At 36.9% G+C, this 57,285-nt stretch carries 65 protein-coding genes and 4 pseudogenes (1 of these 69 only partly in view); 8 read left to right on the forward strand and 61 right to left on the reverse strand.

Annotation, left to right across the window (positions count from 1 at the left end; all coding sequences use genetic code 11):
* Positions 1-216 precede the first annotated feature (216 nt).
* The 23 genes from JOC31_RS01560 to JOC31_RS01670 form a co-directional block, all read right to left on the reverse strand.
* On the reverse strand, positions 217-1,287 hold the full coding sequence (locus tag JOC31_RS01560; RefSeq protein ID WP_205016467.1) for an MmcQ/YjbR family DNA-binding protein: 1,071 nt from the start codon (positions 1,285-1,287) through the stop codon (positions 217-219).
* Between the two features lie 182 nt (positions 1,288-1,469).
* Positions 1,470-2,156: a gamma-glutamyl-gamma-aminobutyrate hydrolase family protein gene (locus JOC31_RS01565; RefSeq protein ID WP_205016468.1), complete on the reverse strand. Its 687-nt coding sequence runs from the start codon at positions 2,154-2,156 to the stop codon at positions 1,470-1,472.
* Positions 2,157-2,321: 165 nt separating this feature from the next.
* Positions 2,322-3,038 carry a YebC/PmpR family DNA-binding transcriptional regulator gene (locus JOC31_RS01570; RefSeq protein ID WP_205016469.1) on the reverse strand — a complete coding sequence of 239 codons (717 nt, stop codon included), beginning with the start codon at positions 3,036-3,038 and terminating at the stop codon, positions 2,322-2,324.
* A gap of 153 nt (positions 3,039-3,191) precedes the next feature.
* Positions 3,192-4,034 carry an SDR family oxidoreductase gene (locus JOC31_RS01575; RefSeq protein WP_205016470.1) on the reverse strand — a complete coding sequence of 281 codons (843 nt, stop codon included), beginning with the start codon at positions 4,032-4,034 and terminating at the stop codon, positions 3,192-3,194.
* Positions 4,035-4,159: 125 nt separating this feature from the next.
* The gene (locus JOC31_RS01580) at positions 4,160-4,732 is read right to left on the reverse strand and encodes a hypothetical protein (protein WP_205016471.1); all 573 of its coding nucleotides are present in this window, start codon (positions 4,730-4,732) and stop codon (positions 4,160-4,162) included.
* A 138-nt stretch (positions 4,733-4,870) separates the two neighbouring features.
* Positions 4,871-5,976 (reverse strand): IS3 family transposase gene (locus tag JOC31_RS01585; protein ID WP_205016472.1). Its coding sequence is split into 2 segments (ribosomal slippage): positions 4,871-5,700 and positions 5,700-5,976, totalling 1,107 coding nucleotides; the frame shifts between segments, so codons are not numbered across the junction.
* A gap of 367 nt (positions 5,977-6,343) precedes the next feature.
* On the reverse strand, positions 6,344-7,852 hold the full coding sequence (locus JOC31_RS01590) for a hypothetical protein (RefSeq protein ID WP_205016473.1): 1,509 nt from the start codon (positions 7,850-7,852) through the stop codon (positions 6,344-6,346).
* 1 nt (position 7,853) lies between these two features.
* A complete protein-coding gene (locus JOC31_RS01595; protein ID WP_205016474.1) occupies positions 7,854-8,507 on the reverse strand; it encodes a hypothetical protein in 654 nt (217 codons plus the stop codon).
* 320 nt (positions 8,508-8,827) lie between these two features.
* Positions 8,828-9,721 carry a helix-turn-helix transcriptional regulator gene (locus tag JOC31_RS01600; protein WP_205016475.1) on the reverse strand — a complete coding sequence of 298 codons (894 nt, stop codon included), beginning with the start codon at positions 9,719-9,721 and terminating at the stop codon, positions 8,828-8,830.
* A gap of 199 nt (positions 9,722-9,920) precedes the next feature.
* The gene (locus JOC31_RS01605; protein ID WP_205016476.1) at positions 9,921-11,882 is read right to left on the reverse strand and encodes a peptide ABC transporter substrate-binding protein; all 1,962 of its coding nucleotides are present in this window, start codon (positions 11,880-11,882) and stop codon (positions 9,921-9,923) included.
* Positions 11,883-12,105: 223 nt separating this feature from the next.
* On the reverse strand, positions 12,106-13,209 hold the full coding sequence (locus tag JOC31_RS01610) for a nucleotidyltransferase (RefSeq protein WP_205016477.1): 1,104 nt from the start codon (positions 13,207-13,209) through the stop codon (positions 12,106-12,108).
* A gap of 9 nt (positions 13,210-13,218) precedes the next feature.
* Complete coding sequence (locus JOC31_RS01615) at positions 13,219-13,962, reverse strand: class I SAM-dependent DNA methyltransferase (RefSeq protein WP_239551617.1); 744 nt, start codon at positions 13,960-13,962, stop codon at positions 13,219-13,221.
* Positions 13,963-14,272: 310 nt separating this feature from the next.
* Entirely contained in the window at positions 14,273-14,626 is a 354-nt protein-coding gene (gene rsfS / locus JOC31_RS01620) for a ribosome silencing factor (RefSeq protein ID WP_205016479.1), read from the reverse strand.
* A complete protein-coding gene (gene yqeK / locus JOC31_RS01625) occupies positions 14,627-15,220 on the reverse strand; it encodes a bis(5'-nucleosyl)-tetraphosphatase (symmetrical) YqeK (protein ID WP_205016480.1) in 594 nt (197 codons plus the stop codon).
* Entirely contained in the window at positions 15,217-15,849 is a 633-nt protein-coding gene (locus tag JOC31_RS01630) for a nicotinate-nucleotide adenylyltransferase (RefSeq protein ID WP_205016481.1), read from the reverse strand. The genes yqeK and JOC31_RS01630 overlap by 4 nt, the downstream gene beginning before the upstream one ends.
* 42 nt (positions 15,850-15,891) lie before the next feature.
* Complete coding sequence (yhbY, locus tag JOC31_RS01635; RefSeq protein WP_205016482.1) at positions 15,892-16,206, reverse strand: ribosome assembly RNA-binding protein YhbY; 315 nt, start codon at positions 16,204-16,206, stop codon at positions 15,892-15,894.
* A gap of 21 nt (positions 16,207-16,227) precedes the next feature.
* Positions 16,228-17,349: a ribosome biogenesis GTPase YqeH gene (yqeH, locus tag JOC31_RS01640; protein ID WP_205016483.1), complete on the reverse strand. Its 1,122-nt coding sequence runs from the start codon at positions 17,347-17,349 to the stop codon at positions 16,228-16,230.
* A 403-nt stretch (positions 17,350-17,752) separates the two neighbouring features.
* On the reverse strand, positions 17,753-18,280 hold the full coding sequence (locus JOC31_RS01645) for a YqeG family HAD IIIA-type phosphatase (RefSeq protein ID WP_205016484.1): 528 nt from the start codon (positions 18,278-18,280) through the stop codon (positions 17,753-17,755).
* Positions 18,281-18,372: 92 nt separating this feature from the next.
* On the reverse strand, positions 18,373-18,942 hold the full coding sequence (locus tag JOC31_RS01650; RefSeq protein WP_205016485.1) for a GNAT family N-acetyltransferase: 570 nt from the start codon (positions 18,940-18,942) through the stop codon (positions 18,373-18,375).
* Between the two features lie 67 nt (positions 18,943-19,009).
* The gene (locus JOC31_RS01655) at positions 19,010-20,131 is read right to left on the reverse strand and encodes a recombinase zinc beta ribbon domain-containing protein (RefSeq protein WP_205016530.1); all 1,122 of its coding nucleotides are present in this window, start codon (positions 20,129-20,131) and stop codon (positions 19,010-19,012) included.
* Positions 20,132-20,748: 617 nt separating this feature from the next.
* Positions 20,749-20,985: a Blp family class II bacteriocin gene (locus JOC31_RS01660; protein ID WP_205016486.1), complete on the reverse strand. Its 237-nt coding sequence runs from the start codon at positions 20,983-20,985 to the stop codon at positions 20,749-20,751.
* 731 nt (positions 20,986-21,716) lie between these two features.
* Positions 21,717-21,908 (reverse strand): Blp family class II bacteriocin, encoded by a 192-nt coding sequence (locus JOC31_RS01665; protein ID WP_205016487.1) that lies wholly within the window; start codon positions 21,906-21,908, stop codon positions 21,717-21,719.
* A gap of 388 nt (positions 21,909-22,296) precedes the next feature.
* Positions 22,297-22,608: a CPBP family glutamic-type intramembrane protease gene (locus tag JOC31_RS01670; RefSeq protein WP_205016531.1), complete on the reverse strand. Its 312-nt coding sequence runs from the start codon at positions 22,606-22,608 to the stop codon at positions 22,297-22,299.
* A gap of 50 nt (positions 22,609-22,658) precedes the next feature.
* Here JOC31_RS01670 and JOC31_RS01675 point away from each other — a divergent pair.
* Positions 22,659-23,072, forward strand: a pseudogene (locus JOC31_RS01675) (IS982 family transposase); the annotation flags it as partial.
* 60 nt (positions 23,073-23,132) lie between these two features.
* On the opposite strand, the gene JOC31_RS01680 reads toward JOC31_RS01675, so the two are convergent.
* From JOC31_RS01680 to JOC31_RS01725, 10 genes and pseudogenes are all read right to left on the reverse strand, one after another.
* A complete protein-coding gene (locus JOC31_RS01680; protein ID WP_205016488.1) occupies positions 23,133-23,291 on the reverse strand; it encodes a hypothetical protein in 159 nt (52 codons plus the stop codon).
* A gap of 51 nt (positions 23,292-23,342) precedes the next feature.
* Positions 23,343-23,679 (reverse strand): annotated as a pseudogene (locus JOC31_RS01685) (IS5/IS1182 family transposase); the annotation flags it as partial.
* 297 nt (positions 23,680-23,976) lie between these two features.
* Entirely contained in the window at positions 23,977-24,402 is a 426-nt protein-coding gene (locus JOC31_RS01690) for an immunity protein (RefSeq protein ID WP_205016489.1), read from the reverse strand.
* Positions 24,403-24,438: 36 nt separating this feature from the next.
* Complete coding sequence (locus JOC31_RS01695) at positions 24,439-24,660, reverse strand: Blp family class II bacteriocin (RefSeq protein WP_205016490.1); 222 nt, start codon at positions 24,658-24,660, stop codon at positions 24,439-24,441.
* A gap of 579 nt (positions 24,661-25,239) precedes the next feature.
* The gene (locus tag JOC31_RS01700) at positions 25,240-25,860 is read right to left on the reverse strand and encodes a CPBP family intramembrane glutamic endopeptidase (RefSeq protein ID WP_205016491.1); all 621 of its coding nucleotides are present in this window, start codon (positions 25,858-25,860) and stop codon (positions 25,240-25,242) included.
* A 28-nt stretch (positions 25,861-25,888) separates the two neighbouring features.
* Complete coding sequence (locus JOC31_RS01705; protein ID WP_205016492.1) at positions 25,889-26,029, reverse strand: hypothetical protein; 141 nt, start codon at positions 26,027-26,029, stop codon at positions 25,889-25,891.
* A 16-nt stretch (positions 26,030-26,045) separates the two neighbouring features.
* Positions 26,046-26,213, reverse strand: coding sequence for a hypothetical protein (locus tag JOC31_RS01710; RefSeq protein ID WP_205016493.1), 168 nt, complete (start codon positions 26,211-26,213; stop codon positions 26,046-26,048).
* A gap of 192 nt (positions 26,214-26,405) precedes the next feature.
* Positions 26,406-26,567 carry a ComC/BlpC family leader-containing pheromone/bacteriocin gene (locus tag JOC31_RS01715; protein WP_205016494.1) on the reverse strand — a complete coding sequence of 54 codons (162 nt, stop codon included), beginning with the start codon at positions 26,565-26,567 and terminating at the stop codon, positions 26,406-26,408.
* A 21-nt stretch (positions 26,568-26,588) separates the two neighbouring features.
* The gene (locus tag JOC31_RS01720) at positions 26,589-27,254 is read right to left on the reverse strand and encodes a CPBP family intramembrane glutamic endopeptidase (RefSeq protein WP_205016495.1); all 666 of its coding nucleotides are present in this window, start codon (positions 27,252-27,254) and stop codon (positions 26,589-26,591) included.
* A gap of 43 nt (positions 27,255-27,297) precedes the next feature.
* Entirely contained in the window at positions 27,298-27,474 is a 177-nt protein-coding gene (locus JOC31_RS01725; protein WP_205016496.1) for a ComC/BlpC family leader-containing pheromone/bacteriocin, read from the reverse strand.
* A 291-nt stretch (positions 27,475-27,765) separates the two neighbouring features.
* On the opposite strand from JOC31_RS01725, the gene JOC31_RS01730 reads away from it, so the two are divergent.
* The 3 genes from JOC31_RS01730 to JOC31_RS01740 all read left to right on the forward strand — a co-directional run bounded on the left by JOC31_RS01730 (position 27,766) and on the right by JOC31_RS01740 (position 31,545).
* Positions 27,766-29,919: a peptide cleavage/export ABC transporter gene (locus JOC31_RS01730; RefSeq protein ID WP_205016497.1), complete on the forward strand. Its 2,154-nt coding sequence runs from the start codon at positions 27,766-27,768 to the stop codon at positions 29,917-29,919.
* Between the two features lie 11 nt (positions 29,920-29,930).
* Positions 29,931-31,292 carry a bacteriocin secretion accessory protein gene (locus JOC31_RS01735; RefSeq protein WP_205016498.1) on the forward strand — a complete coding sequence of 454 codons (1,362 nt, stop codon included), beginning with the start codon at positions 29,931-29,933 and terminating at the stop codon, positions 31,290-31,292.
* Positions 31,293-31,389: 97 nt separating this feature from the next.
* On the forward strand, positions 31,390-31,545 hold the full coding sequence (locus tag JOC31_RS01740) for a ComC/BlpC family leader-containing pheromone/bacteriocin (protein ID WP_205016499.1): 156 nt from the start codon (positions 31,390-31,392) through the stop codon (positions 31,543-31,545).
* 51 nt (positions 31,546-31,596) lie between these two features.
* On the opposite strand, the gene JOC31_RS01745 is transcribed toward JOC31_RS01740, so the two are convergent.
* The 24 genes and pseudogenes from JOC31_RS01745 to JOC31_RS01855 form a co-directional block, all read right to left on the reverse strand.
* The gene (locus tag JOC31_RS01745; protein ID WP_205016500.1) at positions 31,597-32,943 is read right to left on the reverse strand and encodes a sensor histidine kinase; all 1,347 of its coding nucleotides are present in this window, start codon (positions 32,941-32,943) and stop codon (positions 31,597-31,599) included.
* Between the two features lie 12 nt (positions 32,944-32,955).
* Positions 32,956-33,693 (reverse strand): response regulator transcription factor, encoded by a 738-nt coding sequence (locus JOC31_RS01750; RefSeq protein WP_205016501.1) that lies wholly within the window; start codon positions 33,691-33,693, stop codon positions 32,956-32,958.
* Between the two features lies 1 nt (position 33,694).
* A complete protein-coding gene (locus JOC31_RS01755) occupies positions 33,695-34,036 on the reverse strand; it encodes a LytR/AlgR family response regulator transcription factor (RefSeq protein WP_205016502.1) in 342 nt (113 codons plus the stop codon).
* A 1,027-nt stretch (positions 34,037-35,063) separates the two neighbouring features.
* Positions 35,064-35,198 carry a Blp family class II bacteriocin gene (locus JOC31_RS01760; protein ID WP_205016503.1) on the reverse strand — a complete coding sequence of 45 codons (135 nt, stop codon included), beginning with the start codon at positions 35,196-35,198 and terminating at the stop codon, positions 35,064-35,066.
* A gap of 231 nt (positions 35,199-35,429) precedes the next feature.
* A complete protein-coding gene (locus JOC31_RS10055) occupies positions 35,430-35,588 on the reverse strand; it encodes a hypothetical protein (protein ID WP_386705364.1) in 159 nt (52 codons plus the stop codon).
* Positions 35,589-35,645: 57 nt separating this feature from the next.
* On the reverse strand, positions 35,646-36,365 hold the full coding sequence (locus JOC31_RS09825) for a helical hairpin domain-containing protein (RefSeq protein ID WP_386705366.1): 720 nt from the start codon (positions 36,363-36,365) through the stop codon (positions 35,646-35,648).
* 111 nt (positions 36,366-36,476) lie between these two features.
* A pseudogene (locus tag JOC31_RS01770) lies at positions 36,477-36,683 on the reverse strand (integrase core domain-containing protein); the annotation flags it as partial.
* 51 nt (positions 36,684-36,734) lie between these two features.
* Positions 36,735-37,043: pseudogene (locus tag JOC31_RS01775) on the reverse strand (DNA cytosine methyltransferase); the annotation flags it as partial.
* Between the two features lie 153 nt (positions 37,044-37,196).
* Complete coding sequence (locus JOC31_RS01780; RefSeq protein WP_205016504.1) at positions 37,197-37,994, reverse strand: replication initiator protein A; 798 nt, start codon at positions 37,992-37,994, stop codon at positions 37,197-37,199.
* Positions 37,991-38,164, reverse strand: coding sequence for a hypothetical protein (locus tag JOC31_RS01785; RefSeq protein ID WP_205016505.1), 174 nt, complete (start codon positions 38,162-38,164; stop codon positions 37,991-37,993). Before JOC31_RS01785 ends, JOC31_RS01780 begins: the two co-directional genes overlap by 4 nt.
* Before the next feature lie 203 nt (positions 38,165-38,367).
* Complete coding sequence (gene rlmD / locus JOC31_RS01790; protein WP_205016506.1) at positions 38,368-39,726, reverse strand: 23S rRNA (uracil(1939)-C(5))-methyltransferase RlmD; 1,359 nt, start codon at positions 39,724-39,726, stop codon at positions 38,368-38,370.
* Positions 39,723-40,673 (reverse strand): helix-hairpin-helix domain-containing protein, encoded by a 951-nt coding sequence (locus JOC31_RS01795; RefSeq protein WP_205016507.1) that lies wholly within the window; start codon positions 40,671-40,673, stop codon positions 39,723-39,725. The genes rlmD and JOC31_RS01795 overlap by 4 nt, the downstream gene beginning before the upstream one ends.
* A 287-nt stretch (positions 40,674-40,960) precedes the next feature.
* A complete protein-coding gene (locus JOC31_RS01800; RefSeq protein ID WP_205016508.1) occupies positions 40,961-41,224 on the reverse strand; it encodes a type II toxin-antitoxin system RelE family toxin in 264 nt (87 codons plus the stop codon).
* The gene (gene relB / locus JOC31_RS01805) at positions 41,214-41,453 is read right to left on the reverse strand and encodes a type II toxin-antitoxin system RelB family antitoxin (RefSeq protein ID WP_205016509.1); all 240 of its coding nucleotides are present in this window, start codon (positions 41,451-41,453) and stop codon (positions 41,214-41,216) included. The genes JOC31_RS01800 and relB overlap by 11 nt, the downstream gene beginning before the upstream one ends.
* A 251-nt stretch (positions 41,454-41,704) precedes the next feature.
* The gene (locus JOC31_RS01810) at positions 41,705-42,121 is read right to left on the reverse strand and encodes an ArpU family phage packaging/lysis transcriptional regulator (RefSeq protein ID WP_205016510.1); all 417 of its coding nucleotides are present in this window, start codon (positions 42,119-42,121) and stop codon (positions 41,705-41,707) included.
* Positions 42,122-42,135: 14 nt separating this feature from the next.
* Positions 42,136-42,543 carry a DUF1492 domain-containing protein gene (locus JOC31_RS01815; protein ID WP_205016511.1) on the reverse strand — a complete coding sequence of 136 codons (408 nt, stop codon included), beginning with the start codon at positions 42,541-42,543 and terminating at the stop codon, positions 42,136-42,138.
* 1,209 nt (positions 42,544-43,752) lie between these two features.
* Positions 43,753-45,183 carry a VapE domain-containing protein gene (locus JOC31_RS01820; protein ID WP_239551620.1) on the reverse strand — a complete coding sequence of 477 codons (1,431 nt, stop codon included), beginning with the start codon at positions 45,181-45,183 and terminating at the stop codon, positions 43,753-43,755.
* Positions 45,176-45,706 carry a hypothetical protein gene (locus tag JOC31_RS01825; RefSeq protein ID WP_205016512.1) on the reverse strand — a complete coding sequence of 177 codons (531 nt, stop codon included), beginning with the start codon at positions 45,704-45,706 and terminating at the stop codon, positions 45,176-45,178. The genes JOC31_RS01820 and JOC31_RS01825 overlap by 8 nt, the downstream gene beginning before the upstream one ends.
* Complete coding sequence (locus JOC31_RS01830; protein ID WP_205016513.1) at positions 45,694-45,981, reverse strand: hypothetical protein; 288 nt, start codon at positions 45,979-45,981, stop codon at positions 45,694-45,696. The genes JOC31_RS01825 and JOC31_RS01830 overlap by 13 nt, the downstream gene beginning before the upstream one ends.
* Positions 45,971-46,237 (reverse strand): hypothetical protein, encoded by a 267-nt coding sequence (locus JOC31_RS01835; protein WP_239551621.1) that lies wholly within the window; start codon positions 46,235-46,237, stop codon positions 45,971-45,973. Before JOC31_RS01835 ends, JOC31_RS01830 begins: the two co-directional genes overlap by 11 nt.
* Positions 46,238-46,250: 13 nt before the next feature.
* Positions 46,251-46,466 carry a hypothetical protein gene (locus JOC31_RS01840; RefSeq protein ID WP_205016514.1) on the reverse strand — a complete coding sequence of 72 codons (216 nt, stop codon included), beginning with the start codon at positions 46,464-46,466 and terminating at the stop codon, positions 46,251-46,253.
* A gap of 2 nt (positions 46,467-46,468) precedes the next feature.
* Entirely contained in the window at positions 46,469-46,771 is a 303-nt protein-coding gene (locus JOC31_RS01845) for a hypothetical protein (protein WP_205016515.1), read from the reverse strand.
* 213 nt (positions 46,772-46,984) lie between these two features.
* The gene (locus tag JOC31_RS01850) at positions 46,985-47,257 is read right to left on the reverse strand and encodes a phage antirepressor protein (protein WP_205016516.1); all 273 of its coding nucleotides are present in this window, start codon (positions 47,255-47,257) and stop codon (positions 46,985-46,987) included.
* A gap of 18 nt (positions 47,258-47,275) precedes the next feature.
* Complete coding sequence (locus JOC31_RS01855) at positions 47,276-47,464, reverse strand: helix-turn-helix domain-containing protein (protein ID WP_205016517.1); 189 nt, start codon at positions 47,462-47,464, stop codon at positions 47,276-47,278.
* A gap of 186 nt (positions 47,465-47,650) precedes the next feature.
* Between JOC31_RS01855 and JOC31_RS01860 the strand changes: the two genes are divergently transcribed.
* The 4 genes from JOC31_RS01860 (at position 47,651) to ntdP (ending at position 50,924) form a co-directional block, all read left to right on the forward strand.
* Positions 47,651-48,205, forward strand: a complete 555-nt coding sequence (locus tag JOC31_RS01860; RefSeq protein ID WP_205016518.1) for a helix-turn-helix domain-containing protein — start codon at positions 47,651-47,653, stop codon at positions 48,203-48,205.
* 107 nt (positions 48,206-48,312) lie between these two features.
* Positions 48,313-49,452: a tyrosine-type recombinase/integrase gene (locus JOC31_RS01865; protein WP_205016519.1), complete on the forward strand. Its 1,140-nt coding sequence runs from the start codon at positions 48,313-48,315 to the stop codon at positions 49,450-49,452.
* A gap of 79 nt (positions 49,453-49,531) precedes the next feature.
* Positions 49,532-50,308, forward strand: a complete 777-nt coding sequence (gene recX, locus JOC31_RS01870) for a recombination regulator RecX (RefSeq protein WP_205016520.1) — start codon at positions 49,532-49,534, stop codon at positions 50,306-50,308.
* Between the two features lie 82 nt (positions 50,309-50,390).
* Complete coding sequence (ntdP, locus tag JOC31_RS01875) at positions 50,391-50,924, forward strand: nucleoside tri-diphosphate phosphatase (protein WP_205008892.1); 534 nt, start codon at positions 50,391-50,393, stop codon at positions 50,922-50,924.
* A 272-nt stretch (positions 50,925-51,196) separates the two neighbouring features.
* Here the strand turns inward: ntdP and JOC31_RS01880 are convergent, their stop codons facing one another.
* From JOC31_RS01880 to JOC31_RS01895, 4 genes are all read right to left on the reverse strand, one after another.
* Positions 51,197-53,635 carry a MucBP domain-containing protein gene (locus JOC31_RS01880; RefSeq protein ID WP_205016521.1) on the reverse strand — a complete coding sequence of 813 codons (2,439 nt, stop codon included), beginning with the start codon at positions 53,633-53,635 and terminating at the stop codon, positions 51,197-51,199.
* A gap of 283 nt (positions 53,636-53,918) precedes the next feature.
* Positions 53,919-55,205 (reverse strand): O-antigen ligase family protein, encoded by a 1,287-nt coding sequence (locus JOC31_RS01885; protein ID WP_205016522.1) that lies wholly within the window; start codon positions 55,203-55,205, stop codon positions 53,919-53,921.
* 18 nt (positions 55,206-55,223) lie between these two features.
* Complete coding sequence (locus JOC31_RS01890; protein WP_205016523.1) at positions 55,224-56,285, reverse strand: glycosyltransferase; 1,062 nt, start codon at positions 56,283-56,285, stop codon at positions 55,224-55,226.
* Positions 56,282-57,285: the 3' portion of a glycosyltransferase family 4 protein gene (locus JOC31_RS01895; protein ID WP_205016524.1), read on the reverse strand. The gene runs 151 nt beyond the window's last position; the window shows 1,004 of its 1,155 coding nt (coding positions 152-1,155); the start codon falls outside the window, past its right edge — the gene reads right to left on this strand; it ends in the stop codon at positions 56,282-56,284. Before JOC31_RS01895 ends, JOC31_RS01890 begins: the two co-directional genes overlap by 4 nt.

Below are 57,285 nucleotides of genomic sequence, written 5' to 3' on the forward strand. Positions count from 1 at the left end.
ATTCTCATCGCTTTAAACATGCAAAAAGAGAGAACCAATCTGATTCTCTCTCGCTGCTGATTATAAGTCAACCCACTACAGTTGACAAAGAGCCTATTTTTACATCACTGGTCTAATCCCTACCACCTTATCCCTTGAAATACAAAAAGGAGCTCGAGACAAAAATCGTCTTGAACTCCTTAGTTAATAGCTCTAATTACATCATTTGAGAGATTTTTACAGTCCCTCAATGTCTTTTTGGAGCGTCAGTCTTAAATCAGGCGTCATACGACGTGGCCCTCTAATATTAGTCACACCATAGTCTCTCAAAATATCAGCCGTATAGACCTCTTCTGAAAAACTCTTAATACGTTCGATACGCATGAGTTTCTGAATATTGGGATGATCACGATAGCCATCATTTCTGATATCTGCTTCCAAGACACGGCAAAGGTAACGGAGTGCCCGTGTCGGTGCTGTCATATAAATCCCTACATAATCTCCTTTTTTGATAGAAGCTTTCTGTGTCCAATCAATAACCTTATTTTCTGCAAATTCAGCATCAATATCGTAATACTTGGGATTAGCAGGAATGAGCCAGTAATCTGGTCCATCGCTATTCGCTAGGCGATTAGGATTAACCAGTTGACGGCTTTTAGCAAGCAACTCCCAAAGAACATCGTCTGCTAAGCCATCATCTAAAACGATAGAAATCCAATTTTTCTTAGACATGTGATAGGAAGGATAAATACCATCTTGCTTCAATAAGCCTTCCATGTCATCAGGATTAACCTTGATATTGATAACCTCCACATCTCGCTCTGCTATTTCAGATGGAAATTGACCAAGCTTACTCATCTTCAAAGGAAAAATCAAAGCATACCATTTCCCTCCTACACGATAAGAAGCATAATGAGGGAATTTCTTAAATGGATGATCCATCGGGTCCTGCCAAGTACTTGCGATATAGTCAACCAAACGATTCGTTTGTCCCTTGGCAAATAGCTGCGCTTCAAAACAGGTCTCTACAATACGATCTAAAATACCTTGATAAGCCTCTCGTACCTGACCAACAAAAGCCCCCGTTGCCTGCGTGACATGGAGCGCTACATACTCCTCACCAAGATCACAATCCACCACACGACCAGATGGATTTCCTTCTTGATCAATATGAATGTGCACCTCAAAAGCTTCATTCATGATTTTTTCAACATAATCATAGCCGTCTTGCGACTTGATAAAACCAAAAGATTCTAAACGCTCAACCACTAGACGTTTTTTAGCAAAAAAGTCACTTTCAAAAGACATCTCACATCCCCTTTCTAAATAAAACTGCTATCATTATAACAAAAAAATCAGCCCCATAAGATCTAACGTAAATAAAACCTAGTCAGAACTGATAGAGCTTTTAATACCTGTAAAAATTACAAAGGGAAGGGACAATCCTCTCTTCCTTGACAACTAAATCTAGGACTGTCTTATCCCATTTTCTACAAGGCTTCCACAAGATAGTGGAAGAGTCTTTGACTTTCTTGCTTTTCAAGGAGGAGTTCTGGATGCCATTGGATCCCTAGTAAAGGAGAGCCGTCCTTACTTTCATAAGCTTCAATGGTCCCATCGCGAGGGTCGCGCGCTGTCACTTTTAAACTAGGTGCCAAGTCTTTGACCGACTGACGGTGGATAGAATTGATACGAGAACCTGTTGCCACCAAGTTGCTAACACGGCTATTTGATTCAACAATCACTTCATGAGCAGTTCCCTTAAATTCTTTTTGCCAGTGATTGGAAATCTCTTGATTTAATGTTCCTCCCAAAGCTACATTCAACAGCTGCATTCCTCGGCAGACTGCAAAAATTGGCTTTCCTTGTTTAAGTGCTTCCTTAACAAGTGCAAATTCAAAAATGTCACGCTCTAAATTGTAGTCGTCACTGCCAGTTTCTTTTTCCTCACCATAAAACCGAGGATCAACATTTTGACCACCTGATAGAATCAACTTATCAATCATCGAAACGTAGCTTTCTGCCAAATCAGGTGTCCCAATAGGAATAATAATTGGAATGCCACCAGCTTCTTTAACCCCATCAGATAGATGACGTGAGACCGCATCAAATGTAATACCAGACATAACTGGCATTTCCTTTTCATTCCCTGTAATTCCAACGATGACTTTTTTCATTTTTTGCGACCTCACTTTCACTCATTTTCAATAAGCCTATTTTAGACCTTTTCTGGCCTTTTGACCAATACCATTTTCTTATCACGGAGATAAAAGAAACTTATCACAGCAACAGATATACAAAAAAGGCGAGACCAGAGTCTCACCCAAAATGATAACTTATTCTTAAAAATCTGCTACGTTGTGGTAAACTTTTTGAACGTCGTCATCTGCTTCCAGAGCATCAATCAATTTTTCAAATGTTTCTAGGTCTTCGCCTTCAAGTGTCACTTCTGATTGAGGAATCATTTCAAGTTCAGTGACTTGGAATTCTTCAACACCGTTAGAGCGAAGCGCTTCGATACCTTTATGAAGGTCTGTTGGAGCAGTGTAAACAGTAATCGTTCCTTCTTCTGCTTCTACGTCATCAACTTCAACGTCTGCTTCAAGCAATTGCTCAAAGATAGCATCTGCATCATCGCCTGCAAAAACGATAACACCTTTTTTATCAAACATGTATGACACTGAACCAGCTGCACCCATGTTACCACCGTTTTTACCATAGGCAGTACGAACGTTAGCAGCTGTACGGTTAACGTTTGAAGTAAGCGTATCAACGATAATCATTGAACCATTTGGTCCAAACCCTTCGTAACGTCCTTCAACGAAAGTTTCATCAGTGTTTCCTTTAGCTTTATCGATGGCTTTATCGATAACGTGTTTTGGCACTTGTGCTTGTTTTGCACGTTCCAAAACAAACTTCAAAGCTGAGTTTGACTCTGGATCTGGTTCACCTTGTTTAGCAGCTACATAGATTTCAACACCAAATTTTGCGTAAACTTTTGAGTTAGCACCATCTTTGGCAGTTTTTTTGGCAACAATATTGGCCCACTTACGTCCCATTAGGATTCTCCTGTTTGATCATTTATTTTCTTTTGAAAATAGCAGAGCTAAATTCATAATCCCCTTTATTATAGCACTTTGGAAGAAGGGTGTAAAACAAGAAATGAGAAAATCATGCGATTCGCCATCTCATTCAAGGTCTTTATCAGGTCACTACTTGGCTTGACTCTCCAAATATTCCTTCAGACTCCTTGATTTTCTTCCCAGTACACGCTCAATATCACCAGAAACACCAGCCTGCTCACCTGATGCAATCGCTGTATAAGTCGATACCCAAGCATCATACTGCCAGTCTTCTGCTCGCCATACCTGACGAGATTTATAGGCTTCTTCTACCGTCTCTTCGATGTAAGAAATAGAGACACCCTTTAGCTGACTGAACTGCTCTGCGATTTCCTCAAGGCTAAGGTCCTTTGGCCCTGTCATATCAAGCACTTGATTTTCCCACTTGATAGGATTTTTCAAGATCTCCACAATCACCTCTGCCACATCACTTCTAACAACTGCAGAGACCTTACCCTGACCAGCAGGACCCTTGATTTCTCCATAAACCTGACAAAGCTCTACAAAGAAATCCATGTAAAAATTATCTCGGACAAAGGTATAAGCAAAGCCACTTTCCTTAATATAACTTTCTGTCTCAGCATGATCGCGTGACAGGGTAAACGTGGCATCAGCGGAAGCATTGTAAAAAGAAGTATAGATAATGTGTTTCACACCAGCCTTTTTGGCACTATCGATAAAGGATTTATGCTCCTCAATACGATGGGGATTTTCATGCCCAGACACCATGAAAAGGACATCTACCCCCTCCAAGGCTGCAACAGTACCTTCCGAAAACTCATAGCTAGCTTTGTAGAGACTTGCATTCTCAAAAATCGCGGCCTTTTCAGGACGACGTGCCAAATGTCTAGCTGAAACGCCCGCCTCAGCTAGCTGTTTAGCCACATAACCACCGAGGTGACCCGTCACGCCTGTCAATGCAAGTACTGTCATATCTTATCTCCTTTTCTTATCTTGTGACCTATCAAAATAAAAGTCTACTCTTAGTTGCCACCATTATATCACGATATACAAAAACTAGCCGATATTTGATATCGGCTAGTACGTATTTAATCATTTTAGTTAGTATCATCAAGCGAAAGAAAGTTACAGTTTATATCTTCTGCAATAACTTCAAGTCTCTTAAAGGTGCCTTCTTTATCCCCTCGAATGATTGGATTATTTAACTTGTCACACTTCACTCCTCTATTTATTGATTGAAACCCAAGATGCATTACCCGCATAGTCTTCTGGTTGGAATTTAATCTAATCTTAATTTTTTCGATCACTTTGGCATACTTTTTGTTTTTACTGAAAAAAATAATAATTTCACAATTTCCAATTTCACCAATAATACGCTTTATGTTTTCCTCTGAGTCAATGTCGTTTACTGGTGGGGTACTCATCCCTGTTTTTTCTTTATAGAAAATTTTATCAGATAAATTTAAAATTCGATAATCATACCTTTGTGTAGTAGGAAATTCTGTCGGAATACTTTGATTCAAAAAATACAACAGTGTCTCTAAATTTTTTCCCGTCTGACCTGCAACTGGCTTTCCCTTATTTTCTTCTTCTTGTCCGGGACAAATGAAAACAAATGCCACTCTTGCAATATCTTTTCCCTTACAATAGCTAGGTGTATATTTGATCATAGTACTCTCCTTCTACTTTTATATTTATAATTGTTGACTAATTTTATACTACCGTCTTTTGTCATCCTACACCTTTCGATTAACTTTTTTTACGGTGAAAAGGCAACACTTTTCTGAACAATTTTTATAAAGTGTTTTTTAAGCGATAACTCGTTTTGTCATGGGAGTTTGATAGTTGAGACTACCATGAATGCGATGGTAGTTCCACCAGTGGACATAATCTTTCGTTTTGAGGGCTAATTCTTCTAAGGACTGGAAGGTTTCTTGGTCGATAAATTCAAGTTTGAAGGAACGATAGGTACTCTCAGCGACGGCATTGTCATAGGGACAACCAGCTTGACTGAGGGAACGAGTGATGCCAAAAGCTTCAAGCACCTCATCAATTAGCTGATTGTCAAACTCCTTGCCACGATCAGAATGAAAGAGATTGACTTTGGTTAAAGCGTAAGGAATGCTTTGGATGGCTTGTTTCACGAGCTCTGCAGTTTTGTACCATCCAACTGACAAGCCAATGATTTCACGATTAAAGAGGTCAATGATAAGACAAACGTAAGCCCAGCGCCTATCCACACGGACGTAAGTCAAGTCGGTGACAAGGGCTTCCAGTGGTCTTTCTTGGTCGAATTGCCTGTTTAAGCGGTTGGGAATAGGAGCTTCATTCTTTCCTTTGGAATGCGGTTTAAAGGCTGCTTTTTGATAAACGGATACCAAGTTTAGGCGCTTCATGATGCGACGAATCCGACGGCGAGAGAGTAAGATGCCGTCATTTTCCAAGCATTTCTTGATTTTTCTAGCTCCATACCTGGACTTGCTCTCAAAGAAAATAGTTTTAATCTTTTCCTCGAGAGCAGCCTCTGACACAGGATCTACAGCTTGGTAGTAGTAACTTGAGCGCGGGATGTTCAGCCAACGACACATAGCTGAAACGCTGTATTTATCCTTGTTAGCAGTGATTACTTGTCTTTTCGTGCCATAATCACTGCCGCTTGCTTTAGGATGTCTAATTGCATTTCAAGCTCTTTATTGCGCTTTCTGAGTTGAATCAGCTCCCGTTGTTCATTTGTCATATTATCAATAGACTTGAAAGAACGAGTTGTTTTGGCTTGTCTGACCCACTTGTCGAAGGTTGAGGGGGTTAATTCATATTCTTTGATAAGCTCACTTCGTTTCATACCAGCCTTGTGGAGGTCAACGATTTGTTGCTTAAAGTCATCGGTGAAGTGGCGACGTATTTTTCTAGACATATCTATTCTCCTGTTTTCTTTAGTGTAGAACACTTTATAAATTCTGTCTAGTTTAGTGTAACCGATTCACGGTAATAGTTTTATTAAGAAGAATTACATTATACATCTAAATTTCATCATTTACAATAAAATACTAAGTAATTATCAAAATGGTCAAATGAATTACTAGTCCTACTTATTCTACAAATAGAAGATTCTCCATCTTTGGGTACCACTGTGTCAAAACATAGAGGGAACTATGTACATATTTTGATATCACACAAATATTAGGTAAACTATTAACTTGATTACAATTGTGTTTCAAGCAAATCGTATCAGCACCTAATTCAAAATGAATTAGCAGCACAGATTAATATTATTTTCGATACTAAATATATCCGATTCTTCTAATCCCAATAACACCTCGACGTAAAAAAATAATATCATACTTTTCATACTCATATAGTTGAAGATCAAACGTCGCTACATTGAATATTTCTGGAGTAAAATTTTCATAATCAAAGTTTTCATAATCAAATAGCTCAACTCCTATTTTTTCTAAAATTTCTTTCGGAAGTTCATAATTTTGATCTACTAGGCCAAACATTGTAAAACCATTTTCAACACAGAACGACATGACAGCCGAGTAACCTGCTGAATAGGCTACGGAACCAATCATTGAACCTATAAAACTGCCAATCATAAAGCCTAAAACCGGAAGTTCTATGATACCTTGACTAATTCCACCGATATAAAGTGAACAAGTAGAAACAAACATTTGTTTTATAAGTTCATCAGTTAACTCTTGTCTGGTCATTTCTCCCTTAGCAACTTTAAAAGAGTTTTGTATAGTGTTCATTGTAACAACTGTCACCATTCCGATAATCGAAGGTTCAACTTCTTTTAGCGTTGAACCTAGCAAGCCAGCCTTACAGTTAGCCGTAATCGCTGCTGATATACTTCCCCTAATAAAACCTTCACTCACTCCAGTCACAGCAGCTAAACCTATTGCTTTATACTGCTCCTCATCTATTTCGCCATTTTGAATCAAATAATCTATGGCTTTTAGTATTTCTGGAGTTATCTTAAGAACTAAAGATACAACAGCAGCTGACATGCCAGCTTGGAAAGATTCACGTATAATATCTGATTCTTGTATCAACTCCTCTGTTGTCAATCCAAGCTTTTTAGGATCTACAAGCCCTTCTTTAGCTAATCGAGCAATCTGTCTCGATTCAGCCTCTGTAAGTTGGATAGATTCAACACCTTCATTATCAGAAATTTTATCTGTTAACATTGCTAAGGTTTCTTTTAATCTTTGAACTTGTTCCGGTCGATTTACTGATTCTTTAGCAATATTCTTTTCCAAATATGCTATTGCATCTTTCAACTGATCGGCTGGTATAACTCGAATTTGTCCTGCATAAACTGCACTATTTAATACGGAGGTATCAGAATAACCACGTTTCTTCAGGAATGTTTCAATCGAATCTTTACCACCTTGTGCCTGATATTCTTTATACCGCTCAAATATACTTTTTGACTGTTGCTTTGCACTTGTAACACCGTCTTTATAATATTTCAAACCTGCTTTTGAAATAAAATTTTTTCCTCTAACATCAACTGAACCAAAGTCATGACTTCTATCAACTACAAGTCGGTGATTAGAACCTCTTACGGCTGCTTTAATATTAAATGTGCCAGCATGCCAAAATTCAGCAACGTCTCCTTTTAAAGTGCTGATACTTGCAGCAGTACCACTAAAACCGTTTAATGATTTTACGGTCTCGTTTATTTCAAATTCAACTCTATCAATATACTGATTTCCTAGAGCGCTACCCAGCAATGAACTATTATTTTTCTCAAAGAATTCGATACCTTCTCTAAAGCCATCCATATTATTCCTCCAAGAATTTAGCCAATCCTTCTCTATAAAATGCAACAATCAATGTTTGATATTGCTGTTGTTTCATTTTCTTTTGTCTATATACTGATACAACCGTTCCACCGACAATACCTCCTACTGCTACGTCGGCTACAAGTCCACCCGCTGCGATCGCTGCTTTAGAAAATTTATTCTTAGAAAATAATCCATTAGCTTTCTTATCTACTGTATCCGCGACTGTTTTACTAAAATTTCTAAAATCGATTTTTTCAAAATTAAGGCCATAGCCTGAGTAAAGTTTCGCAAATTTATTGTACTCTTCCTCATCTTCAATTCCTGTAGTTACACGTATCACGCCACGATTTCCTAACCAGCCATATGTCATACCAAATTGGTCATAATACATTTTCATACTACTGTTAAATTCATTTTTACTAACTTTACCATTACCTAAAAAGAGTATATGTACCTTTGAAGAAATAGTTGCCATATTATCAGAATAGTGTTTTTCTTTCCAGACCACAACATCAACAGTTCCATCTTTGATACCAAGTACTTCGTCCTCCGTATCATCTTTTAAGCTAATTAGCTGGCGAAGGAAATTGGCATATTTTTCAGTTTTGTCATCACATACAATAATCAATTTTTTCATATTATTTCCAATCATGTTGTATTCCTCTTTCTTATTACTTTGATAATTATTTTGCGCTTACTACTTACAATTTTTTAGTAACTCTCTATATCAAAATAGTTAAGTTTATTATCTAGATTACTATATGTAATCCTACTTGCATATCTTAGATACCGTCTTTGATTAAGTTCGATTGCAATTAACGTTTTTTCCTCTTATACCTAATATATATTGTTGATTACTGCAACTATCTGATAATGGTGAATAAAAATATACATCAAAACCAGAATTAATCGAATACAATACTCTTATCAGATAACTTTTAATTGTCCAAAAATTATCAACTCATTTCCATCTTAAATTCCTTTTCCTAGTATCTTCACCTTATCTCCTTGGCTTCTCAACCACATCTCAATTCCATTCCCAAAAGATTCAACTCTAACGATAACACCTCCTTCAACTTCCTTTTCAATCTGAGCTGTTGGAAGCTTGTCTAGGAGTGACTCCAAAATACCTGTAAACTCAAACCGAACTTTTTTTAACTCCCCTGAATACATGAACTGCACTCTCTTTTTAAACTCAGCTTCACTAAAGCGTTGGCGGTACGGAATTGGGAAAGTACGATTAGTAACCCTAACTGTCCGAATACGATCAATTCTAAAAACTGTCGGGTATTTGATCGTTTCATCCATTTGAAAAGCTAAAAGATAGAAATAAAACTCTGAAAAAACTATTCCAACAGGCTTAACTTCATGATGCTTTATTTTGTTATCTGCACGTCGATAGGTAATTTCAATAACGTGTTGGTCAGATATAGCTTCTCTGAGTTCCCAAATTTCATCTATAAGTGGCTTACCGTGCTGAAGCTCTAAATAATTTACCCTTTCATTATTGATTGCTTGATAGACTTGCTTAGCATCTTTTTTTTGACAAAGTTTCAATAGCTTATCCACAATCACTGTAAATTCTTGATTATTGAAGGCTCGGCTCTCAATCAAGATTTTACACAAAGCAAAAACTTCTTTCTTCGACAAATCATTAGGCGTTGAATCAAGCCTGTAACAATTATTTTGACGATCATATTTAATATCACCTAGAGCTTTTTCTGAGTAATAACATCTGAGTCTATCAATGTCTCTTTGAAAAGTTTTAGCATCAATACCAAATTTTTTTAATATCTCTGCCTTTTCTAATGACTCTCCTTTACTAAGCTGATCATGCAACTCTATTAATCTAAACGATGATAACATTACAACTCACCTTTAATCCTTAGTTTTTTTGTAGTCAATACTTATTTTCGATGTTATTATACCAAAAACACATGGACACTATTTGGGGTTTTAATTAATTTCTTAAAATTTTTACTATCACGATATACAAAAACTAGCTCAACTTTGGTGTTGAGCTAGTTTTTATCAGTTTTGCTAACCATCAATTAAACCACAGGACTTAATCTGCGATGTGCTTAGCTAGATTTTTCTCGTATTCAGCATTTGATTTTGCTTTTTCTTTTAGCCATTTCTTGCGTGATTTAGCAAAATCACTAGCTGTCACTGCTTCTGATTGAATTTTCTTATACTTGTAAGTAACAGAACCTTTAGTACCTGTCCAAGAGTAAGCACCAGTGTGAGGCGTGATCTTAGTGATTACTGGGTTCGCACCTAGTGAGTAAAGTGGGATAAGCACAGAACTGTCTGTCAAGGCTGCCTGAGCCTTAGCAAACTCTTGGTAACGTTTGATAACATCACTAGTTTCTGCATCTGCTGCTTCAAGGTAAGTTTCAAATGAATCCAAACCTGCTTGTTTAGCAATTGCTGTATCACCAGCTGTTAAACCAATCTGATGGACATAGCTACCATTTGATGGGTTGTAGACATCGAGGTAAGTTGATGGGTCATCATAGTCTGCTGACCAACCAGCGATAGACAAATCCCAGTCCATCTGACTAGCAGTCTGTGCATAGTAAGTTGTGTTGTTGTAGTCTGCTTCTGACAATTGATTAATATCAACAACAACATTTTCCTTACCTAGACTAGCTTCGATAGATTGTTTGATAGAGCTAGCTTGGTTAACACCAACAGCGTATGATTTATTAACTGAGAAGTCCAAATGAATTGGGAAGCTAACGCCCTGAGCTTGCAAGGCTGTCTTGGCTTTGGCAAATTCAGCTTGTGCTTTTTCTTTGTTGTAAAGACCGTCTTGAGCATCGTCAAGGTTAACACCTGTCCACTCACTTCCAAGTGATGCCAACTCAGTTTCTACAGCACTACCAAAGTTTTCTGTACCAATTGATACAAAACTAGGTGGTACAAAGGTATTACGTAAAGATTTGCTTGCAGCATCCTCACCAACACGCTGTGCATTATAAGCGGTACGATCCAAAGCAAATCCGATAGCTTGACGGAAATCTTTGTTCAAGATAGCTTGTTTGGTATCAGATTTCTGAGTATCTGTTGTTTTCTTAGTAAAGTTTGTCGCTTGACGGTTTAGGTTAAAGTTAAGAGAGTAGGTTGTTGAATCCTGTGCACCGTAAAGAATGTTATCTTTATATTTCTTAACCGCTGCTGAGTAGGTTGAACTGTTAGGATTCAAACCAACACCTGTGTAAATACCGTCATCAAAGTTTGTGAAAAGAGAATCTGAGTCTGAACCATCATTGTAAACATACTTAACTGTCGTGATATGAACGTTATCAGCATCCCAATAATTCTCGTTCTTTTCAAATTTGATTTCAGATTTTGAAGTCAAATTCTTCAAGATATACGGTCCATTATAGAGGATACTTGATGGATCTGTCGTTCCAAACTTATCTCCCTTAGAATTCAAGAACTCTTCATTAACTGGGAAAAGAACCTGGTTAGTTAGTTTAGAGTTCCAATAACTCTCAGGCTGTGTCAAAGTATATTGAACCGTATAATCATCAAGTGCCTTAACACCAACTGTTGAGAAGTCCGTCGTCTTACCATTGACATAGTCACCAAGACCCTTGATAGATGATTGAATCATATACAAGGCATCTGCTCCTGAGTCGGCCGCATGCTTGACACCTGCAACGAAGTCTTTAGCCTTGACTTCAGCATACTCTTCACCATCAGAAGTGTACCATTTTGCCCCCTTACGTAGCTTGTAAGTGTAGGTCAAACCATCCTTAGAGACCGTCCAATCCTTTGCCAAAGAAGGTACAAGATTACCGTACTTATCATTTTCCAAGAGACCGTCCACTGCTTGAGTCGTATAGTCAGTCGTTGTCGCACGATAAGACTTGATGTAATCCAATGAATCAGGGTCCGTTGCATAAACATACTGATAAGTTGAATTGTCCTTACTGCTACTGTTGGTTGAACAACCCACTAAAATACCAGATGATAAGGCTAATAACATCACTAATTGACTTTTCTTTTTCACTAACATGATATCTCCTTTGCCAGCATTATAATATTTATTCCATAATAGCAAAAAAATTACCTTTATCCTAGATTTATTATGCTAAAAAGAGAAAAAAATCAAAAAACCTAACATCGAAAGTTAGGTTTTGCTATCATTTTATCTCTAAATAGAACAAAACGATAGTTATTTCACGAAAATTGTAACCACTTTTCATTATTTTCATTTCGTTTTCTTGAAAATGTATATTTTAATCAGGATTATTCGTAAGCCGAACTGGTACTCGTCCCCAAGTCTGCTCAGCTATCTTGCTATTCCCTAACTGATAAACAGCATCTGATTGTTGCGTGGTATCATCCCAGCTCTCTGCTCCAATCCTTGCCACGATGTCCACAGACTTTTTCACAGACTTGAGGTGAGCCTGCCCTTTTGCAGTGAACCCCAAGACATGAATAGCTTGTGGCAAAGGTTTTTCCACAGCTCCCACCAAGATGTAGGTCAAGATGCGTCTCACACGCGCCTTGGTGTAGCGTTTGGTAGCTACTTTTTCCACCAATTCCTCCACAGTCGCTACGCTCCTAATAGCAGAGCGGATACGACTGGCTAATTCCTCGTTGACTTGGAAAAATTGCCTTAAATCACTTGTCGTCAAAATCTGATATTTGAGCAAGTCAAAGTAGTTCTCCCATGACACCTGTGGACAAGCTAAAATCAAGTCTGAACTAGGGGCTACCTTTTCCACAAAGGACTTGTCTGAGATATGCTTACGAATGGCTGTCGCAGAAGCAATCTCCTCCTCTTTACTCTCCGAATGAAAACCAGCACCTAGTCGCTTAATAGGCTGTAATTGAATATTCTTTCCAGCGCAAGCCTTGGCATAGGCTAGTCCCAAGATATGATTTGGCGTCTGACCCGAGAAGTTGAGACCAAGAAAATTTTCCCACATAACTTGCGTTTTCTGTGGATAAGTCAGGCTATCTGGAAGCGTCGAAAAAAAAGCCGTCATCTGCTTCTCTTTTTCCCCATAGACCTGTGAAATCTGTGTATAATCCAAGTCTTCTTCCGTGCCAAAGGTCAGGGTATCAATGCCCAGACGCGTCAAAATATCCACAGCAGCCTGAGCAAAATAGTCTGCCGACTGAACGCTGGCAAGAAAAGGCAGCTCGACTACCAAGTCCGCACCATTTTCCAGAGCCAACTGAGTTCGTGTCCACTTGTCAATGAGAGCAGGCTCGCCACGCTGCATAAAATTACCAGACATGACGACAATCTTGGTCCCACTGCTCTGCTCCAGCAGGTATTTATGCCCATTGTGAAAAGGATTAAATTCGGCGATAATGCCAGTGATGGTCATAGGATACTCCTACTTCTGACAGACAAAGAACCATCTGGCGGAAGTGTCTGTCGGTTCCTTGTCTTCAAAGTCTGCGTAGAGTTTAAAGGATTTAAAGCCTGCTTGTTCGAGGAGGATGTCGTAAGTCAAGACTTCATAGGTGCGTTCTTCATGAATTTCGTCATAACGGCTAAAGCGTCCGTCTTCCTCTTCAATAAAGAAGGTCAACTCATGGACAACAGAGTGAGGTGCCTCGTCCTCGTAACTATCCCAGACCATGGCAAAATCGTCAGCATTTTCATGGTAAGAATAGCCCGGAAAAGCTTCATCAATCTGGTAAGTAGAGTGTACATCAAAGATAAAGACCCCGTCCTCCTCCAAGCAATCGTAGACCTGCTTAAAGACATCGCCGACCTCGGCTTCATCCTGCATGTAGCAGATAGAGTCTGAGTAGCAGGTCACAAAGTCGTAGGTCCCAGCCTGAGACAAGTCCAACATATTGCCCTGCATAAAGTCAATCTTCTGTTTGGCTGAAGCTGCTCTCTTTTGAGCCACGTCTAACATCTCTTGAGAGAGGTCAAGCCCAGTCACCTCAAAGCCTGCCTGCGAAAAACGCACCGACTGGATGCCAGTCCCACAAGCCAACTCCAAGAGTTTCTTTCTCTCCTTTGTCTTTCGCAAATGGCGGAGCGAAAAGTCTGTCCACTTGTCATAAAGGGTATCATCCATAATAGCATCGTAGACACGTGCAAAGGTTTCGTAATTTTTGTTCATATCATTTCTCCAGAAAAGAGAGTGGGATAGTAAAAACATCTGGGAGATGTTTTTAGCAAATCAATAGAGGAATTTGATTTTGTCATCCCACCTCCGCACAGTTGAGTAGGGCTTTAAAAGTTGATAAATCAACTTTTTAAAGCCCAGTCAGCAGTGGTTCATTGGCACTAAAGTGCCTAATGAACTTTGCCGGGGAAACCCTAAGTCAGCTAAAGCTGACAGGGTTTCTCCCAACCACTGCGACTTGTCAGTTAAACTATAAAAATTAAGAGGTGTGGAACTGTTGTTCCATCCTCTTATTTTCTATTACTTAATCAAGATACTCGGTCACATCCACAATCGGTGCTTCGTGCCAGAGTTTTTCAAGGTTGTAGTGGTCACGTTCATCTTCTGAGAAGACGTGAACCACTACGTCATTCAAGTCAAGCAGTACCCAGCCAGCCTTGCTATCGCCTTCGACATGGCTTGGGTCTCCACCAGCTTCTTTGACCTTCTCACGAATATTTTCAGCGATGGCTTCAAGCTGACGGCTGTTAGTCGCACTTGTGATGACAAAATAATCTGTCAGGCTCGTCAAACCAGCCAAATCAAGGGCAATAATATCTTCAGCACGCTTTTCATCAGCGGCTTTAACAACTAATTCTAGTAATTCTTTTTTATCCATTTAATCCTCTTTCAAATACTTGCAAAAAGCATTGTACGTTTCAATCGTCTGTGGGTAAATCGGCTGCGCTTTCTGAGCTAGAAAGGCAACGGTGTTGACCGTCTCGTAAGCCACAGCCTTGTCCAGTGACTGCTCTGCTATCTCACGCGCTTTTGCCACCAAAGGAAAATCTCTATTATGCTCAATGTAATCAGCCACATAGACAATCTTATCAAGTGTCGTCATCTGACGGCTACCTACGGTGTGAATCTCGATCGCACGTAGGATGTCCTTATCTGTCACGCCCAAATCTTCTTGGATTTTGTAAATGCCGACCATACCATGCCAGACATTGTTGTTCCAATGTTTAAGCTCTGGGTCTAGGTCATACTTGTCAATCAAGTCCAAGAAAGCTTGATCTGGCAATTCCTTGGCGTAGTCATGCAAAAGTCCTGCTAAACCCGCTTTTGTCCTATCATAATCATTTAGCTCTGCCAAACGAATGGCTGCCTTCTCAACGCCTAAGACGTGCTGAAAGCGATGCTCACTCATCTGCTCTGCTATTTTTTCCAAAAGCTCCTCACGGCTGATGCCAACATAAGCCTCATAGGTCATTTGTAAAGTCCTGCTTTCTTAATATAATCAAGGACAGGGGCAGGTAGGAGGTAGTTGGGTGTGCGATCTTTTTTGATAAAATCACGCACCATGCTTGATGAAATGTCCATAAGAGGAACATCCACCCAAATGACAGGGTAAGACGTTCCAGCCTTGTACTTGGGACGCTGAACACCAACAAACTGAACCATCTCGACCAACTCGTCAATGCGATGCCACTTAGGAAGATACTCCACCATATCTGCTCCGATAATGAAATAATAGTCTGTATCAGGGTTAGCTTCGGTCAAGAGCTTCATGGTATCGTAAGTATAGCTAACGCCCTTACGCTCAATCTCAATAGGCTCGATATCCAAACCTTCAACCCCATTGATTGCTAAGAGCAACATGTTCAAACGATGCTTTTCATCGATGGTTTCTTTCTTATCCACGTGAGGTGGCTCGTACTCAGGCATGAGAAGGACTTGATCCAAACCCAACTGCTGACGCACCTGATCGGCAACGACCAAGTGAGCATTGTGGACAGGATTGAAGTTTCCTCCTAAAATGCCGACCTGTTTACGGTTTTTATCTTTTGTTTCTGTTTCCAACTCCACCTTGGTGAAGGGTGTCAGTAATTCAATTGCCATACCTACCTCCTTTGCAGAGAATGTTGTCTGTTTTTGATAGACTTATTTTTTCAATGCCTTAACTTTTGGTGATAATTTGCGGTTTTCTTTTTTAGCTGACTCTTTAAAGAGAATGAGGATACGTCCGATTTTAAGAACCGTATCGCAACCAATCTCGTCTTCCAAGATTTCAGCAACCTCATGAATGTCTTCGTCTGTATTTTGAAGAAGGGTCACCTTAATCAATTCACGCGCATCAAGCGCTTGACGAACACTGGTTTTAATGTGGTCATTCAGACCGTTTTTCCCAATCTGAACAATCGGTTTCAATGTGTGTGCTTCTGATTTCAAAAAAGCACGTTGTTTACTTGTAAGCATAGTATTTCCTTTATTTTTTTCTTAAATCAAAGCCTTGCGGATAACAACTCCGACACCTTCTGGTGCCCAAGCAGCGATAACAACAGGGGTTTCTTCTGAACCCTGTACTCGAATCCAACCAAGACCTGAATAGACGATGTCCATCTTGTTTTTAACAGTGAACTCATGACGAACCAGTTTTGGAAAGTCTGTGACTTCCTTATCATTTGGCGGGGTCAAAAGACTGCCCACGTGCTTGTCATAAAAAGCGTCAGCTCCCTCAAGTTTGGTACGGTGAAGGTTGAGGTTGTTGTCAAAATAAGCGGTGAAGCCCTGCTTATTTCCAGAAACAAAATCAAAACGTCCTAATCCGCCGAGGAAAAGGGTCTGCTCAGAATTGAGCTGGTAAGTCTTGGGCTTAATTTCCTTTTTAGGACTAACATATTTGAGGTTTTTCGCTGTCAAATAATGTGCCATCTGGTGTCGGTGAATAATCCCTGGTGTGTCAAAGATGTAAGAACCATCGTCTAGTGGAATCTCAATCTTATCCAGAGTTGTCCCAGGGAAACGAGAGGTCGTGATGACGTCTTTGTCACCTGTGATTTCTTGAATGATAGCATTGATCAGTGTTGATTTTCCAACGTTGGTCACGCCGACCACATAGACATCACGCCCTTTGCGGCGTTTGTCGATAGCGGCAATGAGATCCTTAATAGCTTGCTTGTTTTGAGCAGAGGTCAAGACAACATCCAAAGGGCGCATACCTTCCTCGTGCGCTCGCTCCGTCAACCACTGGGTTACCTTGCCGTCTTTGACTGATTTTGGCAAAATATCTTTTTTATTCCCAACCAAAAGCACGTCATTCCCAGAGACAAAACGTGACAAGCCTGGAATGATTGAGCCGTTGAAATCAAAAATATCAACGACATTAACCACAAGAGCATCGCTATCACCCACTTCGTGAAGCAGTTTCAAGAACTCATCGTCTGTGATGTGAACATCAACGATTTCATTGTAATGACGCAAACGGAAACAACGTTGGCAATAAAGCTCACCTGTTTCCTCTGCTTTCTTGATCGAACTGGCAGGTGTATAACCTGCTTTTTCCTTATCCGTTGTCTGAATCTGAGCCCCACAACCGATACAAAATAATAATTCTTCCATTAAATTCCTTTTTATGATGATACAAAGGGCGTTACAAAAAGCTTATGAAAATAGGGAGATGACAGAAAATCTTGATTTTCTAGTCAGCTCATCTTTTTCACTAGCTTTTTAGCCCGTGTTCGAATACATATGATACAAAGCCCGTCAAAAACGACTGAATTTTAGGAAATCAACGCAGTGTGCTGGTACACAAGGTGATTTATCTAAATTCCGAGTTTTTAGGGCGTGTTCAAATAAACATGATACAAAGGGACCTTCCAGCTTGATAGAAATTTTCGTAGAAAAATAGGAAATCTGACGAAGATGCTTTAGCATCTAGGAAGAGTTATCTTTTTTCTGAGAAAATTAGTCCCGTGTTCTGATAAACATGATACAAAACCTCAGACACACTAGTCTAATGTTCCTAGATGCCTTTTTTGTAACTTATTTTTCCATATTTGGCTTCTAATTTGGCCCAAACTCGACGTTCGCGCCAGCGATTAAACTTGGTATTCCAAGCGTCAGACTTAACCAAAGGTCGCACTAAAATTGACTGAATCCCCGCACGATGTGCCGCTCGTATATCCGTCATTAACTGGTCGCCAACCATGACAACCTCATCAAGATCAAAACCATAGCGATCCATGGCAATCCTGATTCCTCTTGTAAAAGGCTTCATGGCGCGACTAACAAAGTCAACACCAAAACGATCCACCGCACGTTCAACGCGTGAATACTTATTGTTAGAAACCACTACAACAGAAATATCTGCCATCTGCATCTCATCGAGCCACTTACGTAATTCTGGGGTACCATCTGGATTATTCCAAGCAATCAAGGTATTATCCAAATCCACCAAAACGGCATGAATACCGTGACGCAACAAGTCCTCTGCTTTCAAGTCATAAACAGCCTCAACCACAAAGGTCGGCCTATAATCGTCAATACTCACTATCTTCTCCAAAAATTAGATTTTACCCTTTATTATAGCACAGTTGTCCTATTTTGGCTAAAGAGAGCCTACGACAATTCATAAGAGGCTGATTACTGCTCAGCTACCTCATGAATTGACTTGACTGCGATAGCTGGCGTCTGATGGTTTCCTAAGCATTTTTCCATCCAAATCATATCATACCAAGTGTCAAATTTATAACCTGACTGATGAAATTTCCCAACCAAGCTAAATCCTCTAGCTTCATGGAATTTCTGACTGCCATTGTTCAGATGAGTATCTTCCTGACCGGTCGTCGCGATACAGGCATTTAGATTTAAGATTCCCATCTTCTTGAGGCAGTCCTCTAAACGATCATAAAGGAGGCTTCCTAGTCCTTTTCCACGAGCATCTTTAGCAAGATAAATAGCACTTTCTGCTGACCAGGCATAGGCTGCTCTCTCATGAAAAGCTGAGGCATAGGCGTAGCCTAAGATTTGGCCATCCTCCTCAGCCACCAGATAAGGGTAAAAAGCTGAAATCTGTCGAACTCTTTCCTGAAACTCGGCGAGACTGGGAACGTCATATTCAAAAGTAATCGCTGTTTCTTTGACGTAATAGGCGTAGATAGCCAACAAATCTCTCGTATCTTCTAGGTCAACCGTTCGAATTCTTATCATCATTCTCCTCCATAACACACCGTTTCTTATCTCGAAAAAGATTCCCCATCACCTAGATAGAGAATACCTTTTACATAGAATAATCACTTATCCCTTTCAACGGACAAAAAGTTGCCATTAGCGTTGAACTAGTCTCACCACAGCCTCCGTCCTTGCTGTCTATGGACTGGGGAAACAAAATTTTATTGCTGTTTTCTTGAAAACTACACCATTCTTGCTCAGTGTCTGTACTAGACTTCTTTGCATTTTTCCGTTTGTCTTTAAACATTTTTCCATTCATCTTTGATTCGTCTCCAGATTTATAAATAAAAGTAATTTTTGCTGGATCTATTGTACCGTCATCCAATACTTCTCCCAAAATTACCTTTTCAACAAGACTCTCAAAAACTGCACGGTCAAATTCTGTAATCAGTTGTTTTGATTTTAAAAGTTTACAAAATGATTCTAAGCGTTCCTTCACTCCTACATCTGTTCGTAAGTTAGCTTCAATATTTAGTTTTGAATCAACTAATTTATCATTTTGTTTCATAATATCATGAAACTGCTCATCATACAAGGTATCACTAATTCGATTTTCAAGTTTCATTTTTATTATTTCACGTTCTTGATTCTTTAGCTTCTGCAGTTTCTTTTCAATCCTCTTAAGTTCTAATTCTAAAGAATTGTCCCTTATTTCTTCCTCCACAGTATTTAGAAACAGTTCAACAATACTATCATTATTCTGATATAACAATCTAAAACTTTCAAGAAACGCTGTCTCAATAGCTTTTTCACTTATTCCCTTGCTATGAGGACAATATTTTTTCCCTTTTTTAATTGCTCTTTGGCAATGCCAAATAACTTTATGGTAAATTGTACCACTATGCCAAGAACGTCTTGCCACTACGGACTGACAAAAACCACATTCTAGTAAGCTACTAAACGCATACATTCTAGAGTATCTTTGAGGTTTGCCTGAAGTCTGTCCAATTCTACCTCGTCTCCCTGAACGTTTTAAACGAATCTCTTGAGCTTTATTAAAGTCTTCCTCACTAATAATTGCTTCGTGATTATTTTTGATATAATATCGATCTTCTTCTCCATAATTATCCAACCTTATTATACATATTTTAAAATCAAAATATCGTTTAAATCCCAAACAGGCACTGAAACGTCCTAAACGGGAAACATTTGTTCTTTTATAGCTCTCCAGTTTTTATCTTCAAGCACTTCCATCTTCTTCTGCACCTAACGGTCATATAGTAGCTGTTACTAAAGCTACACAAGTAGGGATAATTTGTCCTAGCATCCTATCAGGGTTCACGATATTATTATGCGACTTTAGTCCATTTCGCTCCGAAGGTGAGAAACAATAAACCACCCGTTTGACGGGTGGTTATGATTTACACTATCAATTATTTTTAATATCAAATAATGATAAAAGTGAAAATATTAATGTTAATAAGAAAAGAAAACGATTATGTCCCCCAAAATACCCTAAAGAAGTGGCTAAAGCTACTAGAGGAATAACAGTGTTGTCGCTCTTATCATTAATTAGCAACATAGGTCAGTCCACCAACACCTCCAACTACTGTCCCAGAACAAATTGCAGCGCCTAAAGTATATCCAGCTGCAAAGGGAAAATTAACAAATATGATACTCTATTTTCTTCCTCTAGAATTTAACCAAGAAATCATTAAAGGAAAATGTAGTAGCCCTATACTGTACAATACAAAGATTACCTTTGGATTGCTATCATAACTTCTATAAATTATGACAAGTATAAACATTATCCATACAAACCATAGAATCCTTAAGAATCGTTTAAGCTTAACAAAACGTTGCTGCACCTGTCAAACCACCTCCAGCAGTAGCAGAACCAACAATAACGCCTCCTACTACCCAGCCTACTGGATTACTAGCAGCAAGAATTCCAATACCTGCAGCTGCTAATCCTGTTAGTGCTCCTCCGCCTGCACCAGCAGCACATCTCCAGCCTCCACCTTCAACAGTTGAAAGTTGCACATCACTCATCATATCAAATTGTTCAAATGTTTTTGTATCCATAAGGAAGACTTCCTAAAAATATTATTTTTATCTTGTCGGGTTGCAACCTTGACGAGTTTAGTATAGCACTTCCTCAAAAGATATTTTTCCCATTTCCTGAATAGTCATTTAACTTTCCTAAAAGGGAAAATTTTACAGTTTGAGAAGTTAAGAGACCGTTTAAGCATTTATTTTCAGGGAGCTTTTATCGTTAAAGATGATTCGTCTACCATTTAAGATTTGGACGTTTTTCTTTTTTACTACAATAAAAGAATTAAGCCAAGGCGGAAAGAACTTCATCCTGTATTTCACAGGACGAAGTTCTTCTTTTAAATAAAATATCCAACTTTTTGGGGTTAGTACATTATTTTTTCTTTATATAAGAAATAAGAAATATTAGCAAAAAAGTTAGTCCTGAACTTGAAAGCAAAACATAGTCTTTAAATGATTTGGGGAAAATTGGAAAAATAATTACCAATAAAAAGCCTAAAGTCATTATAAAAGCAGCTAAATTAAACTTTCTCACTTTAATTAACCTATTTACACCAGGCAACTGCAGCCCCGACCCCTGCCATCGCCCCGCCAAATACGCCTAAAGGACCAGTTATTGCAGCCCCTGCAATAAACCCACCTCCTGCTGCTGCCATAACTCCCCAAACACAATTATTTTTTGAAGCTCCTGCAGAAATACTTATCAGTTCTGACTCTTTTAAAGTATAATACATTTTTAATCCCTTTCTTTTAATTAATATTTATCTACAACCAATAATTGCACCCGCTGCTGCCCCGACTGCCGTACCAATAGCACCACCTACTAAGCCTCCTGCAAGTCCTCTACTGCCGCCCCAAGCTGCACCTCCAGCTATTGTAGCAACACAAACTGTTGAAACGCCACCTTCAACGGTCGCAAGAGTATCTGCATTGAGCACGTTAAACTGTTCCATTCTTGTATTTATGATAAAAATCTCCTGTATGATATAATATTTTATCTTGTCGGGTTGCAACCTTGACGAGTTTAGTATAGCACTTCCTTGATAGATATTTTTCCCATTTCCTGAACAGTCATTTAACTTTCCTAAATGGAAAAATTTTCCTCTTGGGATATTAAATTGATCGTTTAAGTGTTCATTTTTGTAAGATCCAAGATATCTTTCCTATTCAGGTAGTTTTGATTATCACTTACGATTGGAAAGTAGCCACTTTATATTCTATTGCAGAATATACCACGATAAAAAACTGCTTGAGTATGCTCAAGCAGTTTAGGCTAGATTAGCTTTGGTAAGATGAATAATTTGTTGCACTTAGTTTGATATAGTGAATTGTAGGGGAAGGTCATAGTTTAATGACTAGATCTAAAACAAATACCAAAAAATAAATAATATAGGGCAAACTGTTCCAAATGATATGTAATGTTATAGAATAATAAATCGATTGTGTATACCAGTATATACCAGAGAAAATTATCCCCATTACAAAGTAAGTCATAAAATCTGTGATCGAGGGTTGGCGTAAATGTCCCAAACTAAATAAGATCGCGGACAAAAGGATACTCGAGATGCCACTAAATTGTTTGACAAACTTCTTCATTACAAGGTATCGAAACAGAATTTCTTCGTAAATAGGGGCAACAACACAGATAATCATTACCCCTGGTGCTAGTTCATTTTTAATACCTTGAATATACAATATAAGTGCTGTGGTTTTACGGCTTTAAAGTCCATATGCTGGTCACCCTGTCAGGTTATATTCTAAATTATGTTGTGACCCCTGCTTCTATTCATGATATTAGAGTAGTGGACGAGTTGCTAGATAATTGCCGACAGTCCTTTATTTTAGCTGATTTAGGTTATCTTAGCCGACAACTTAAAGAAGAGTTAAAACAGAGAGGTTATCATCTTTGGACACCTCTGCGTCAGAATATGGCTGGAGCTAAGCAACATAACCATTGGAAATTGATGGCTATGAGACGAACTATTGAAACCCGATTTTCGGAGTTATGTGCTCATTTTAATATCGAACAGACATTAACTAGAAGCCTATCAGGATTGCAATTGCGTATTGAACAAATCATATTAGCCTATAATTTGAGATATTTTGAAATAAACTAGCACCAGGGGTTTAAATTACTTTTATTTACGTTGATATTGTACAGTGTAATTATTGCAGGCTTATCTAATCTTTTTATACTCGTTCAGAGCAGCCAAAAGATATATAGTTAATCCTGCTATGATAAATAAAGTTTGATAAATTCCACTTAATGTAAAAATCACTTTAATTGCAATACCTACAATAATAATTGTACTGATAAATATTAACCATTTTTTCACATTCTTTTTCCTTAACTAACTTTATTATAGCAAAACGCCGTGCTACCACCAATGAAACCAGCCACTTTCTGGGTCAGTAGTAGAAATTTTCTTTTCCTTAGCCTCGCTTTCTTTGGCGAACTTTAGCGATTTTTTTTGCGTGTTTTTTCCTATCCAAGTCAATCTCTAGTTCAAGCTGGTCACTCATGAATTTAGCCTGTTGTTCCACCATTTCCATGCGGTACTTGTGACTGTTAGCAGCAGTTTTAATATGAGTTCCATCCACAAAAATCTCACTCGGATCAATCAAGCCAGCTATCAAAGCCTGATTTAAGACCTGATTGAAAATCTCAGAGATGGTCTCTTTCTCTTGGAAACGACGGCTGTAATTTTTTCCGTAGGTCGTGAATAGAAAAAAGCCCTTGGAAAATAATTTCCAAGGACTTTGTCTTCAGTCTGATTTTAAGTCTTCTTTTGCTAATGTTAAAGGCTTGATTCTTTCAAACATTACAGTTTTTGAGAACACCAGCTAATGACTTTAAAGTATAGCTTCACTATCGGTGTGGCAGTCATTATGAGTAATATTCTGATAAAATTGATGGCAAATGTATTTGCGCCTAAGTTGGATAATGATGACGCCGCTGTAATTTGGATTAGTAGATGCAAAACAAGCACTGCCAATATGAACCATAAAATTTTAAGTATGTTATGTATTTTTTGATACACCATAGTCTTTAATAAACTTTAAACCCCAAACCAATAATCCTGAGATAACAAGACATATAAAAGCACCTACATACCCTATAACTTGTTGATATATTTCTACCGCAGTTACACCTTTATACAAACCAATAAAACCAAAAATTAAGGCAAACATGATGAAAGTAATCTGCGTAGCCTTCGCGTGAAAATGAGTTTGTTCTTTTGTCTGTTCTAACTTAATTTCTTTGGTAAAGTAAATAGTAGTTCCCATATTAGCTACTAAAATGAGTAGCATAATCACTTTGGTTAATAAGGGAAGGCTAAAAAATTCCCGCGATAAGAATGTGATAAGTATACCTATAATTGGTAACTGACCCAAATATCTGATAAGTAATAACTTATCTAACTTTGAAAAATGGTGTTTTTTCATAGTTACACCTCCTTTTCCTTGAAAAGTGGTGACCACCTAGCAAGTAAATGCTCCTCCAATACCACCAATAACTGCCCCAACAGCACCTGTTCCTAATGCATAAGGACCTAAAAAGATTGTTCCACCAGCAGTAGCCATATAGCCTTCAGCAGCACCTAAGGCAATACTACCACCACAACTAAACCAGCCTCCACCCTCAACAGCTGAAAGTTGTACGTAATCTAAAAGTTCAAATTTCTCAAATGTTTTTGTGTTCATAAGTAATACCTTCTAAAAATATTATTTTTATCTTGTCGGGTTGCAACCTTGACGAGTTTAGTATAGCACTTCCTTGATAGATATTTTTCCCAATTCCTGGACAGTCATTTAACTTTCCTAAATGGAAAATTTTTCCGCTTGAGATATTAAATTTACAGTTCAGGTCTTTATATTAGAGTAAGCAGAAATGTCTTATATCATTTATGATTTTTCCAATAATTATTTTAAATTTTTGATTTTTGTAAGCATAGTCTTGTCACACATAAAAAAGATTTGATTACTAACCCTTTGATCCTCAGATTAATACCATGGATTTCAAGTGGCTTCCCTATCTTCTATTACCAATATACTATAAAGAAAGTCGCTTAAATATGCTCAAACAGTTGACAATCAAATAAGTCTTCATTTCTTAAATCGATTGTAGGGACTGTGAAGTGGTCTCTTTTGCTTCTATTTCTAGTTTTTACGGTTCTAATCATTTCCTAGCTCATTTATATTAATATTTTGTTACTAAATGAAAAAACTACAATATCTAAAAAATAACAGATATTGCGGTTTAATGATAATTTATAAATAATGCTAACTAGAAACCCAGAAAAGCCAAGCATTCCAAATAATATGTAAGAATAGGGCAGGATAAAGTGTTTTTGAACGTTTAAATAGAATACTGTAAATCAGACCAAATCCAAAATAAACAATAAAGTCAGATAAATTGAAGCCCTGAAGAACTGTATGAGCTAGGGAGAAAAATACAGCTGATACCAGAAGGTCCAAACCTATACTGCTAAACCGCTCCAAATTTTTTATAATTAGAGCTCGAAAAACAAGCTCTTCGCTAATTGGACCTATGAAAATCCCATAAATATAAAAGAGATACAGCTCTATTCCTGTGCCACTATAAGTATCTAAAAGTTTTTCATTTTCAGGTACTGGAAAGAGATGGTTCACAATAATTGACCAAAGGGTCAGAGCAACAAATCCTAAACAAATAGCTAATATTGTTTTTCTATGAATTGTATCTAATCGAAATATTTTCCTATGCCCCTGACCGTACAACAATAAAAGCGTCATACAGCCTATAAGCATAACTGAAAAATAAAACAAAAGTTCACTTCTGATAAATCCCACTCCAAAGACATATAACATCAAGATGGTGATGGTATAAATATAATGATTTTTAAAACCAGTAACCTCTCCCATATTCTGAGCTCCTCCTAAAACACTATTTTTACTTTCCTTTTAAGATAACACTTCTAGCACCATCTACAAATCCATTCCACATATCTTTCAAACCTTTGAAAGGATCAAAACCGCCATTAATTTTTTCAAGATGATATTCCGAAATTTCGTTAAATTTATCATATTTCATAATTAGTCACTCCTCTCTAACGACAAATGAGATCAGTTGGAACAATTATTTGACCTAGAGCTTTTTTTGTAAAAATTCTTCCAAAAACCTGTCCTGTACAATAGTCTTTCGATTTTCCACCAGTAATATTGGCAAGAACATCTAGACTCAATACGTTGAATATATTGTTTGTTTTTGTATTCAAAGCGAATACCTCCTTTGTAATATAGATTTAATTTTGTCAGATTGTAACCATAAAGGTCTAGCTCACTAACAGTATGATACCATTCAAAATTGCGAATTAGGAAAACTTCTACCTTAAGTAAGAAAGTAAGCAAGTCAATTGAATTGAATAAACCAATCTTCTTTTCTTGTTTCTAAAGGTCGTTCATATTTTTTAGCAAAAAGGAGCAAATCTACAGACAGCTTTACCTACTGCAATGACTCCTTTACGAGTATTACTTCCAATTCTAAACCAAAAATCGTATGACTCATTGTCACCACCAGTGATATATTGCAAATCAGATGTCTCTAAAGTTTTAAATTGCTTAGTTTTCATTGTTTTTCTCCATTATTCAAATTATTTTAACAGTAGTCCTGCTATTATAGATAGTACAGTAATTAGTGAATTAGTTGAAATATGAGCTAACACACTATTTTGTAAATGTCTGGATTTATAATACAAGGTACTGTATAACATTCCGAAGATAAAATAATCTAACAGTATTAGTGATAGTGTATAGGTATGAGCAAATGCAAAAAGAAAAGACGAGAGGAAAATAGCAATGTATTTTTTATTCGGATAGAGTCTAATTAGTCCTTCTAAGAGAATCCCTCTGAAAACAATCTCTTCAAGAATTGGACCTAGAAGATGAAGATTCAGCAGCATAAACCAGACATTGGGAGAATGTATTTGCTGTATTAAATCATCATTGTTAGCAGAAGTTAAATGGATTCCAAAAAACTGTAACATCAATTTTATTCCAATAATCAGCAAGAAGATTATTATCGTCCAACCGAAAATAATTCTGACAGTTACATTTTTATTTACTGGAAGGTTGGGAAAGTTCTTCACTCTAATAAATAATAAACCTGAGAATATCATCAAGAAGGCTACTAACCCAACAGATATTTTAAGGACACTATTCTCATCAAAAAGGGTGATTCCCAGATAAGTTGGAATTTGTATCACTAAACTTAATAAGATTGCTACCATTGTTAAACCACATAGTTTTAAAAATCTCATTTTCCCCTCAATCTATTTTTTAACCTATACGTCTACATCCTCTCTAACAACTTCCTTTATGCTTTCTTCCTTTCAAACCATCTGCAAGACCACAAATACTTGACATGAGTTGCTCGTAACTTGGTAATAGTGGAAGAAGTGATCCTCCTCCGCCACCTTGTATAGTAGCAAGGACATCAGAGTTAAGTGTATTGAATTGTTTCATTGTTCTTTTATTCATGGCGAAAACCTCCTGTATGATATAATCTTTTATTTTGTCGGGTTGCAACCTTGACGAGTTTAGTATAGCACTTCCTCAAAAGATATTTTTCCCATCTCTTGAACAGTCATTTAACTTTCCTAAATGGAAAAAAATAATTCCGTTTGAGATATTTAAGTGACCGTTCAGGTGTTAACAATCCAAGATGCCTTTACCATTCAGGACGTTTCGATGACCATTTGAGATTTGATCATCTTTTTCTCTTGATTTTTGTCATAATAATCTTGTAAACAACAAGAAAGGATTTGACAAATGACATCTTACAAACGAACCTTTGTTCCTCAAATAGATGCTAGAGACTGTGGGGTGGCTGCCCTAGCATCAATTGCTAAATTTTATGGTTCTGACTATTCCCTAGCTCATTTACGAGAATTAGCTAAAACAAATAAAGAAGGCACAACCGCCCTTGGTATTGTCAAGGCAGCTAAAGAGATAAGCTTTGAAACCAGAGCTATTCAGGCTGATATGAGCCTCTTTGAAATGGAGGACATATCTTATCCCTTTATCGTTCACGTTAATAAGGAAGGTAAACTCCAACACTACTATGTTGTCTATCAAAATAAAAAAGACCATCTTATCATTGGAGATCCTGATCCTACAGTAAAAGTAACAAAGATGACTAAGGAAAGGTTTACTTCTGAGTGGACAGGTGTAACCATCTTTCTTGCTCCAGAGCCTAGCTACAAGCCCCAGAAGGATAAAAAGAATGGTTTAATGGGCTTTCTCCCCTTAATTTTCAGGCAACGCTCACTTATCTTTTACATCGTCCTATCAAGTCTTTTGGTGACTCTGATTAATATAGGTGGTTCTTACTATCTTCAAGGGATTTTGGATGAATATATCCCTAATCAGATGAAGTCAACCTTAGGTATTATTTCTATCGGTCTGATTATCACCTATATTTTCCAACAGATAATGAGTTTTTCACGAGATTACCTCTTGACAGTTCTCAGTCAACGTTTAAGTATTGATGTGATTCTCTCCTATATTCGCCACATCTTTGAACTACCTATGTCTTTCTTTGCAACACGACGGACTGGTGAGGTTATCTCTCGTTTTACAGATGCTAATTCAATTATTGATGCTCTAGCTTCGACGATTCTATCAATTTTTCTTGATGTCTCTATATTGACCATTGTTGGTAGTGTGCTTTTGGTACAAAATACCAACCTCTTTCTTCTCTCGCTGATTTCAGTTCCCATTTATACTATCATTATTTTAGCTTTTATGAAACCGTTTGAGAGGATGAATAATGATGTCATGCAGAGTAATTCCATGGTCAGCTCTGCAATTATAGAAGATATCAACGGTATAGAAACTATCAAATCCCTAACCAGCGAAGAAACTCGCTATCAAAAAATTGATAGCGAGTTCGTGGATTATTTGGATAAATCCTTCAAACTCAGTAAATACTCTATCCTGCAAGGAGCACTTAAACAAGGTGCTCAGCTCATTTTAAATATTGCTATCTTGTGGTTTGGTGCTCAATTAGTGATGACAGGTAAAATTTCAGTTGGTCAATTGATTACATTTAACACTCTCTTATCTTACTTTACCAATCCTTTGGAAAATATCATCAATCTGCAAACCAAACTCCAGTCTGCTAAGGTAGCCAATAATCGTCTGAATGAAGTTTACTTGGTTGAATCTGAATTCAATAATAATCAGTCTTTAACTGATTCGCAATTTCTAGCTGGTGATATTCGCTTTGAAGACCTTTCCTATAAGTACGGCTTTGGTCGTGATACCTTATCTGACATCAATCTAACAATCAAACAAGGTGATAAAGTCAGCCTAGTAGGGATTAGTGGCTCAGGAAAAACAACTTTAGCTAAAATGATTGTCAACTTCTTTGAACCTTACAAGGGACGGATCACTATTAATAATAATGACCTCAAAATGATTGATAAAAAGACTCTTCGACAACACATCAACTACCTTCCCCAACAGGCTTATATCTTTAATGGTTCAATCTTAGAAAACTTGACCTTGGGAGCTAATCAAATGATTAGCCAAGAAGATATTATCAGAGCTTGTGAAATGGCAGAAATTCGCCAAGACATCGAACAAATGCCTATGGGATACCAAACAGAACTATCAGATGGAGCAGGATTATCTGGTGGTCAAAAACAACGAATTGCTTTGGCTAGAGCATTACTGACGACAGCTCCTGTTCTTATTCTTGATGAGGCTACTAGCGGTCTTGATGTTTTAACCGAGAAAAAGGTTATTGATAATTTAATGACTATGACTGATAAGACTATCATCTTTGTCGCCCATCGTCTCAGTATTTCTGAACGAACCAATCAGGTCATTGTCCTTGACCAAGGTAAAGTTATCGAGACTGGTTCTCATCAGGAGTTGATGGCCAAACAAGGTTTCTACCATCATCTATTTAGCAAATAAGGAGGCTTATCATGAACCCAAATCTCTTTAAAAGTTCAGAATTTTACCAGCGTCGCTACCACAATTTCGCTACACTCTTGATTGTCCCATTAGTCCTATTACTAAGTTTCCTGCTAATCTTCTCACTACTTGCCAAAAAAGAAGTTACCGTCACATCTAGAGGTGAGATTACACCAACCAAAGTTATTGCATCAATCCAATCAACCAGCAATAATACAATAACAGTCAATAATCTTTCCAATAACCAATTAGTCAAAAAAGATGAACTCATTATCAAATATGCTGAAACCATGGAGAGTTCCCAAAAACAGGCTCTTGAAACCCAATTAGCAACTTTAGGGAGGCAAAAAAATGGGCTAGAAACATTGAAAGAAAGCCTTTCCCAAGGAACAAATCTTTTTACTGGAGAAGATGAGTTTGGTTATATCAATACCTTTAACAACTTTGTTAGCCAATCTAAAGATATTGAGTTAGGTATCTCTAAAACTAATACTGAGGTTAATAATCAAGAAACTTTAGCAGAGAATACCGCTTCAGCTATTAAAGTACAAATCAATAATATCAACCAACAAATTGCAGAGTACAAAGAACTTAGTCAAGCTATTACTAATAAAAGTTCGAGTCTATCTCCTGGTAATCCACACCAAGCTACCTTGAATAACTACTTAGCTCAATCCCAACAAGAATCTCAGTCTGGATTAGCTGAACAATATCTTTCTCAAATCAATCAGAGTATCACAAATCTAGAATCCTCTATCTCCAGCCTCAATATCCAACTAGCAGGAACAGGAAGTATTGCGGCATATGACAATAGTTTAGGAACTAAGGTAGAAGCCTTACGAACACAGTTTCTACAAACAGCATCACAACAACTGACTACTGTTGAAACACAAATTACTGAACTGACAGCTCAACTTGAGCAAGCAAATGTCAACTATGAACACAATACTATTACAGCCCCAGAAACAGGAATTATTCACTTAAATAGTGAGTTTGAAGGAAAAACTCTGATTCCAAATGGTAATGAAATCGCTCAAATTTACCCCAATATTCAGGAGACAAAAGAGGTACTTATCACCTACTATGTGACTTCTGAATATGTCCCTGTACTTAAAGAAAAGCAGCTAACACGTCTTAAACTAGAAAAAATCGGAAATCAAAGTGTTACAATCATTGGAAAGATCCATTCTATTGATAGAACAGCAACAAAGACAGAGCAAGGAAATCTTTTTAAAATCACTGCATTAGCTCAATTATCCGATAATCATAGTGACATTATTCAGTACGGTCTTCAAGGACGAGTAACTAGTGTCGTTGCCAAGAAAACTTACTTTGATTATTATAAAGATAAGTTATTATCCAACTATAATTAACCATTTAGGAAAATTAAATGACTTTTAGAGATTTGAACCGAAAAATTGGCTTATTTTATGTATAATAAACTAAACATTATATAAAGGGGGGTCTCACATGACCAAAAAAATTAAAACACTCACAGGCTTCACGGAACTAACTTCTTCCGAACTTCACCGTATTTCTGGTGGAGATTGGTGGAGCGATTTGAATAAAATTTTTCCTCAAACAAAAAAATTCGCAGATAGCAGTAATAGACATAAAATAGGATAACATCAAAAATTTTGGACCGAGGGAACTAATCTCTCGGTCCAAAATTTTTGTCTATTTAGATGATAGTTCAATTTCTAAAGATTGAGTAAATAAATAGGTTTGACTACTTGTGTTAAGCGATGCATGAGGATAGCGTTCTAAAATTTTCATAACATTATACAAGCCAATTCCCCTGTTATTACCTTTTGAACTTTGACCAAAGGCATAAACATTTGAAAGGTCAATACTTTCTTCCCTAGTTGTATTTTCGATAATAAACATCTGCTTATTCTTGACAGTCAAAAAAGCAATTGTTACCTTTGAGGTTGCATCTGCATTTATAGCGGCTTCGATGGCATTATCACACAATATAGAAACTATTGTGATAAAATCTACCAACTCCATTCCTTTAGGTTTAATGACTTCTGGTACTTCCAAGCTGACTGATATATTGTTATCATTGGCTTGGAGAAACTTTGAAGCCAGAAGACTTTTCAACGCAGCATTATCAACATTAACTAAACGTCCAATATCATATTTACTGGATCGTAATTGTTTATGAGAATCCTTTAGCACAGACTGATAAATGTCTTTTATTTGTTCAATATCATTGTCTTCGATAGCTAATCGTAATGTTGTTAATAAGTTCGCATAATCATGCCTAAAACCTTTAACTTCACGATAGAGCTCCTCAACCTGATTGCTATACATTTCCAAATTCCTTAGTTGCAACGCTTGTTGAAAATCAAGCTCTTCTTGTAATTTCTTTCGCAGATGAAAATCAAGTTGTTTGATCATTCCCATGAATATAACGAGGTACACCACCAGGATAAATTGCCTAAAAGACATGCTTGGTAGCCCTTTTTCATACTCCATATAAGCTAATATTCCCATTAAAAAGTAATAAATAACCATTTCCCAGTTGGCGAGATAAAGGATTCGTTTATCTTCATCTACTAGAATATCAGTCCTTAACTTGACAAAGTCATACCTTAACCATTTTAAAAAGATAAGAACAGCCAGTAGTGAAAATAGATTCACGATAACAAAAGTTGATGTATTCTTTATAATGCCTGGTGCCTGCCCCAATAAAGGTAAAATAAAATACATAAATATTCGATAGAATAGATTATTTAAAACAAAAGGAAACAATCCATAGAAAAATAATAAGGTTTTCGGAAGAGGTCGTAAAAACACTACAGCTAATAGTAAGGCATATAAAGGTTCATCAAAATAAGTAATAAATTCATCTGAAAATAATTGATTCAAGGTTGCAAACAAGGCCGCAATTGGTACCCTAAGAAGAATGACCAAAAAGATTGAGCGAAACGAATAACTTATCCGATTGATAGTAAAAAAGAGAACAAGTAGTGTTCCCAACGAAACGACCGTTTCAATAAGATAATTTATAACTGACATAGCCGCCCCTAATCAATGTAATCTATCAATAATATTTAAAGTTGATTCTAGCTTTTGCCTTGAAATAAAACAGGTGGAACCATTAGGAAAGAATACCTGTTTTTCATGCTTATCCACTTTAACAACATTTCTAGGATTAATTACAAATGAACGATGACATTGAAAGAGTCGCTTATCTTGTTTCAAAATATCTGACAAACTAGCTGTAAACTCCCTTCGGTCTGTTTTTGTATAAAGGATAACACGATGAGGTCTAGGGGACGTCTCAATATAGTACACTTCATTGAATGGATATTGTACTTGGGTATATTTAGATTTGAAATAAAATGAATCCTCAGACACAGCTTTACTATCCTTATTATGAGCATAAAGTACGGCTGCCTCTATCCGAGAGTCAAACTCGTCAGCTTCAAGTTCCTTGTCGATATAATCCAATGCAGATACCTGATATCTAAAAGATAAGGCCATAAACTCAGAATGTGTCGTCACAAAAACAATACTAGCATAAGGGTCAATTTCTCTAATTTGTTTAGCGATTTGAAGGCCTTTTAATTCCTCTTCCTTAATTTCAATATCTAAAAAAAATAGCTGATGCACACCTTTTTCTTCTATTGCTTGAAGTAGCTGATCAGGTTTTCCTGAAATTTCAACTATTTTAGGAACTATGCTGTGCTTTTCTAAAAGTTTAGTAATAATCTTATCGATTCTTGTTTGTTGCTTAAAGTCATCTTCTAGTACAAAGATATTCATGCTACATTCCTCCTTTATTAATCCACTGATGCAGTATATCTTGATAACGACGTCTTGAAAAAGTAATGTAATGTTCTCCTTTTTCTCCAAGAAAAATACGCTTTTCTCGAGAGTTGATAGCTTTAATTTTAGAAAGGTTAACTAGACTAGACCTATGACATCTAATGAAAATTTCTGGATACATTTCTTCGATACCTTGTAACTTTTGTAAACAATCATAGGTCTCTGTTTCAGTCACGATTTGAATATAATGTGGCTTATATGGATGTGATGTAATATATAATATGTCTGAAAACATCACTTTTTTTGTCTCATCTTTAACTTTGATAATCATAAAGTTCATAGGTATGTCCTCCTATAAAGAACTATACCATAAGAATAACATCATGTTCCCTACAAATCTTAAATGGTCATCCAAGAGTCTTGAATGGTAATTTTTTACCATTTAGGAAAGTTCAATGATGTTTGAGGAAATAACAATCACTTCATCCCTGTATATGATATGATTAAATTACAAAAAAGAAAAAAAGAAAGGATACTATGATTGAAGTTATTTCTCGTTCCGTCCTAAGTATTTTTGTCGCAATTATCATTAAAATTTACTTAATCAATCATAAGATATACTCAAAAATTACACTATCTTTCTCTTATTATCCGTACAAATACGATAGTTATACCACGTATTTTATCATAAAATCGCAGTTTTTAACATCAGAGCAGATGAGCTTCTACTTACAGGAGATACGAAATCATTCGGAACTAGCCAATATCATCATTATTGGGAAGAATATAGATTATGAAGAGCTTTTCAAAAATCATTTTCGGATATTTGGAGTAATTGACACAACTAACAATAGATCATTAACATTTATCAGAGCACAAGTTCACTTTTACTTAGATGGTCTATATAGAAAGAGATTGACTAAAAGCTTAGACTAAAGTCTCCCAACCTTATATTCGTTATCAAAAATCCATTTAATCATGGATTTTTATTTTTCTTCAATTTCTTTCTCTAGCTTAGTAACTCTTGATACGATTAATCAATTGATTTGACATATGAGTAATACTTCTCTCCTTAATCTGGAACTCCTCTGTCTCCTAAAGTCAAACTCCATTATCAATAGAAAAAGGACGAGACTGGGCAAAAATTAAAATTTTAGCCTAATAATTAAATAAAATTTAAATATAAAAAATAACTTAAAATTAATGTCTCTGACAACATAGTTCTAAGCTATTTTTTATATTTTAAAGACTTTTCCCAGCATCATCCTAAGAGAATGACCTACAATTTATTTCTTCCGTAGGATGGTAAAGATCCTTACTCCTAATACCGTCAAAAAACCTATTAAGAAATATACCATAATATCCACCTATTTAATCCACCAGCACGTCGCTCCGTAACCAACAGCTCCACCAGCACCATTCCAAGAACAAGCACCACCTTCAATAGTCGCAAGCAGTTCAGTGTCCAAAAGTTCAAATTGTGAAATAGTTTGTGTATTCATGATGAATACCTCCTTATGTTTTATTTCTTTGTTTGTCTGTTGCAACTTGACATCCTTAGTATAGCACTCGGCTTATAAAATTTATCACCATTTCCTGAACAATCATTTAACTTTCCTAAACGGGGAAAGTTTACCGTTGAAGACTAAAATATATCCGTCCTGGTATTGAAACCTTGACAGAATAGAATATAGTAGACTCAATTCAGGACTAATAAATACAGCTACTAAACCTCATTCTAAATTTCTCTCCTCTTTCTTTTCTTGAATCTGATTATCTCTTACTCTATCATTCAATATTGCTATAAATCTCTCCAAGCGCCTCACACTATGCTCATAAGCATCAATCTTCATTTCTAAGTCGCTTTGATGGTCTAAGATTTCTTTTTCCACTTTGTCTAGTTTGATTGCTGCTGAGAGATTTAGTCTACCATAATCATAACGTGCTAATCATCTACTCTCACTATCTTCGCTTTCTAAATTGACGAGACACTCCGCTATCTTAGTTAAGGTAGCGATTTTTTGATTAGTTTCCGAAATGGCTAAATCCAATGTCGCAATTTCTAAAACCAGTTCATCCTTGATGTCGATATAGGACTTTTCCTGGACATTTAGCTCAACTAAAAGATTCACTTCTTCCAGTTTCTCTTTGATTGTTTCCAGACTAGCTCTTCTTTGTTTTGGTATCAGTTGGCTTTCTTCTCCTAGTTGTCGAATCAATTCTCTCCCACGAATAAAGCGATTTAAGTCCGACTTTTCTTTGTTGTAAAGAAAAAATTGAGCAGTCTCTCTCAGATAGATTTTATACTGAGTTTCCCTATCCTTTTCAATAATATCCAGTTGCCTATTCTGTATAAAGACCAATCCTTCCTTTCCGATACCATAACCGACCTTAATAAAAATACCGTCTTGAACAACTTTTTCTATTTGATTGTCTGCCAATATAACTTCAAACTCATGGACGGCATCTCTTTTTGCTTTAAATTCTTGAAAAGCACTAGCGATATTTTCTAAGGGAGTTACATTTTCATTCTCATCATCTTGATGAAGAAAGAAATCACTTATCCATTGTTCAGATAAAGGAACGCTTGTTCTCATATCTGAAAAATACGTCTCAAAATAATCCAAATCATACATCTCCTTCTTACTCAGGGCTTGATTGGAAATCATTATCCCTCGCCATACGAAGTCTACATACTTCTGTTTAGGTTTGATTTCTAAGTGAAGTTCTCTTGCTTTGAAAAGGCAACACTTTTCTGAACAATTTTTATAAAGTGTTTTTTAAGCGATAACTCGTTTTGTCATGGGAGTTTGATAGTTGAGACTACCATGAATGCGATGGTAGTTCCACCAGTGGACATAATCTTTCGTTTTGAGGGCTAATTCTTCTAAGGACTGGAAGGTTTCTTGGTCGATAAATTCAAGTTTGAAGGAACGATAGGTACTCTCAGCAACGGCATTGTCATAGGGACAACCAGCTTGACTGAGTAAGCCCTTGACATTCTCAAGAAAGAGAAAACGTGGTTTGATTTGTTTGGCCGCTCGAGCAATTTCGAAGAAAAGAGTTCCTCTAGTATCTTCAAATCCCAATCGTCTGCCGGCGAGTGAAAATGCTTGACAAGGGAATCCGCCACAGATGACGTCCACCTTGCCTCTGAATTGTTTAAATTCTTGGTCTGTAATTTGTTTAATGTCATGGTATTCCATTTCTCCTTTCAGGTTGTACATGGCTTGGTAAGACTGTCTCGCAAACTTATCAATCTCACAATAAGCTAAACAGGTATGTCCAGCAGCTTCCATTCCCATCCGAAAACCACCAATACCTGCAAATAAATCTATAAAATACATTATTTCCTCCTTTTGGGGCAAGAAAAAATGGCTTTACTCACTTAGGGTAAAACCATTTGTTAGATATGATCATCCATTTGAGGCGCACGCTTTAACTCAATAAAAAAGATTATCAGCGATACTAGAATAATAGCTAGAAATAACCACCACATCTCAATCACCTCCTTTCAGATGTAGCTTTCGAATCTTTTGATTCCACTCGGCAAGAATGCCATTAAAGACATATTCCGCAATCTTCTCAGCTGACTTAGCATAAATCATGTGTTCAAGAGCATAGCTATAACGCTCCTCAAAGCTCATCATTGCTATATCAGCATTTGATTGCGACATGTCTTTTCGCAAGCGCTCATAGACCAGATCCCAAATGTAGTCCTGATCATAAGAACTAACTTTTTCAACTTTACGAGCCATTCGTTTCTCTTGAGATTGAGGAGCTTTTATCTCCTCATCCTCCTCTGAAGAAGAATGACTCCCTTTAGTTTCACTATATTCAGTTTCACTAGGGGCTGAATTTAAGACCGGCCCCGTCTGATTTTCAGACTCCCCTAGTCTTTTTTGAACACCTCCCCCGTCTGAATTTGAGACTGGGGGTATCTCATGTTCCAACTCTCCCAAATATATCTTATTGGCCAAGCGTCCTTTTTTACTGGAAGACTGTTGAACTTCATCAATCAAGCCATATTCTCGTAAGGTTTTCTTTATCGTCAGCAATTTTGACTTAGAGCAACCTAGCAAAGCCATTAGTTTGGAGTTGGAATATACTAAATAAATAGCGCCATCTTCATCAATCCAACCTCTACTCAGAGATAGCTCCAAACGGTCTTTTAGAACAGCATAAGCTACCTTAACCTCCAACTTCATATCCTTATACCGATCACTCTCAAATAAAAGTTTAGGGAGCTTATAATAACGCTCAGATGTTTGAAATTGACTAGCTGTAATACGTTTCATGATTGTCCCTCCAATACTAATAAACCAACATTTCCAAAATCATCAAATTGAAGCAAACCTTCCTTTTCCAAGTCAGCTACTAGCAGACTCGTCTCAATAGTTTCAATACCCATAATAGTCATAAGATAATTCATCACAAGCTGTCGTGATGACATTCCGTCATGTTCCATAATTTTTCCTCCTGAAAATAAAAAAGCGAGAACACTTATTAAAATGTTCTCGTAAACTTTGATATATCTAATCTTTATGTCTTCCACAGACAGGCGAGATAAAAATGCTAACTTCTATCTCTTTTTTTGGACTTTTTTTAGTCCTCCTTGACCATCTGGAACAAATACAAAGTGCTTAAAAAACTGCATGAAATCAAGGATTTTCAGCATTCCTTCTTTTGTAGTCTCACCACAGCCTCAGTCCTTGCCGTATGCGGAAACATGTCTACACTCTGAATGTAGTCCACCTCATAGACTTTGGAAAGTTTGACCAAGTCACGCGCCAAAGTTGAGGTATTACAAGACACATAGACCATTTTCTTGGGCTTGTAGGTGAGAAGAGTATCTAAAAGTTTGTCATCCAGACCCGTCCGAGGAGGATCGACAATCACACCATCCGCACGATAGCCCTCCTCATACCACTTAGGAATGATGTCTTCTGCCTTACCGGCTTCGTAATAGGTATTGTCAAAGCCCATGGCCAAGCTGTTCTTCTTAGCGTCCTCGATAGCTTCAGGAATAATATCCATCCCACGCACACTCTTCACTTGACCAGCAAAAGCAAATCCAATCGTTCCCACACCACAGTAGGCATCGATGATATGGTCATTTTCACTAACATCTAAAGCCTGACGAGCCTGATCGTAGAGGACTTGTGTCTGCTCTGGATTGAGTTGATAGAAAGCTCTTGGTGATAAGGCAAAGCTATAATCCAAGACCGATTCTTCGATGCTTTCTTGCCCCCAGAGAATCTCTGTTTGCTCGCCATAAATCTCGCTCGTTTTTGAGCGATTAAGATTAAAAGCGACCGTTTTGATTTCTGGGAAAGTGGCTGTCAACTCCTTGATGAACTTGGTTAGATGAAGCTCACGACTACTGATCACAATCAACTGGACTTGATTCGTCGCCTGACCTTTTCGAATCATGACCGTACGAACACCAGCAATTTTTCGCTCATTGTAGATAGGAATTTTATACTTGTCTAGAAGTTGTGTGACCTTATTGATGATGTCTTGCGTCAGCTGATCCTGAACGTAGCAATCCTTGATTTCGACCAAGCGGTGGCTACCTTCAGCATAAAGCCCTGCTTTAACACTGCCACCAAAAGAACGGGTCTGAAACTGCAATTTAGCACGGTAATGTTGGGGCTTATCCATCCCCAAGGTCGGTCTAATCTCATAGTTTTCATAGCCTGCTGGCTTGAATTTCTTGAGGGCTTGTCGGATAATGTCATCCTTATGCTCCAACTGCTTATCATAACGCAGGTGCATGAGCTGGCAACCGCCACACTCCTCATAAATAGCACAAGCTGGCTCGACACGAAACTTAGAAGGCTTATTGATTTTGAGCAATTTAGCCTGCACAAAATTTCGCTTAACTGCCGTCACTTGGCAAAAAACCTCTTCCCCTTTAAGGGCTCCAGGCACAAAAACCAGCGTTTTTTTGTAGAACCCAATCCCTTCGCCATTGATTCCCATCCGCTTAATTTTTAGGGGGATCCGTTGTTTTTCTTTTAACATCATTCTTCTTTAAAAATAGCTCCCGCTTCTTTCAATTTCTGCACTTTAACCTTCCCAATGCCAGGAAAAGCCAAGACTTCTTTTTCTGTCCATTTCGCAAAATCCTGTAAACGATGGATTCCCCAAAAAGAAAACTCTTCTCGCATCTTGTCTGTCATAAAGTCCAATTCTTCCAAAAGAACTTCCTCTTCCATGGCTATTTCCTCAAAATGATTAATGAGGTAAGAATGAACAAAACCATAAGCCGTTAACAAGATCGGTAAAACCCTAGAAAAAGAGAAATAAAGACTATCCAAAGTCCCTGACTGAACCCTCTCCCAATTCACTGAGCTCATAATCTCTGGCAAAGGAAAAGCCACCTCTTCTAAAAAGGTTATAAAATGAGGGTTAACCTCTAAGAGTTGACTGACGTAGAGGCGACAGCTGTCAATATCATCATGGAGCAGACTGGCTACAAAAAGTGACACCAAAAGCTGTTCATCCCCTTGCCCTCCGATGGCATCATAAAAAGATTGAGCATCCTTGTAACGACGCAGCAAAACTAGGCAAGCCATGATTTCATAACGAGCACCGAGACTATCTTGCTCATCTAGCTGATACAGCTCCTCAAAATGAACTAGAGCCTTCTCGTAGAGACCATTCTGCTTACATAGTAAACCCAAGGAAAATTTAGAGCCAAAATAAGTTTTTTGAGATTTCCTATCCCAATACTTAAATGCTTTAATATCCTCTTGATCACCAGACGTCAAAGCACGATAGAAGGGATAAAGTTCATCGATTTCGGCAGAAGTCAACTGCGGATCTTCCATATCTCCAAACGCCAGCTCATCGTAAAAATCATCTAGCTCATCATCTGACAATTCAGCTAAAGAATCCAAAAAATCATCATCTAAAAATAATTTTTCTTCTCGATAGCGATTAAAATCAATCACTTTTTTCTCATCAGTCATACCAGTCTCCTTTCTCAGCTAAGAAATTCAATATCTCTATTCTACCATTTTTGATATAATAAAATCATTTTTTTTGGAGGTAAAGGCTAAAATAAAAAACACTAAACAAAGTCAGTAATATCAAGGGTTTAGACTTGTTTTGTGTTAAATAAAGCAAAGTATATAAAACAGAATAATTCAGAAAAATACTCTGAAAAAAATTCTGAATAAAATGAGTTCAGCAAGCAAGATTACACTTCAAAAAATGAAGTGTTTTTTTATCGCTTCATTTTATTGTACCATACCGTTTAATATATTTCTCGTCTGTGTCCTACAGTAACTGCTAAAACAACCAATTCATCATCGATAATATCGCAAATAATACGATAATCTCCTACACGGTAACGCCATTGACCGCTACGGTTAGCCGTCAATCCCTTGCCTTTGCTACGTGGGTTATCGCTACCATCGATATTTTTATACAGGTATCTAATAATTAGTTCCGCTGGATGTTTATCTAGCTTTTTTAGTTGTTTCTGCACCTTTGGCGATAGTTTAACTTTATAAGTCAATACCTAGCTCCTTTGCCATCTCATCAAGCGTTATAGCCTTATGATTGTTTTCTAAGTCATCAAGATATTCTTGATAAGCCATCTCGCCAACCCGTGCGTCATATTCATCCTCTAATGCTTCAAGCGTCTTAGTTCGTATCAATTCAGACAAAGAAACACCTTCAAATTTTGCCATTGCTTGCATGAAAGTCTTATCTGCTTCCGACACTTTCAATGTAATTGTAGTCATGGTAATTCTCCTTTATCTCTAGGTAACACCATTGTATTACCTCTTAACAGTATTGTCAATCTATTAGGGTTCTAAAAGTTTCATAAAGGGATTTTTTTGTACAGAAAAGGGCAGCGTCCTTTATATCCGAACAATAACACCCCCGATAAAAATAAAAGGGGGCTATTTGCCCCTTAATTTACCTGCTACGGCTTTTTATATCTAATACGGTAAATTATACCAACCTTATAACAAACCTCGTTAAAACAGGCTTATTTTAGCTCTAGCAATATCCTTCCACGATAAGCGAAAGCAAATTCTATTAAAGCCTTGTTAAGCAAAATATAAAACATTGCTTCTGAATAATCTAGCTCAGTAAAGGTTATAAAGTCCTTTTGTCGCTTGTAATACTTGCATTTCAATATTTCTTTATAGATTGGTTCAGTTAGTAAGTCAATCGCTTTTTTTATTTCTTCCAGCTCTTGCTCAGCACTGACCTTTGTAAGTGCTAAACGTTCAACCTGTGAATTATTCTTGCCAGTCTTTGCTTTCGGTTCGTGGCTTAATGTTGTTGTTACTCGTTGTTTATCTTTTGTATTTGCCAGCAATTGCCATCTAGGAATTTCTTTCAACTTACGTTTGGCATTCGCTCTAGTTTTCTTTTCATCAAGTTCAGGTAAGAACATCATAAAACTTCCTTTCTTTAACCAGCAATCAACTTTCCTAGATTTTCGATAGCTTTTGATTTTATCTTAAAGTAAAGTTTACGGCTGATTTGCATTTTTTCAATCGCTTCATCAAGTGTTTGGCTATTAAGATAAGTCACAATCAGTAACCTCTTTTCTTTCATGTTATCCAGTCGCATGATGAAAGAGACTATCTGCTCTTTACGGTCTAAAAGATTATTGATTGTATCTTGGTAACGGTCTATCGTGTCTATATTGTTGATTATACGGTCATCTTGTGCTATCTGCTTACCGCCAGCAACTTTATCTACTGATAATCTAGCGGTTCGATATAAGCCATTTTGAACGGAAATAACATCATCATTCAATGACTGAATTAACTTCGGTATCTCTCGTAATTCTTCCAGCATTTCTATAGCTTCCATTGGAACCACTCCTTTTCTTGTGTTAAGTAAATTTATACCCACATTTTCCAACATTTTCCAGTATTCAAATTTATGCCACTATTTGCCATTAATTCTGACCCCTTATTTCAGGGGGTCAGCTTTTATTCCCCCTCTATCGTTCTATGCTCGTATCTTCTAGTATTTACACCCACAAAGAAAGCACCTTATTTCTAAGGCGCTGATATTAAGAGAGTTAGCACGTTACAATGTAACACCGACGTAACAAGTCGTAACTCATAGATAGAAAGTTATCTGCCTGTTATTTTCCAGCTAGTTCAGAATATAACGTAGGGTGTTCCTCAAATAGTTTTACACGCTCTTTATACCCCATTCGGTTAAAATCAGCTTGTGAGATGGCACGTTCCAACTCTGCGGTACCGTTTCGGTATCTCAGGCACTATTGGTTGATACTATTTTTTAATTTCTGCCAGTTTGATTTTTCAACTCCTTTTATTATACCGTTTTTTCTGATATAAAATATAGCCGTTTGCCAGTAATTCCAGTAATTCATCGTATGTTTGCAATTTGTCCCCCTTGTATGGTTGATAAAGTATGTTACTTTTCCTTGAGTAACATGGTAACACTCTGAACGGTTGTTATATCAACGTTTGTAGCCATTGTGTTACTGTTACCAAGTTTTCTTAACTCACTTCTATAAAAAAAATTTTTTCGTTAAAATAAATTTTCCTTATATATACTTAGACTTAGATGGTAACACGGTAACAATTATGTAAAAAACGCTTTTATATCAACGGTTTAGGTGTGTTACCATTCTTATAAAACACGGTAACTATTCGGTAACATGGTAACCTTTTTAACTCTTTTTATCATGTTGTTATCCGAAAGATAGATTATTTTTTCCTACAAAAACCTACATTTTCCTACAAATCTGTTTTTTTACTACAGGCTTATCCTTACTCTCCCAAGGGTTTTAGCGGTTTTGTAGTAAAAAAGCACTTTTTTTCGCCAAAAAATATATATATTATTTCCTACTCCTATGTACCTTATCTATAAAATATATATTATTAGTAAAATATACCCATTTTTTCCTACAAAGTATCTTTCTCCTTACTCTCCCAAGGGTTTGCCTTGTAGTATTTTTTTATCTCTTCTCCTACAAGTTCCTACAGAAACTTGAAAAACCTTGATATGATAGGCTTTTTGTCAATTATGATTTGTAGTAAAATTTTAGTGTTTTCCTACAAAAAACCAACCACTAGTAACTCCATCTCCAAATCTGAGTCTTTTTCTGTACTCCCAGCCGTCTAAATTATCCATATATAGCTTGATTTTCGATTTTAGCTTTCTATCCTTTTCGCCTGAAAATATCTCTTGAGTAACTTTGCTTAGTGAAATTCTATCACGTTTAAGAGTTCCTACCCATTTATCTCCCCTATCAAAATCCTCTTTGCGCCTATATCCTGCCCCTTTTTCTTCAAGGTAATAGTAATAATTTGTACGCATCCATGCTTCAATATTTCTTTCGTAAAAATCAGCAGGGATAGGAGTCTCGATATATCGTTCTAAACGCTCGATAATATCGTCTCTAGCCTTATAGCGTTCACGTTCTGAACTAATCAAACGCCCCTCAACGCTATCTTCATAATAAAATAGCTTAGGGTTTTCAAGGTAAGACTGGTAATAATTACCCCAAATATCCCTCAAATCCTGTTTTAAAATGATATTAGGTAATGGCTTATCTGGTTTCAAGACCTCCACGGGCAAGAAACGCCTGTCCCCTGTCGCATCTTTAAGATGTCCCTTGTCGTTGGTGGTTCTCGTATAGATAAAATCTACTGGTATTCGTTCAACACCTTTTAGATATGGTCGCCTTATCATGATTTCACGCTCGGTTATTTTCTGCTTTAGGTCGTTAAATTTGATTTTATGGCTTGCAACAAGTTCATCATCGTTAACCGCCCAAAGCTCCAGCATTTTCAAAACGTCATCTTTTTCTGTGAAAGTACTGATTTCCCCATAAAAACCATTAAATACTTCACGCAAGAAAGTTGTCTTTCCTGTTCCTTGCCTGCCCACCAAATCCAAACAGTAGTCAAACTGTATGCCAGGCTCTAGCACTCTAGCAATAGCCCCACGGAAAATCAAATCAAAGGCTAGGCGGTTGTATTTGGTATCTTCCACCTTGATATATTTGGTAATGATTTTAAAAGGGTCTGTTTTTCTATGCTCATTGTAGCAATGTTTTAAAAAGGTTTTAATAGGATTGTAGCTTCTGACGATAGCTGATAGGTGCAAAGCTCGATATATCTCGTCAGGCGTAAATTCCAAGTTATGTTCCTGTGCTAAATATCCCCAAAATTGAATTAGTTCATTATCCCCAACTTTACCAGCTTTTAAGAGTAAACCGTTACCTAAGTCCCTATTTTCTTTTATTTCTACTTGTTTTGTCCTCTCGTTGTACTGAAATAAGTTTGAGAGTTTGCTATCAGCCCCTTTAAATAACATAATCAAATTAGCATTTGTTTTCTTAAGTTGCGTTTTGGCTTTATCCTTGTATGTAAGAAGTCCTTTTTCAATCTGTTCAACTTTGGGCGCTCCCTGTTCTATAGTTTCATCTTTATCAGTTAATTTAATCAATTGTTTGATAATATCAGACAAATTCAACCTCCTTATAAAATCGTTTAGTAAGCTCCAAAAAATAAGCATTCAATCTCATATCTTTAGCCAAAGTGCTATAAAACTGTATCAAATCATCAAAATCATAACCGTTTATAAAAAATAATTTGACAAAATCTGAAATGTCTCGCCTATCATTCAAGCCGTAAGAAAGCCATTCCTTGACCTTACCATTGATAGCGATAGCATTACCACGCCTTGACTGTGTCAAGTATTCTTTTTCAATATCGGATAAAATATTCAATAACTCAGCCCCTACCGTTGCTATGTCATTATCACGTGCAAGCCCCCAGCCTTTAGAAAGCAAATCATTTTCAGAATACTGCTCTTTAGTGGTTAAAGTGATACCTTTGAAAGAAAAATTTACAAGCTTTTCTTCGGTTGGTTGGAAGTAAATAAAAAGATAATGTTTATTCTTTTTCATCACTCTAGTAGCATTATTTTTTAAGAAAGAGAACAACGAGATAACTTTTTCATTGATTTTCAAATACATCACTTCATACATTGCTTGCCCCCCTCTCTTAAAAAGTTTAGTAATTCAGTTTTAGAATACCAAACCTTTCTTCCCTCGGGTGCTTTATATCTAGTCAACCCCTGTTTCTCCCAATCCAAGATGGTGGGGCGTGAGATATTAAAGTGTTTCATCGCTTTTTCTTGAGATACCAAGTTCAAGGGGTCGCTTTCAAGTAATTCCCGTTGCTCATCTAGGAAGTCTTTGAATAACTCCAAAGTTTTGGCAATCAATTCTGTATCATGTTTAGAAATATAGCTATCTGTCATTATCTAACCCCCTCGCTTCACTACTCACGATAATTTGTCCCTCATTCCACATAATAGAAAAATCCATAAGAATTTCTAAAACTCTATCTAGTTGAATTTCTTCTTCAAGACTGAATGCTTCAAATTTATCTTCCAGCGCAAAATCTACCATAATCCCATACGCTTCATCTAAATTTCTTCCAAAACTTTCTGCCCTTGCCTTTGCCAACTCTGGTGATGCATTCTTTTTTGGAAACATATTTATAATATCTGCCATTGTCTAACCTCCTTTAGTTATAATATCTGCCTTGTGACTGCACATAAGCCCCGTAGCGTGCCTTTGCTTCGTCTACATGGATTTCATCACATTCTTCTTTAAAGTCGTTGTATGGCTCGTTATATGGCTTATAAGCACCCTTAAAAGTACATAGATAGATAATCAATGCTATTGCCAAGGGATATAACGCCAGCGTTTGCCAAATTGGTAAGTTTAATTCTTGTATCATGTTTATTCCCCTCGGCTTTTTCTGTGTGCTTCAATTTCAGTTTGGTTGTCACATTCCAACAAATCAAAAGCAATACTATTTAAGTCATCTTCTAAGATTTCCGCTTGGTCGTATAGCTGACTACAGAACTTCATAAGTGGTTTAATCAGCAATACAGGGTCAACCTCACTGTGATAAGCCAACATTAGGAGATTAGCTTGGTTCTTCATTGCTTCAATTTGTACCAGCGATTTTGCTAGTTGTTCACCTTTTTTCTTTAGGTCATTAACTGTTAAAACTATTTCTGAATTTTTTTGGTCTGTCATGGTTTTCTTCCTCTTTCTTCGATTGTTCTGATTTGTGTTTACTTAGTGTTAACTTGCTATTTTTAAGGGGTAGCGCCCTACGTTGTGGCATGGTATAATGTAAGTAATTAAAAAAATTGATATGCCCTTAACTTGCTTGCTGATGGGTTTCAATTTAATAGTGTTTAAAGCCTTGTTAAGTTTGCCAACTAGTAAAGGCTTTTTTTGTTGCCGTTATTTTTGTTCTTTCTGCTCGAAAGCGTTTAGGCGTGCTTGCTCTAGTTCACGACTATAGATAAGCGTTTTATTATTAAGCATTTCAGAAAAACTTTCTAAACAGTCATAGACTGATTGTGTTAACCCTTGGAACTGCTCACGGCTATCCATAGGAACGCATTTATAGAACTCCTGCACCAGCAGGGCAAATTCTACATTTTCGTCAACCCACTCTTTTAATTCTTCAAAAGTGATAGCGGTATATTCAACTTGTTGTTTTTGGTTTGTCATAGTCATTTACTCCTATTCTTAAATATCTTCAATAAGCCAGTCCATTACCGATTGATAGATACGCTTAGGGGCGTCATAGTTACCTGCTTCGATACGTTGTAAAGTTCTAGGCGTTACGTTTAGGCGTTTAGCTGTTTCATTCTTAGTTATGTCCAGCCGTCCACGTTTTATCCTTACTTTCTCAGCGTGTTCAAGCGTTATCAACATTTGTCTTTCCTCCTTAGATTTTTTGAAAGGTAGTAAATATAAGACGCTGTTTTTTAGCGCTCTTATTTACACGCTAAATAATAACACCTAAAAATGGCGTTGTCAATAACGTTTATGGCTTTTTTCTTGAAATAACACTTTTTTTTAGTGTATTTGTGATATAATCTTATTTGAAAGGTGTTTAATATGATTGAAACAAAAAATAGATTAAAAGAATTGCGAAAAGCAATAAAGAAAACACAAAAAGAGTTTGCGAAAGAAAATGATATCCCATTGCGGACTTTACAAAATTGGGAAAATGGCGAAAGTCAGATTAAACCAAAAAACGCCGAAAAATTAGCTAAGGTGTTCGAGGTGTCTGTCGGTTATTTGTTGGGCTTCAATAGCGAGTTGACTGAGGTAACAGATGATTTTCTTTCGTTTCACAATGAAACTGTTAGTAGAATTCAACAAGAAACTCAGGTTCTTTTTCTAGATTTTTTAGCTCGTTCCGAGATAATATTGACAAACGCTCAAATAGAGATACTTTTAAAACAAATGGAAGAGTGTTCAGAATTAAACAGAAGTTACTTGAGTTTTTTATACAACTCAGATAGTAAAGAAAAACATTTAGATGTTTCATTTTACCAAGAATATATTCCTACTATAGATACAACTACTTTTCGTAATATCTACACACCAGAAACTATGACAAAACAGATAAAACTTGTTGATAGTATTATTAACGGGGAAAATTTCTGATTTTTTATCTCAACTCCTTTAAGTATTATCTTTTTTGAACTTATTTTTTAATATTTTCCTTTGCTATGTCCTTTAACTTGCTTGCTGATGGTAGGAAAGGGGAAACAATGATTAAAGAGATAACAAAAAAAGACGGCTCAACCGTCTATCAAGAAAAATTCTTTCTCGGTACTGATAGCGTAACTGGTAAACGTGTATCAAGTTCGGTTACCGCTAAGACTAAGAGAGAGTTAGAAAAGAAAAAGCGTGATAAGTTCAAAGAGTTTGAAGAAAACGGCTCAACACGTTTTAAAGCCGTCAAGCTAGATACGTTTGAAGAACTGGCGCTTAAATGGTTTGACCACTACAAAGATACGGTAAAACCTCAGACCGCTAGAAATACCCTTTGCGTGTTAGAGAAGCACGTTCTTCCAAGACTGGGAGTGTATAGAATAGACCGCATTACAATCCCTGTTGTCCAAGACTTTGTAGATACAATAGCAAAGACAACAAATTCACTATATAGCGTAATCTGTGTTTATACCAACCGCATATTGAAATATGCCTGCCAGTTACAACTTATCCGCTACAATCCATACGATAGCATTATTAAGCCTAAAAAGACTGTTAAGAAGAAAAAGGATAAGTTCCACCTAGAAGAACACGAACTAAAAGCGTTTCTAAGCCACTTAGACGGGCAAAAGAACACATTTAAGAATAATATGTATGGTACTTTTGTACGCTTTCTATTGGCTACTGGTTGCCGTGTGAGTGAAGTTATCGCCCTTGAATGGTCTGATATTGACTTACAGAATGGTATAGTTGATATTTCAAAGACCTATTGCCGTTCAACAAGAAAAATAGTATTGCCAAAGACTAAAAAATCAATCCGAAAAATATCAATTGATAAGAATACTGTCCTAATGCTCAGACTGTACCAAGCTAGACAACGCCAGCAGTTTAATGAAATGGGCGCAAAGTTCCCTACGGTGTTTTCTACTGGGTTCCATAAATACGCTGACCTAGTAAGCATAAATAGATATATCAAGCGTGTAACGGACACTATTGGCATTGAAAAGATTACCTGCCACGCTTTCCGTCATACTCACGCCAGCCTGCTATTAAATAATGGCGTAGGCTATAAAGAGATTTCTGAAAGACTAGGACACTCTAACATCTCAATCACGTTAGATATATATGCCCACTTATCCGAAAAGCGAGACCAAGAAACGGCTGAAAAATTCGGTCAGATTTTAGCGATACTCTGAAAAAAGTCTGAAAAACAAAAATCAACACCTTAGAAAGCCCGTCATATCAACCTTTAAAAGTTTTTGATATAATAAAATCATGAAAATCACTAAAATCGAAAAGAAAAAAAGACTCTATCTCCTTGAAATTGATGATACTGAAAAGCTTTATGTTACCGAAGACACCATCGTCGCCTTCTTTCTTTCCAAAGGGATGACTATCGACCAACAAACACTTGAAGAGATCAAACAGTTTGCCCAGTTATCTTACGGTAAAAACCTAGCACTCTACTACATTTCTTTCAAACAACGAACCGAAAAAGAAGTCAGAGACTACCTTATTCAACACGATATTGATAAAAGAATCTGCCCTCAAGTGATTAAAACACTCAAAAGTGAAAAATGGATTGATGATCGAAAGTACGTCCAGTCCTTCATCCAACAAAATCAACTAACTGGCGATAAAGGTCCTCACGTTTTGAGTCAAAAGCTCTTCCAAAAAGGGATTGATAAAGATCTTGTCCAGCAAGAACTCAGAAATTCTGATTTTGATGATATCATCCAAAAGCAGGCTCAAAAATTATTAAAAGGGTATCATACTAAGCTAAATCAACGCGCCCTCAAAGATAAGATTGTACAAGGACTTATCACTAAAGGTTTCGACTTTAACGATGCTAAAATAGCATGTGACAACCTCGATATTCAGACTAACGATGACAAAGAGCAAGAGCTACTTCAGAAAGAACTAGATAAATACTACCGAAAACTCAGCCGAAAATACGAAGGCTACGACCTCAAGCAGCGACTCTTACAATCCCTTGTTCGAAAAGGATTTGATTATTCGGAAATTCAAACAAACTTGCGAGAATATTTCTAAAAGCGATGAAAAAATAATGTTTTTTTCTGAACATTGTGATAAAATAGACACGATAACCTTTATTGTAGAAAGTTGGTAAGGCATGAAATTACCTAAGGAAGGCGACTTTATTACAATTCAAAGTTATAAACATGATGGTAGTTTACACCGTACATGGCGTGATACTATGGTATTAAAGACAACTGAAAATGCGGTTATCGGAGTTAACGATCACACACTAGTAACAGAACACGACGGTCGTCGTTGGGTCACAAGAGAGCCTGCTATTGTTTACTTTCATAAAAAATATTGGTTCAATATTATAGCTATGATTCGAGACAATGGCGTCTCTTACTACTGCAACCTAGCCAGCCCTTACGTTATGGATCAAGAGGCACTCAAGTACATCGACTATGACCTTGACGTCAAAGTCTTTGCTGATGGCGAAAAAAAATTACTAGACGTTGATGAATATGAGTTACACAAGTTGCAAATGTCATATTCACCAGAAATTGATTTCATTCTAAAAGAAAACGTCAAAATCTTGGTTGATTGGATTAACAATGGTAAAGGACCATTTTCACAATCGTATGTTAACATCTGGTATAAACGATATCTTGAATTAAAAAGAAGATAAAGTTGTCACACTAAAACCTCAGAAAAAACTGAGCTTTTAAGCTCTACTATACCTAGGTGGATAAGTCCACTTAAGTGTATGGTAGAGCTTTTTGATTGCACTAAAATCACTACAGACTATTCAGTCCTGTCAAAGGGTTAGTATTAGGTCATCAGCCACGACAACAAAAAAGAGAATCAAATTGATTCTCTCTCGCTGCTGATTATAAGTCAACCCACTACAGTTGACAAAGAGCCTTTTATAAATTACCCACTATATCGAAGATATCAATCTTAGCAGTATGAATAGCTGTATGAGTAGCTGTAGCTGCGGTAAGATGTTGGTTGGTAGCAGTTAGAATAGTTGTAAACTGAACTGTAACGTGAGTATGATGTTGTATAGCTAGAGTATGAGTAGCTATAAGCACGTGAGTATGATGTTGTATAGCAGTAGCTATAGCTTGGTGCTTGGTATGAGTAAGTGTATGATGTGTATGGTTTATAGCTATAATAGCAGTTATAGTTATAAGTTACAGGGTAGCAATAGCTTGGAGTTTGTGGATACTGAGGTGTTTGAGGTGTTGGTTTTTGTGGTGTTTGTTGCTCTTGTTGTTGAGGTCCTTTTGGATCAACTGGAACCACTGGAACATCATCCTCTACAAGACGGTAAACATTGATAACTTCAGTTGTACCTTCAACAACTGTACCTACTGAGTTTTCTGCACGTTTTTCAAGACGGAAGTGACGTCCATCCTCAGTGTAAAGATCGCTTGCTTGATCTGATGTATCGTAAGGTGTACCTACTTCTACATCACCACCTGTAATATCCAAGTTGCTAAGAACTTCACCATCTGTAGTGATGTCTTTTTCAATAACGTTACCATATTTAACAACTGGAGCTTTTTCGTAAATGTTTGTAACAACTGTAGTACCTTCAACAACTGTACCTACTGAGTTTTCACCAACACTTACAAGGTTGTAAACAGTACCATCTTCTGTCGTCAATGTTGCATCTTGAGCAGATGTATCATATTTTGAACCAACAACAACTTTACCACCAGTAACTGATGCTTCACTTAGAAGTGTACCGTCTGTTGTCACGTTACGCTCAATAACATCACCAACGATTTGTTCATAAACATAAGTTACAGTTGTAGTAGCACGGTTAAAATTACCTGTTGCATTTGAAGGCGTCTCAACAAGACGGTAAGTGTCAAATGATTTAGCAGCAGTCTTATAGGCTTCGCCTTCTTTACCTGCGATTGGTGTTTCTGAATCAAGAATAACACCAGTTGTTGATTTGTGAACAACTACAAGCTTACCAGTAAATGCGGCTTCTGCTGAGATGCTGTTACCGTAGATATTAGCATAAGCTTCTTTGTCAAGGTTTGTGTAAATTAGTTTACCAGATGCGTCTTGAATTGTTAGGCTTGTATTGTTGATACCTACAATTTTTGAACCATCCGTACTGATTTCATCAGAACTTGGTGTATACTTAGCTGATAAAGTGATACCAAATTTATTAGTATGCTCAATGTTTGTCAATGATTTCAAGACAAGAGTTTCACCATCGTTAGAAACAACTTCAAATTTTGCCGTTTCAAGGTCGTTCAAAATGATATTGTTGTCATTAACAACAGTATCATCATAGTAACCACGTTGAGATGGTGTTGAGATAACATCTCCTACTTTATTTGTCAATGTTACCAAGGCTGTACCATCCACTTTAACAGTGATTGTTGAACCTTCTGTAACAGGTGATTTTGTGCTGTTGTATAGACCTACTGTAAACTGACCTTTTGTCAATGACAAACCATTGTTAGCTGAAGTCACAGAGTTAAATGGACTCTGAATGTTAGCTGTCGTTGATTTGATAGGTGTTTTGTTATAAGCAGCAACAGCAACTTCGTTAGAGGCAACTGTCACTCCACCAATAGAAATTTTTGAAACGTAAGCATACTCAAGAGTTGAGATGAAGTGTGTGAAATATTGGTTTGTATAACTGAAGCTATATTTTAAATCAACAACTTTCTCAGCTGCTTCGTTAAAGACAACTCGTAAAACAGTTGCTTTATCCATGCTTTCTGCAGAAAGAGCTGTATCGTGTTCGCTATCATTAGCAAGTGTATTATTTTGCTCTTCGCTATATGATGGTGTTGCTTCTGCAACTAATTCCATCTTACCGATAACTGTTCCATCTTCCAATTTAACATCAGCATTTTTCAAACCACCTGAAGGAAGATTTTCCAAAGTGTACTCAATGTATTGACCAGCTTTAACAGCTTCTTTAACATCAGTTGTTACATTAACAGAAACACGTTGTTCTGTTGATGATACTTGGTTTGTAGTGATTGTAGCTGTTGTAGTGTTATCAACAACGTTATCTCCAGAAACTTCAACTGGTTGGCCTTGAGTTGCTTCTTCAGTTGTAGCAGTTTCTGTTGCTGCAGCTGTCTCAGTTGTTGCAGCTGAAACTTCTGTTGTCGTTGTTTCTACTGCTTCTGTTGTCGCATCATCTTCAAACTCAACAAATTCACTTACTGTTTCCGCTTTATCGCTAACCCCAAGTGAAAGTGTTGTGCTATCGTCTGTTGTCACTGTTTCATCTGCCGAAACAGTTGTTCCATTAAGCGATACTGCAAGTGCTCCAGAAAGCGCCAAAACACCAACAAGGCCGTAACCTTTAGCTTTTTTCAAAGTTCCAAACCCTTTTGTTTGTTTACTTGTTTTCATAGTAGTCTCTCCTCTACTTCTATATAAAATATTAAATTTTCAAACTAGCTTGAGTTTCCTCAAACTCAACGACACACGTGAACTGTTAAATTCACTAAAAATTATAGATCATAAAAGCTCTCCAACTTTACATGCTCTATATCTCTCCACTTCAATTTTTCCGTGAAGTTATCTATAAAATATATTATTACAAAAAATAAAAAAAATCAACCATTTTGGTTAAATTTTTTTATTTTTTAATATAAACTAATACTGTGCATAAAAATCTAAACATATACTAATTTTATATATTTTTTTCTGTTATATCAGCGTTTTTTTTTAATGTGATGTTTACTTTTTTATCAATGATTGCAAATACTAAAAAACTAATCATCAAGGTAGAATGTTCAAAGGTTGTTGTTAAAAAGAGGTATAACCACATCGTCGCAAAGATTAATCGATTTTTATCCATCTTCTGAATAGACTTACTAATCATATGCCAAAAGGCATAACCATAAATAGATATGAAGTAAAGGCCTCCTTCTGCCAATATGGTTGTAGGAGAATTGGTAAATCCTGTTGCAGAACGCGCATACCTCACCTTACTCTTCAATGAGTTGACTAGACCCATATTACCATATCCAGAGCCGAATAAAGGATGATACTTCCAGGCTTTAAATCCAATAACGTAATCTTCCATACGAGATGATCCAGAAGCACTACTCAATTTAGTTCCTAAGATATTATTCCCCAACAAAAGAACTCCTACAATTAAAACTGGTAATACGAGAACGACAAGATTTAATTTTCTTCGACGTAAAAAGTGATAAATAGAGTCGAAAAAAATGTTTAAAGACAGACTCATAATCATCAACAGAATTCCGGTAACAGAGTAACTTGTCAAAATAGTGATTGCATATAGGGCAACTTTTCTTTTTTTTCTATTTCCTAATAGAAAGAAATCAATTAGAAACGCGATACTGAGATGTAAACTATACATTGGAGCTTCTGCAAAAATACCAATATTTCTAAAAAAAACACGTCCTAAAAATTCAGCATCATTCTGCCACTGATAATAAACTCCAAAATAAGAAGTAATGAAACGGTCAGCTCCCCAAAAGATTCGTAACGTTCCTGTTGATGGAAAAATTCCTAAAATAGAACCAAACAACCAGAAAAACAAAGAGAGGACCGCAATTGTTGAGATGATCTTAGTATAAAGTGCTAATAACTCCCTAATTCTTCCTTCTTTAATATAAAACCAGACGTATAATATCAATAAAACTGGAAAAAGGAGAAATCGTTGTAAAAAACCAGAGTTTCCTTGAGCCGAAATCATGTAAAAGAGCCCCATATACATTCCCCATAACAAGATACTCATGAATAAAGAGGAACGAAAATACTTAATAATTCCTGGTAAGCTATAAAATACACGAAAGCCTAAAACAATATTAACCAACTGTAAGATATGAAAATCAGGTGAAGTAGCAACATAATAAACCGATTGAGTGCTCAAAACAATTAGCAGGATAACAAAAAAATCAAGTATTTTTGTGATATCAACAGAAAATTTTAATGTTTTTATTGACATAATTCTTCAATCCTAGCCCTATTTTGCTAAGGCAGCTTTTAAATAATACCCCTTAGTCAAACGCTCAGATACTTGTTTTGTATTAAGTAACATACGTTCATAATCGTCTTGAGATAAATCTGCAATGGCATCTGGGAGATCTTTTAAATCTGCAACTACAATACCAACACCATGTTCATTGACAAAATCTGCTAGAGCAGCTTCTTTCCATATTACAACAGGGATACCACACGACAAATATAGAGAAGTCTTATGAGGATTATTAAATCTGAGATAGTCTCCATACATTCCAGAACATGTGTTAATGGTTTCACCATCCCAAACAAGTCCAAAACTACCTTCTAGATGATGTGGCAAGTCCTCTGGCATAAAAGAACCATGATAAGTAGCGTTATTAGGTGCCATAGTCTCGTTAAAGTTAGCACCATATAGCTGAAAATGCATACCTGGGATGCTTTCCAAAGAAGCTAGATAACCAACCTTGCTGGCATCCAAATTCCCAGCGATAATAGCCTCTTTCGCCAAGTCCTGTTTTTTTATTTCAAAATCACCCGGTAGTAGGTAATCAAATATCTCCAAAGAAACTAATTGTTGAGGCGAAACACCCTGCTCTTTCAAGTAGGTTACCATCTTTGGATTGTGGGCAATAACTTTAGTTGATGCTTTTAAAACAGACTTTTCCTCAAACTGAATGCGAAGTTTGTCCTTTAAACCACTTGATTGACGGTTAATGTATCGTAAACTCTCCAAATCATGAATAAGAAGGGTTACGATCACACCCTTTGCTGCTAATTGTTGAAGTAATTTTGAAGCTAAAATGTTCTTAGACATCAAAGGAAACTGGACAAGTAGCTCATCTCCTTTTTCAAGAATAGCTAGTTTCTTCTTCCAGATACCATAATTCTTCCAGTTTTCAACGACAGACTGTACTGGACTTTGCTTCCCTTTAAATGGAATAACAATCTCTATATTTTGAAAACCTTCTTGCTCAAGAATTGCTTCAACATCTGCACGCGCTTTATTAGCAGCATTCTTCATATTTTTCTCAGTGGGTTTTCTCTCCGTAATAAAATATCTCACTTCTCTCTCCTCTCTACTGCTTTTTGGTAAATAGCAATCAGCTGATTCAGATACTCAGCTCTATTAAATTGTTCATTGACAAATCGATAAGCGGCTTCTTGCTTGATATGAGATTCTTGTGCATTAAGAATAGCATACTCAATTTTATTGGCTAAATCACAGTGGTCAGAAGGAGTATAAAGGTAGCCATAAGCCCCCTCTTGTAGCAATTCACTCGTTCCTCCAGAATCTGCACCAATTACCAAACAACCTGAAAGCATGTTTTCCAAGGTAACACGCCCCATAGCCTCATGATGAGAACAAACTAGACCAATATCTGACGACTTACGAAGTTCTCTCAAATCATCCGCATACTCGCTCAGACTAACAAAGTCTAATTGTTTCTCATCAATGTAACTGACCAATTTATCAAAATAGTCTTTATCTGTAGGTGTCCCAATGATATCCAAATGAATCTGAATATCTGTTCGACTTTTTAAAAGCTCGACCGCTTTAATGGCATCAAGTTGACCTTTACCTGGTACAATTCGTCCAGCTAAAATAAGTCTTACCGTGTCACCTGAAAATAGTGACGCTCTCTCTTCAAGTGGAATACGATACTTATCCTTATCAAGCATATCGTAAATAACCTGAATTCTTTTCGATAAGGGAGCATATTTTTGAGCAACAGCATGTGACACCGCTATGACTTGATCTGCCTGCGATAGTAATTCTTCTTGACGCGATTCATTTTCAAGACATATACCATGATCTTCCCAAACAAAATCTCTCAAATGACAAATATAAGGGATATTAGCCATTTGAGCTGCTTCCATACCAACGCCCACAAGGTAAGAATTATTATGAACTAAATCAACAGATTCCTCTTTTAACCACTTGGCAATCCGACGACGGGACCAACGGTTCAATACGTTTTTCGAAAAAGTACGCCAGGCTGAATTACTGCCTTTAATCAGATTTCCATATCGAATCACCTTATAGCTAATCCCAAGTTCAACCA

The sequence above is a fragment of the Streptococcus saliviloxodontae genome (assembly GCF_016908655.1).
Classification (GTDB): domain Bacteria; phylum Bacillota; class Bacilli; order Lactobacillales; family Streptococcaceae; genus Streptococcus; species Streptococcus saliviloxodontae.

Bases quoted from the DNA above. Each gene is read 5' to 3' on its own strand.
- ntdP (WP_205008892.1), top strand. From the start codon at position 50,391: ATGAAATTACCTAAGGAAGGCGACTTTATTACAATTCAAAGTTATAAA.
- JOC31_RS01715 (WP_205016494.1), bottom strand. From the start codon at position 26,567: ATGAAAACTAAGCAATTTAAAACTTTAGAGACATCTGATTTGCAATAT.
- JOC31_RS01650 (WP_205016485.1), bottom strand. From the start codon at position 18,942: ATGATGATAAGAATTCGAACGGTTGACCTAGAAGATACGAGAGATTTG.
- JOC31_RS01590 (WP_205016473.1), bottom strand. From the start codon at position 7,852: ATGGATGGCTTTAGAGAAGGTATCGAATTCTTTGAGAAAAATAATAGT.
- JOC31_RS01595 (WP_205016474.1), bottom strand. From the start codon at position 8,507: ATGATTGGAAATAATATGAAAAAATTGATTATTGTATGTGATGACAAA.
- JOC31_RS01830 (WP_205016513.1), bottom strand. From the start codon at position 45,981: ATGACAGATAGCTATATTTCTAAACATGATACAGAATTGATTGCCAAA.
- JOC31_RS01575 (WP_205016470.1), bottom strand. From the start codon at position 4,034: ATGACAGTACTTGCATTGACAGGCGTGACGGGTCACCTCGGTGGTTAT.
- JOC31_RS01665 (WP_205016487.1), bottom strand. From the start codon at position 21,908: ATGGAACAGTTTAACGTGCTCAATGCAGATACTCTTGCGACCGTTGAA.
- JOC31_RS01750 (WP_205016501.1), bottom strand. From the start codon at position 33,693: ATGAATATCTTTGTACTAGAAGATGACTTTAAGCAACAAACAAGAATC.
- JOC31_RS01840 (WP_205016514.1), bottom strand. From the start codon at position 46,466: ATGATACAAGAATTAAACTTACCAATTTGGCAAACGCTGGCGTTATAT.
- JOC31_RS01755 (WP_205016502.1), bottom strand. From the start codon at position 34,036: ATGAACTTTATGATTATCAAAGTTAAAGATGAGACAAAAAAAGTGATG.
- JOC31_RS01610 (WP_205016477.1), bottom strand. From the start codon at position 13,209: ATGACCATCACTGGCATTATCGCCGAATTTAATCCTTTTCACAATGGG.
- JOC31_RS01570 (WP_205016469.1), bottom strand. From the start codon at position 3,038: ATGGGACGTAAGTGGGCCAATATTGTTGCCAAAAAAACTGCCAAAGAT.
- JOC31_RS09825 (WP_386705366.1), bottom strand. From the start codon at position 36,365: ATGATTTCCAATCAAGCCCTGAGTAAGAAGGAGATGTATGATTTGGAT.
- JOC31_RS01730 (WP_205016497.1), top strand. From the start codon at position 27,766: ATGACATCTTACAAACGAACCTTTGTTCCTCAAATAGATGCTAGAGAC.
- JOC31_RS01855 (WP_205016517.1), bottom strand. From the start codon at position 47,464: ATGTTGATAACGCTTGAACACGCTGAGAAAGTAAGGATAAAACGTGGA.
- relB (WP_205016509.1), bottom strand. From the start codon at position 41,453: ATGACTACAATTACATTGAAAGTGTCGGAAGCAGATAAGACTTTCATG.
- yqeK (WP_205016480.1), bottom strand. From the start codon at position 15,220: ATGACCTATGAGGCTTATGTTGGCATCAGCCGTGAGGAGCTTTTGGAA.
- yqeH (WP_205016483.1), bottom strand. From the start codon at position 17,349: ATGGAAGAATTATTATTTTGTATCGGTTGTGGGGCTCAGATTCAGACA.
- JOC31_RS01865 (WP_205016519.1), top strand. From the start codon at position 48,313: ATGATTAAAGAGATAACAAAAAAAGACGGCTCAACCGTCTATCAAGAA.
- JOC31_RS01860 (WP_205016518.1), top strand. From the start codon at position 47,651: ATGATTGAAACAAAAAATAGATTAAAAGAATTGCGAAAAGCAATAAAG.
- JOC31_RS01760 (WP_205016503.1), bottom strand. From the start codon at position 35,198: ATGAATACACAAACTATTTCACAATTTGAACTTTTGGACACTGAACTG.
- JOC31_RS01780 (WP_205016504.1), bottom strand. From the start codon at position 37,994: ATGAAACGTATTACAGCTAGTCAATTTCAAACATCTGAGCGTTATTAT.
- JOC31_RS01670 (WP_205016531.1), bottom strand. From the start codon at position 22,608: ATGATTATCTGTGTTGTTGCCCCTATTTACGAAGAAATTCTGTTTCGA.
- JOC31_RS01600 (WP_205016475.1), bottom strand. From the start codon at position 9,721: ATGTTATCATCGTTTAGATTAATAGAGTTGCATGATCAGCTTAGTAAA.
- JOC31_RS01615 (WP_239551617.1), bottom strand. From the start codon at position 13,962: ATGAACAAAAATTACGAAACCTTTGCACGTGTCTACGATGCTATTATG.
- JOC31_RS01795 (WP_205016507.1), bottom strand. From the start codon at position 40,673: ATGACTGATGAGAAAAAAGTGATTGATTTTAATCGCTATCGAGAAGAA.
- JOC31_RS01725 (WP_205016496.1), bottom strand. From the start codon at position 27,474: ATGAATAAAAGAACAATGAAACAATTCAATACACTTAACTCTGATGTC.
- JOC31_RS01605 (WP_205016476.1), bottom strand. From the start codon at position 11,882: ATGTTAGTGAAAAAGAAAAGTCAATTAGTGATGTTATTAGCCTTATCA.
- JOC31_RS01580 (WP_205016471.1), bottom strand. From the start codon at position 4,732: ATGATCAAATATACACCTAGCTATTGTAAGGGAAAAGATATTGCAAGA.
- JOC31_RS01630 (WP_205016481.1), bottom strand. From the start codon at position 15,849: ATGGCAATTGAATTACTGACACCCTTCACCAAGGTGGAGTTGGAAACA.
- JOC31_RS01835 (WP_239551621.1), bottom strand. From the start codon at position 46,237: ATGGCAGATATTATAAATATGTTTCCAAAAAAGAATGCATCACCAGAG.
- JOC31_RS01690 (WP_205016489.1), bottom strand. From the start codon at position 24,402: ATGAAAAAACACCATTTTTCAAAGTTAGATAAGTTATTACTTATCAGA.
- JOC31_RS01880 (WP_205016521.1), bottom strand. From the start codon at position 53,635: ATGAAAACAAGTAAACAAACAAAAGGGTTTGGAACTTTGAAAAAAGCT.
- rlmD (WP_205016506.1), bottom strand. From the start codon at position 39,726: ATGATGTTAAAAGAAAAACAACGGATCCCCCTAAAAATTAAGCGGATG.
- JOC31_RS01735 (WP_205016498.1), top strand. From the start codon at position 29,931: ATGAACCCAAATCTCTTTAAAAGTTCAGAATTTTACCAGCGTCGCTAC.
- JOC31_RS01705 (WP_205016492.1), bottom strand. From the start codon at position 26,029: ATGAAATATGATAAATTTAACGAAATTTCGGAATATCATCTTGAAAAA.
- JOC31_RS01885 (WP_205016522.1), bottom strand. From the start codon at position 55,205: ATGTCAATAAAAACATTAAAATTTTCTGTTGATATCACAAAAATACTT.
- JOC31_RS01660 (WP_205016486.1), bottom strand. From the start codon at position 20,985: ATGGATACAAAAACATTTGAACAATTTGATATGATGAGTGATGTGCAA.
- JOC31_RS01695 (WP_205016490.1), bottom strand. From the start codon at position 24,660: ATGAACACAAAAACATTTGAGAAATTTGAACTTTTAGATTACGTACAA.
- rsfS (WP_205016479.1), bottom strand. From the start codon at position 14,626: ATGGATAAAAAAGAATTACTAGAATTAGTTGTTAAAGCCGCTGATGAA.
- JOC31_RS01810 (WP_205016510.1), bottom strand. From the start codon at position 42,121: ATGATGTTCTTACCTGAACTTGATGAAAAGAAAACTAGAGCGAATGCC.
- JOC31_RS01815 (WP_205016511.1), bottom strand. From the start codon at position 42,543: ATGGAAGCTATAGAAATGCTGGAAGAATTACGAGAGATACCGAAGTTA.
- JOC31_RS01740 (WP_205016499.1), top strand. From the start codon at position 31,390: ATGACCAAAAAAATTAAAACACTCACAGGCTTCACGGAACTAACTTCT.
- JOC31_RS01700 (WP_205016491.1), bottom strand. From the start codon at position 25,860: ATGGGAGAGGTTACTGGTTTTAAAAATCATTATATTTATACCATCACC.
- yhbY (WP_205016482.1), bottom strand. From the start codon at position 16,206: ATGCTTACAAGTAAACAACGTGCTTTTTTGAAATCAGAAGCACACACA.
- JOC31_RS01845 (WP_205016515.1), bottom strand. From the start codon at position 46,771: ATGACAGACCAAAAAAATTCAGAAATAGTTTTAACAGTTAATGACCTA.
- JOC31_RS01565 (WP_205016468.1), bottom strand. From the start codon at position 2,156: ATGAAAAAAGTCATCGTTGGAATTACAGGGAATGAAAAGGAAATGCCA.
- JOC31_RS01720 (WP_205016495.1), bottom strand. From the start codon at position 27,254: ATGAGATTTTTAAAACTATGTGGTTTAACAATGGTAGCAATCTTATTA.
- recX (WP_205016520.1), top strand. From the start codon at position 49,532: ATGAAAATCACTAAAATCGAAAAGAAAAAAAGACTCTATCTCCTTGAA.
- JOC31_RS01560 (WP_205016467.1), bottom strand. From the start codon at position 1,287: ATGTCTTTTGAAAGTGACTTTTTTGCTAAAAAACGTCTAGTGGTTGAG.
- JOC31_RS01850 (WP_205016516.1), bottom strand. From the start codon at position 47,257: ATGACAAACCAAAAACAACAAGTTGAATATACCGCTATCACTTTTGAA.
- JOC31_RS01745 (WP_205016500.1), bottom strand. From the start codon at position 32,943: ATGTCAGTTATAAATTATCTTATTGAAACGGTCGTTTCGTTGGGAACA.
- JOC31_RS01825 (WP_205016512.1), bottom strand. From the start codon at position 45,706: ATGTATGAAGTGATGTATTTGAAAATCAATGAAAAAGTTATCTCGTTG.
- JOC31_RS01785 (WP_205016505.1), bottom strand. From the start codon at position 38,164: ATGGAACATGACGGAATGTCATCACGACAGCTTGTGATGAATTATCTT.